59 protein-coding genes (1 of these 59 running past the window's edge) are annotated in these 57671 nt (G+C 47.5%); 24 read left to right on the top strand and 35 right to left on the bottom strand.

Annotated features, from left to right (window positions below):
- The 3 genes from N836_RS56150 to N836_RS0138440 form a co-directional block, all read right to left on the bottom strand.
- Positions 1-669 carry the beginning of an AtzE family amidohydrolase gene (locus N836_RS56150; protein ID WP_023073630.1) on the bottom strand. 720 nt of this gene lie to the left of the window's left edge, so the window shows 669 of its 1389 coding nt (coding positions 1-669); it begins with the start codon at positions 667-669; its stop codon lies off the left edge, out of view.
- Positions 669-872 carry a DUF4089 domain-containing protein gene (locus N836_RS56145; protein WP_023073629.1) on the bottom strand — a complete coding sequence of 68 codons (204 nt, stop codon included), beginning with the start codon at positions 870-872 and terminating at the stop codon, positions 669-671. The genes N836_RS56150 and N836_RS56145 overlap by 1 nt, the downstream gene beginning before the upstream one ends.
- Positions 873-1034: 162 nt before the next feature.
- Positions 1035-1358 carry a hypothetical protein gene (locus N836_RS0138440; RefSeq protein ID WP_031293113.1) on the bottom strand — a complete coding sequence of 108 codons (324 nt, stop codon included), beginning with the start codon at positions 1356-1358 and terminating at the stop codon, positions 1035-1037.
- 183 nt (positions 1359-1541) lie between these two features.
- Between N836_RS0138440 and uraD the strand changes: the two genes are divergently transcribed.
- Positions 1542-2048, top strand: coding sequence for a 2-oxo-4-hydroxy-4-carboxy-5-ureidoimidazoline decarboxylase (gene uraD / locus N836_RS56140; RefSeq protein WP_023073627.1), 507 nt, complete (start codon positions 1542-1544; stop codon positions 2046-2048).
- A 32-nt stretch (positions 2049-2080) separates the two neighbouring features.
- Here the strand turns inward: uraD and purU are convergent, their stop codons facing one another.
- From purU to N836_RS56085, 11 genes are all read right to left on the bottom strand, one after another.
- Positions 2081-2935 (bottom strand): formyltetrahydrofolate deformylase, encoded by an 855-nt coding sequence (gene purU / locus N836_RS56135; RefSeq protein WP_023073626.1) that lies wholly within the window; start codon positions 2933-2935, stop codon positions 2081-2083.
- 116 nt (positions 2936-3051) lie between these two features.
- A complete protein-coding gene (gene mscL, locus N836_RS56130; protein ID WP_023073625.1) occupies positions 3052-3474 on the bottom strand; it encodes a large conductance mechanosensitive channel protein MscL in 423 nt (140 codons plus the stop codon).
- A 192-nt stretch (positions 3475-3666) separates the two neighbouring features.
- Positions 3667-4434: a sulfotransferase family protein gene (locus tag N836_RS56125; protein WP_161634986.1), complete on the bottom strand. Its 768-nt coding sequence runs from the start codon at positions 4432-4434 to the stop codon at positions 3667-3669.
- Between the two features lie 550 nt (positions 4435-4984).
- Positions 4985-5689, bottom strand: coding sequence for an urea ABC transporter ATP-binding subunit UrtE (gene urtE / locus N836_RS56120; protein ID WP_031293111.1), 705 nt, complete (start codon positions 5687-5689; stop codon positions 4985-4987).
- A gap of 63 nt (positions 5690-5752) precedes the next feature.
- Positions 5753-6883 carry an urea ABC transporter ATP-binding protein UrtD gene (gene urtD, locus N836_RS56115; protein ID WP_023073622.1) on the bottom strand — a complete coding sequence of 377 codons (1131 nt, stop codon included), beginning with the start codon at positions 6881-6883 and terminating at the stop codon, positions 5753-5755.
- A 28-nt stretch (positions 6884-6911) separates the two neighbouring features.
- Complete coding sequence (urtC, locus tag N836_RS56110; RefSeq protein ID WP_023073621.1) at positions 6912-8066, bottom strand: urea ABC transporter permease subunit UrtC; 1155 nt, start codon at positions 8064-8066, stop codon at positions 6912-6914.
- A gap of 2 nt (positions 8067-8068) precedes the next feature.
- On the bottom strand, positions 8069-9235 hold the full coding sequence (locus tag N836_RS56105; RefSeq protein ID WP_023073620.1) for an ABC transporter permease: 1167 nt from the start codon (positions 9233-9235) through the stop codon (positions 8069-8071).
- A gap of 97 nt (positions 9236-9332) precedes the next feature.
- Positions 9333-10646 (bottom strand): urea ABC transporter substrate-binding protein, encoded by a 1314-nt coding sequence (urtA, locus tag N836_RS56100; protein WP_023073619.1) that lies wholly within the window; start codon positions 10644-10646, stop codon positions 9333-9335.
- 222 nt (positions 10647-10868) lie between these two features.
- The gene (gene ureG / locus N836_RS56095) at positions 10869-11498 is read right to left on the bottom strand and encodes an urease accessory protein UreG (RefSeq protein ID WP_031293107.1); all 630 of its coding nucleotides are present in this window, start codon (positions 11496-11498) and stop codon (positions 10869-10871) included.
- Positions 11499-11641: 143 nt separating this feature from the next.
- On the bottom strand, positions 11642-12322 hold the full coding sequence (locus tag N836_RS56090) for an urease accessory protein UreF (RefSeq protein ID WP_023073617.1): 681 nt from the start codon (positions 12320-12322) through the stop codon (positions 11642-11644).
- Positions 12306-12824 (bottom strand): urease accessory protein UreE, encoded by a 519-nt coding sequence (locus tag N836_RS56085; RefSeq protein WP_023073616.1) that lies wholly within the window; start codon positions 12822-12824, stop codon positions 12306-12308. The genes N836_RS56090 and N836_RS56085 overlap by 17 nt, the downstream gene beginning before the upstream one ends.
- A 284-nt stretch (positions 12825-13108) precedes the next feature.
- Between N836_RS56085 and N836_RS56080 the strand changes: the two genes are divergently transcribed.
- Positions 13109-13744, top strand: a complete 636-nt coding sequence (locus N836_RS56080) for a LuxR C-terminal-related transcriptional regulator (RefSeq protein ID WP_023073615.1) — start codon at positions 13109-13111, stop codon at positions 13742-13744.
- Positions 13745-13791: 47 nt separating this feature from the next.
- Here the strand turns inward: N836_RS56080 and N836_RS0138435 are convergent, their stop codons facing one another.
- Positions 13792-14283 carry a calcium-binding protein gene (locus N836_RS0138435; protein WP_081716896.1) on the bottom strand — a complete coding sequence of 164 codons (492 nt, stop codon included), beginning with the start codon at positions 14281-14283 and terminating at the stop codon, positions 13792-13794.
- Positions 14284-14555: 272 nt separating this feature from the next.
- Here N836_RS0138435 and N836_RS56075 point away from each other — a divergent pair, with 272 nt between their 5' ends.
- The 3 genes from N836_RS56075 (at position 14556) to N836_RS56065 (ending at position 17251) form a co-directional block, all read left to right on the top strand.
- Positions 14556-15335 carry a photosystem II S4 domain protein gene (locus N836_RS56075; RefSeq protein ID WP_023073613.1) on the top strand — a complete coding sequence of 260 codons (780 nt, stop codon included), beginning with the start codon at positions 14556-14558 and terminating at the stop codon, positions 15333-15335.
- 307 nt (positions 15336-15642) lie between these two features.
- Positions 15643-16512: a hypothetical protein gene (locus N836_RS56070; protein ID WP_023073612.1), complete on the top strand. Its 870-nt coding sequence runs from the start codon at positions 15643-15645 to the stop codon at positions 16510-16512.
- Between the two features lie 73 nt (positions 16513-16585).
- Complete coding sequence (locus tag N836_RS56065) at positions 16586-17251, top strand: peroxiredoxin-like family protein (protein ID WP_023073611.1); 666 nt, start codon at positions 16586-16588, stop codon at positions 17249-17251.
- Here N836_RS56065 and N836_RS56060 read toward each other — a convergent pair.
- From N836_RS56060 to phnM, 3 genes are read right to left on the bottom strand one after another with little or no spacing between them, the layout of a single operon-like run.
- A complete protein-coding gene (locus tag N836_RS56060; protein ID WP_023073610.1) occupies positions 17246-18073 on the bottom strand; it encodes a phosphodiesterase in 828 nt (275 codons plus the stop codon). The genes N836_RS56065 and N836_RS56060 overlap by 6 nt on opposite strands.
- Positions 18070-18630, bottom strand: a complete 561-nt coding sequence (locus tag N836_RS56055; protein ID WP_031293100.1) for a phosphonate degradation HD-domain oxygenase — start codon at positions 18628-18630, stop codon at positions 18070-18072. Before N836_RS56055 ends, N836_RS56060 begins: the two co-directional genes overlap by 4 nt.
- A 31-nt stretch (positions 18631-18661) precedes the next feature.
- Positions 18662-19798, bottom strand: a complete 1137-nt coding sequence (phnM, locus tag N836_RS56050) for a phosphonate metabolism protein PhnM (protein ID WP_023073608.1) — start codon at positions 19796-19798, stop codon at positions 18662-18664.
- 127 nt (positions 19799-19925) lie between these two features.
- Between phnM and N836_RS56045 the strand changes: the two genes are divergently transcribed.
- A complete protein-coding gene (locus N836_RS56045) occupies positions 19926-20552 on the top strand; it encodes a hypothetical protein (protein WP_023073607.1) in 627 nt (208 codons plus the stop codon).
- On the opposite strand, the gene phnL is transcribed toward N836_RS56045, so the two are convergent.
- From phnL to phnG, 7 genes are all read right to left on the bottom strand, one after another.
- Positions 20549-21274, bottom strand: coding sequence for a phosphonate C-P lyase system protein PhnL (gene phnL / locus N836_RS56040; RefSeq protein ID WP_023073606.1), 726 nt, complete (start codon positions 21272-21274; stop codon positions 20549-20551). The genes N836_RS56045 and phnL overlap by 4 nt on opposite strands.
- A gap of 5 nt (positions 21275-21279) precedes the next feature.
- Positions 21280-22050, bottom strand: a complete 771-nt coding sequence (gene phnK / locus N836_RS56035) for a phosphonate C-P lyase system protein PhnK (RefSeq protein WP_023073605.1) — start codon at positions 22048-22050, stop codon at positions 21280-21282.
- A gap of 12 nt (positions 22051-22062) precedes the next feature.
- On the bottom strand, positions 22063-22965 hold the full coding sequence (locus tag N836_RS56030) for an alpha-D-ribose 1-methylphosphonate 5-phosphate C-P-lyase PhnJ (protein WP_023073604.1): 903 nt from the start codon (positions 22963-22965) through the stop codon (positions 22063-22065).
- A gap of 72 nt (positions 22966-23037) precedes the next feature.
- A complete protein-coding gene (locus tag N836_RS56025; RefSeq protein ID WP_023073603.1) occupies positions 23038-24279 on the bottom strand; it encodes a carbon-phosphorus lyase complex subunit PhnI in 1242 nt (413 codons plus the stop codon).
- Between the two features lie 31 nt (positions 24280-24310).
- Positions 24311-24757 carry a GNAT family N-acetyltransferase gene (locus tag N836_RS56020; RefSeq protein WP_023073602.1) on the bottom strand — a complete coding sequence of 149 codons (447 nt, stop codon included), beginning with the start codon at positions 24755-24757 and terminating at the stop codon, positions 24311-24313.
- Positions 24754-25350 (bottom strand): phosphonate C-P lyase system protein PhnH, encoded by a 597-nt coding sequence (gene phnH, locus N836_RS56015; protein WP_023073601.1) that lies wholly within the window; start codon positions 25348-25350, stop codon positions 24754-24756. The genes N836_RS56020 and phnH overlap by 4 nt, the downstream gene beginning before the upstream one ends.
- A gap of 2 nt (positions 25351-25352) precedes the next feature.
- Positions 25353-25805, bottom strand: a complete 453-nt coding sequence (phnG, locus tag N836_RS56010) for a phosphonate C-P lyase system protein PhnG (RefSeq protein ID WP_031293096.1) — start codon at positions 25803-25805, stop codon at positions 25353-25355.
- 442 nt (positions 25806-26247) lie between these two features.
- Between phnG and N836_RS56005 the strand changes: the two genes are divergently transcribed.
- Both N836_RS56005 and N836_RS56000 read left to right on the top strand, forming a co-directional pair.
- The gene (locus N836_RS56005; RefSeq protein WP_023073599.1) at positions 26248-26760 is read left to right on the top strand and encodes a fasciclin domain-containing protein; all 513 of its coding nucleotides are present in this window, start codon (positions 26248-26250) and stop codon (positions 26758-26760) included.
- A gap of 418 nt (positions 26761-27178) precedes the next feature.
- On the top strand, positions 27179-28795 hold the full coding sequence (locus N836_RS56000) for a mechanosensitive ion channel family protein (protein ID WP_023073598.1): 1617 nt from the start codon (positions 27179-27181) through the stop codon (positions 28793-28795).
- A gap of 29 nt (positions 28796-28824) precedes the next feature.
- Here N836_RS56000 and N836_RS75345 read toward each other — a convergent pair whose 3' ends face one another.
- Both N836_RS75345 and N836_RS77910 read right to left on the bottom strand, forming a co-directional pair.
- The gene (locus N836_RS75345) at positions 28825-31305 is read right to left on the bottom strand and encodes a GAF domain-containing protein (protein WP_081716895.1); all 2481 of its coding nucleotides are present in this window, start codon (positions 31303-31305) and stop codon (positions 28825-28827) included.
- A 669-nt stretch (positions 31306-31974) separates the two neighbouring features.
- Positions 31975-32109: a hypothetical protein gene (locus N836_RS77910; RefSeq protein ID WP_268744314.1), complete on the bottom strand. Its 135-nt coding sequence runs from the start codon at positions 32107-32109 to the stop codon at positions 31975-31977.
- 275 nt (positions 32110-32384) lie between these two features.
- Between N836_RS77910 and N836_RS55990 the strand changes: the two genes are divergently transcribed.
- The 11 genes from N836_RS55990 to N836_RS55930 all read left to right on the top strand — a co-directional run bounded on the left by N836_RS55990 (position 32385) and on the right by N836_RS55930 (position 42448).
- Positions 32385-33527, top strand: coding sequence for a serine hydrolase (locus N836_RS55990; RefSeq protein WP_023073595.1), 1143 nt, complete (start codon positions 32385-32387; stop codon positions 33525-33527).
- A gap of 131 nt (positions 33528-33658) precedes the next feature.
- Positions 33659-34333: a hypothetical protein gene (locus tag N836_RS55985; RefSeq protein ID WP_023073594.1), complete on the top strand. Its 675-nt coding sequence runs from the start codon at positions 33659-33661 to the stop codon at positions 34331-34333.
- Between the two features lie 61 nt (positions 34334-34394).
- Complete coding sequence (locus tag N836_RS55980) at positions 34395-35672, top strand: dipeptidase (protein WP_023073593.1); 1278 nt, start codon at positions 34395-34397, stop codon at positions 35670-35672.
- Complete coding sequence (locus tag N836_RS55975) at positions 35672-36298, top strand: DUF6714 family protein (protein ID WP_023073592.1); 627 nt, start codon at positions 35672-35674, stop codon at positions 36296-36298. Before N836_RS55980 ends, N836_RS55975 begins: the two co-directional genes overlap by 1 nt.
- Positions 36299-36686: 388 nt before the next feature.
- Positions 36687-37115 (top strand): putative toxin-antitoxin system toxin component, PIN family, encoded by a 429-nt coding sequence (locus tag N836_RS0138420; RefSeq protein ID WP_023073590.1) that lies wholly within the window; start codon positions 36687-36689, stop codon positions 37113-37115.
- Positions 37112-37357 carry a hypothetical protein gene (locus N836_RS55965; protein ID WP_023073589.1) on the top strand — a complete coding sequence of 82 codons (246 nt, stop codon included), beginning with the start codon at positions 37112-37114 and terminating at the stop codon, positions 37355-37357. The genes N836_RS0138420 and N836_RS55965 overlap by 4 nt, the downstream gene beginning before the upstream one ends.
- A gap of 1843 nt (positions 37358-39200) precedes the next feature.
- Positions 39201-39854 carry a hypothetical protein gene (locus N836_RS73470; RefSeq protein ID WP_152532175.1) on the top strand — a complete coding sequence of 218 codons (654 nt, stop codon included), beginning with the start codon at positions 39201-39203 and terminating at the stop codon, positions 39852-39854.
- Positions 39855-40164: 310 nt separating this feature from the next.
- A complete protein-coding gene (locus tag N836_RS55945; RefSeq protein ID WP_023073585.1) occupies positions 40165-40596 on the top strand; it encodes a hypothetical protein in 432 nt (143 codons plus the stop codon).
- Positions 40597-40899: 303 nt separating this feature from the next.
- Complete coding sequence (locus tag N836_RS55940) at positions 40900-41286, top strand: VOC family protein (RefSeq protein ID WP_023073584.1); 387 nt, start codon at positions 40900-40902, stop codon at positions 41284-41286.
- Positions 41287-41404: 118 nt separating this feature from the next.
- Complete coding sequence (locus tag N836_RS55935; RefSeq protein WP_023073583.1) at positions 41405-42034, top strand: uridine kinase; 630 nt, start codon at positions 41405-41407, stop codon at positions 42032-42034.
- Between the two features lie 156 nt (positions 42035-42190).
- Positions 42191-42448: a cyclic nucleotide-binding domain-containing protein gene (locus N836_RS55930; RefSeq protein WP_161634984.1), complete on the top strand. Its 258-nt coding sequence runs from the start codon at positions 42191-42193 to the stop codon at positions 42446-42448.
- 57 nt (positions 42449-42505) lie between these two features.
- Here N836_RS55930 and N836_RS55925 read toward each other — a convergent pair whose 3' ends face one another.
- The 3 genes from N836_RS55925 to N836_RS55915 all read right to left on the bottom strand — a co-directional run bounded on the left by N836_RS55925 (position 42506) and on the right by N836_RS55915 (position 46282).
- Positions 42506-43180, bottom strand: a complete 675-nt coding sequence (locus N836_RS55925) for a response regulator transcription factor (protein ID WP_031293087.1) — start codon at positions 43178-43180, stop codon at positions 42506-42508.
- A gap of 13 nt (positions 43181-43193) precedes the next feature.
- Complete coding sequence (locus N836_RS55920) at positions 43194-44504, bottom strand: sensor histidine kinase (RefSeq protein WP_023073580.1); 1311 nt, start codon at positions 44502-44504, stop codon at positions 43194-43196.
- A gap of 545 nt (positions 44505-45049) precedes the next feature.
- A complete protein-coding gene (locus N836_RS55915) occupies positions 45050-46282 on the bottom strand; it encodes an aminotransferase class V-fold PLP-dependent enzyme (protein WP_023073579.1) in 1233 nt (410 codons plus the stop codon).
- A gap of 513 nt (positions 46283-46795) precedes the next feature.
- On the opposite strand from N836_RS55915, the gene N836_RS55910 reads away from it, so the two are divergent.
- Entirely contained in the window at positions 46796-47125 is a 330-nt protein-coding gene (locus N836_RS55910) for a hypothetical protein (protein WP_023073578.1), read from the top strand.
- Between the two features lie 409 nt (positions 47126-47534).
- On the opposite strand, the gene N836_RS55905 is transcribed toward N836_RS55910, so the two are convergent.
- The 4 genes from N836_RS55905 to N836_RS55890 all read right to left on the bottom strand — a co-directional run bounded on the left by N836_RS55905 (position 47535) and on the right by N836_RS55890 (position 51792).
- Entirely contained in the window at positions 47535-48251 is a 717-nt protein-coding gene (locus N836_RS55905; RefSeq protein WP_023073577.1) for an ABC transporter ATP-binding protein, read from the bottom strand.
- Positions 48252-48579: 328 nt separating this feature from the next.
- Positions 48580-49809, bottom strand: a complete 1230-nt coding sequence (locus tag N836_RS55900; protein WP_023073576.1) for an ABC transporter permease — start codon at positions 49807-49809, stop codon at positions 48580-48582.
- 49 nt (positions 49810-49858) lie between these two features.
- Positions 49859-51226 (bottom strand): efflux RND transporter periplasmic adaptor subunit, encoded by a 1368-nt coding sequence (locus N836_RS55895; RefSeq protein WP_023073575.1) that lies wholly within the window; start codon positions 51224-51226, stop codon positions 49859-49861.
- A gap of 140 nt (positions 51227-51366) precedes the next feature.
- Positions 51367-51792, bottom strand: a complete 426-nt coding sequence (locus N836_RS55890) for a hypothetical protein (RefSeq protein WP_023073574.1) — start codon at positions 51790-51792, stop codon at positions 51367-51369.
- A gap of 919 nt (positions 51793-52711) precedes the next feature.
- Here N836_RS55890 and N836_RS55880 point away from each other — a divergent pair.
- The 4 genes from N836_RS55880 to N836_RS55865 all read left to right on the top strand — a co-directional run bounded on the left by N836_RS55880 (position 52712) and on the right by N836_RS55865 (position 57105).
- Positions 52712-53482 carry an SAM-dependent methyltransferase gene (locus tag N836_RS55880; RefSeq protein ID WP_023073572.1) on the top strand — a complete coding sequence of 257 codons (771 nt, stop codon included), beginning with the start codon at positions 52712-52714 and terminating at the stop codon, positions 53480-53482.
- A gap of 837 nt (positions 53483-54319) precedes the next feature.
- Positions 54320-55474 carry a serine hydrolase domain-containing protein gene (locus N836_RS55875; protein ID WP_081716894.1) on the top strand — a complete coding sequence of 385 codons (1155 nt, stop codon included), beginning with the start codon at positions 54320-54322 and terminating at the stop codon, positions 55472-55474.
- Between the two features lie 215 nt (positions 55475-55689).
- The gene (locus N836_RS55870) at positions 55690-56181 is read left to right on the top strand and encodes a GNAT family N-acetyltransferase (RefSeq protein ID WP_023073568.1); all 492 of its coding nucleotides are present in this window, start codon (positions 55690-55692) and stop codon (positions 56179-56181) included.
- Positions 56182-56808: 627 nt separating this feature from the next.
- Positions 56809-57105, top strand: coding sequence for a hypothetical protein (locus N836_RS55865; protein ID WP_152532174.1), 297 nt, complete (start codon positions 56809-56811; stop codon positions 57103-57105).
- Between the two features lie 26 nt (positions 57106-57131).
- Here N836_RS55865 and N836_RS55860 read toward each other — a convergent pair.
- Positions 57132-57671, bottom strand: a 540-nt coding sequence (locus tag N836_RS55860; RefSeq protein ID WP_023072485.1) for an ISAzo13 family transposase, incomplete at its 5' end; no start/stop codon positions are given.

Below are 57671 nucleotides of genomic sequence, written 5' to 3'. Positions count from 1 at the left end.
AAATGCGATCGCAACATCTTGAACCGACCTGGCAAACGGGCCAATATGATCCAAACTACTCGAAAACAAGTAAGCTCCGGCTCGTGAGAGTCGCCCATAGGTGGGCTTAAATCCATACACCCCACAAAGTGATGCCGGTACCCGAATAGAACCATTGGTGTCAGAGCCTAGGGTGAGCGGCACCAGACCCGCTGCCACCGCCGCTGCTGACCCGCCGGAAGAGCCCCCTGAAATACGAGTTGGGTCGTGGGGGTTGGGCGTGATCCCGTAGTGATGATTGACCGTAACAAACCCGTAGGCATACTCATCCATATTGAGTGCCCCGACCAAAATGGCTCCAGCCGCCTTTAACCGGGCAACAGCAGTTGCATCTGCTGGGGCTGGGGCATGGTCTCGATTAATCTTCGAACCTGCCAGGGTGACCGTGCCAGCAATATCAAAGAGATTTTTAACAGCAAAGGGTACCCCAGCCAATGGACCAATCGAGGCTCCGTTAGCCAGCTTTTGATCGATTGTCGCGGCGGCTGCTAGGGCCGATTCTGCCAAAATATCGGTAAAACAATTAAGTTGTTGATCCTGTTTTGCAATCTGTTCTAGGGTCTCTGTCACAACTGCATGGGCTGTGGTTTCCCTATGATTGACCTGATGGGCAATTTCCCTTGCTTGCATCACGGCTCAAACCTCGGTGCAGCTTCAAGATCATCGGGTAGGGGAAACTCTAGTACGGGTTGTGCGATCGCTTGAACTTGCTTAAAGTTTTCAACAACGCTCGCCATTTGCTCCGGTGGAATGGATAGTCCCAACAGCAAGGCTGTATGTTGCACGTAGGCGCTGATGTCAGGTGAAGAAATCGGTGGATTGACCTGTGACATTTTGCATTCGAAGTTGGAGGATGTTGAGTTTAGTCTCCCTGAGCATTGGGGAAACCCCAGTTTGCCTAATTGAAAAACCGTAAGTTTTCTGCCATTGAAGGGGCCTCAATAGCTGAGGACTCATTGGGACGGCCTACTGAATCAAGGATTAAATGACCCTATTTACAGCCCCTGGGTGTCTAGCGCTGTCATTTCGTCCAACAAGTCCTTCATAAAATTTTCGGGATTCTTAAGGTTCATCTCTGAAAGCGCCACCATTTCTTCGATGCTGTATTGATCATCGCTATCGACCACATCTGTAATCCAAGTAGAGATTGTTTCGGGATTTTGCAACAATTCTTCAGCAAACTGTAGCGGGCTTTTCTCTGAATTTTTGGCATCCACCTTCGCTGCCAGACATAGCCCTAATAGCTTACCCAGTGTGGTTTCGGGGGTTGTACATAAGAGAAACGCCATTGTCTGGGTCAAAAGCTGTTCCTTCTGCATCGGAAATCTCCCGGATCGATACGTTGGCAATGGTTGTCCTTGATTAATCTGACCAAGTCCAAAGTCGGGGGATAACACCCCCTGACGATAACTCTGGATATGATGCATGCTGCGCGTAAACTATACCATAGGGCTAAAGCTCAATCTTGTGACCTATGGTCTTGATACAACTGGTAGTTAACTATGGGACATCACACCATCGCTGAAATCAACCAAATGACTTGCTCAGAGTTTGTTACAGCGTTTGGCGCAGTATTTGAAGACACCCCCAGTATTGCGGAACAGACTTGGCATCAGCGACCATTTTTGGACTCAGCTCATCTGTATCAAATTATGACAACTCTGGTTGCGCAGATGTCTAAAGAGGCTCAACTAGACCTAATTAGAGCCCATCCTGACCTAGGAAGCCGAGTGCAAATGGCTCCTGCCTCGGTGCAAGAACAAACTGATGTCGGCCTAAATTGTCTGAGTCCAAAGGAATATGAGCAGTTTCAAATGCTAAACACTGCCTACCAAAACAAGTTTGGCTTTCCCTTTATTATGGCTGTCAAAGGACAGACAAAAGAGATAATATTGGCTGCATTTAATCAACGTTTAGACAATACCCAGATCCAAGAACAACAACAGGCCCTGCTGGAAATTACTAAAATTGCTCGCTTTCGTCTCAATGATTTATTGGCAGTCCCATAGACCCAGGCTGTAGGGTATTTATGATCTAACCCCTAGGCGAAGACCACAGTACGATTGCCATAGACTAGAACACGATTTTGCAGGTGCAGGCGTACGGCTCGTGCCAGCACCACCCGCTCTAAATCCTTGCCCTTACGAATTAAATCACTGACCTGATCGCGATGGCTCACATGGACTACATCCTGCTCAATAATTGGACCGGCATCTAAGTCTGACGTTACGTAGTGTCCGGTAGCCCCAATAATTTTCACACCACGCTCGTAGGCACGATGATAGGGATTGGCTCCCACAAACGCTGGCAAAAATGAATGGTGAATGTTGATTACCCTGGGAAACTGTTTGATAAAGTCAGGGCTGAGAATTTGCATATATTTAGCGAGCACCACTAAATCAATGGAGTGTTCTTGTAACAGGGCAAGCTGCTTGGCTTCTTGCTCAGTTTTCGTTGCTTTGGTGATAGGAATGTGGTGAAAGGCAATATTAAACTGTTGCGCAATGGGCCGGAGTAGTTCGTGATTGCTAATGATCAAGGGGATCTCTGCAGCTAGCTCACCTGCTTGGTGTCGCCACAGCAAATCTAGCAAACAGTGATTTTGTTTGCTCACCCAAATGGCTGCGCGAGGAATCACATCCGAAAAGTGTAGCTCCCACGTAGCTCCTAGCGGTGTGGCAATGGAGTCAAAGGCCGGTCCAATCAGCTCTCGCCGCAGATTAAAGCCATCTAGCTGCCATTCAATGCGGGATAAAAATAGCTCTGATGGTTCATCTCGGTGCTGGTCAGCATGGACAATATTGCCGCCGTTGGCGTAGATAAAATTCGCAATTTTAGCGACCAGTCCTTGCTGGTCAGGACAAGAAATTAAAAGTGTTGCAGTGGGTATGGTCACAGTTGGAAAGGCTTACAACACCAACATCCTACAAAAACAAAGGGTCAGGAACACAACATTTCCCGACCCATTATCTAGATTATGGGTTTAGCGGTGTTAACGCAGGTAGTACAGGTTTACATCCGCTGTTCAAGAAAACCCGTTAAACGGCCCAAAGTATCGTTGAGCTTTTCATCGGTGGACGGTCCTGCATCCACTTCTTCGGTACGCTTGAGACGCTCAAATGTACGAATCACCATAAATAGGATGAAGGCAATCACCACAAAATTGATGACATTGGACAAAAAGACACCGTACTTGATGCCATTGGCAGAGAGAGCGGCAATGTCTTCAACGTTGGCAGCCTTGAGAGCGGGGCTCAGTAGTAGGGGAGTAATAATGTCTTCAATGAATGAAGTAATGACAGCGCCAAAAGCGCCACCAATCACAACAGCTACTGCCAGGTCAACGACATTGCCGCGTAGTAAAAATTCACGAAAGTCGTTCATAAAGCTACCGGCAGAGTTCACTGCTCGAGAGCGAGCCTGATTACTAACCATGGGGATATTATTCCTTAACGAAAAGGGTCCTGTGTTTAGGTGAAATCACATTGAGGTCCAGATGTGCAATTAGGTTGTCAGCTAAAGCAATCTAGAACTGAAGCTGCAAAGCGTTGCACCGGCTTTTTCGGCCATCAAAGTGAATTTCTGGAAGTATATCAATGTTTTTTCTATAACTTCCGAGTGTTCAGGTTACATTAACCTTTGCCGACAACTTACATTAACCTTTGCCGACAACGAACTTTCGTGCTCAGACTGATGATCAGCTATGGCGCTTGACAGCTGAGTGTACTGGCTTAGGGTGGTCATACAGCTGGCATAACAGTTATATACAGCTGTTTGTTTCTCCAAAGTAAATATGGTTTCGTTGAGGATGGGTTTACGAAACTTCTTACGGAGAATTTTCCCGGCCCGAATGGCGTTGGAGTTATCGCCGTACTTGAGGCGGGCTGTGTGTGGGGCCACTGTATAGCTGTCGGAAAATGGAGTCCGAGTGCCTAGAAATGTCTGGAATGATGCCAGGGTACGGTCTGTATCACCTAGCAAATCTTCATACCGCAGGGTTAAACAGCGATTGGGCTCGTTGATCTGCATCGCCAGGGTTTTAAGGCGCTCCAGGCGTTTTTGATAATAGCTGATCCATTGCTCCACTCCGGCTGGAGATTCTTGGCCTGAAAAAGAATGGACTGTGCTGGTGTAGGTAGCTGCCGGGTCACGCAGGAGAAAGATAAATTTAATCTGTATAGCGTCTGCTATGGGATAGTCCCAAACAATCTTGTCAACGATGTATGTGTAGTCCATCGGCTCAAAATCGTCGAGAACAGCAGCTGTTCTATAAATGAGTCGATGTAAATCGGTGGTTGATGTATAGCTGACATGACTTTCTCCATAACCTGTGACTTCAGGGTGGCTATAGAGTATGTGTCCCAGTAATGAAGAGCCAGAACGGGCTGGGGCCATGACAAAAAGATACTTTGATGGTTTTTGCCGCTGCTTTAGTTTTTTATTGAGGGATGCTCTCAGTACATGGTATGCATACAGGTCAAAGAGTAGAAGACTTTCAACTTTTGAGATAAAAGTTCTGACGCTAACTGGAATGAGTTCTCTCAAATAGCTTTTGATCATGATGCATGATGTCCAATAGTACGGTGCCGACAAGTTTTAGATAGATGAGCAAATGTGCCTGTATGAACAGACGCTGCTGTCTTACTGAGGTTCTGTGTGCCTCTTCCGTATATGCACCACCAATGTTGAATTCCCCTGACTCCAGGTCAAATCAGGCTATGCAGCCATATACGGTTGGCTGATGGGCCGAGTGATCAGACGCGATAGTTAAGACTGAAGTTTCTAATAAAAGCATCAATTATTACATCAGATACAAATACTGCATCCGTATATTTACTTAATAATTGATGGCGGCACCCATCCCAAAATTGCGCTCATGCACCCACAAGCGCCAGGATTTGATCTATTTGGAACTTAGCACAAGTGTGCCTGGAATAAAATAGGCCTAAACTGCAAGAAATTCTTGAATGACATCATTGCTGAGCTGTTCTGTAGAGCCAGAGGCAACAATCCCACCTTTTTGCATGGCGTAATAGTAGTCGGCCTGACGGACAAAATGTAGATGTTGTTCTACCAATAGGACAGAAATGCCAGTGGTTTCAATGATGCGCCGTACTGCGTTTTCAATATCTAGAATGATTGAGGGTTGAATACCTTCGGTGGGTTCATCTAACAGTAATAGCTGAGGTTGGCCCATGAGGGCACGGGCAATGGATAGCTGTTGTTGTTGGCCGCCACTTAGGTCGCCCCCCATGCGTGACAGCATAGTTTTGAGAACAGGAAAGAGTTCAAAGATCAGCTCAGGAATTTCTTTTTTTGCCTTGGGTGCTCGTTTGCCTAAGGCTTCTAAGCCAATGATGAGATTTTCTTTGACAGTCAATCGGGGGATAATCTCTCGCCCTTGAGGAACATAGCCAATGCCGATACGGGCTCGATTGTCGGCTGTGAGTGAGTTGATAGGTTGACCATCGTATGCGATCGCACCACTACGGGGAGATAACAAGCCAATAATATTCTTCAACAAGGTTGTTTTTCCCACCCCATTGCGTCCAATTAAACAGATCATCTGGCCCTTGGGCACCGTCAGATCCACATCCCGCAAAATATGGCTTTCACCATAGTAAAAGTTCAGCCCCGAGATTTTTAACATGGGGGTTGTTGAGGATTGTTGATGGATAGATTGGGGCACTGTAGTTGTCATGGGCTAGCACATCTATTGATAAGTCTTCAGTTGTTCCAAAGCCGCCGCTTCTAAACGGCTAACGGTTTCAGGTGGCAGGTCTAGCAGCTTTAATAACTTCTGATACACCACAGCTTCCGCCTGATTAACCTGATTAGAGCTAATTACCTCATAGCTCAACATCAGAGCTTGTTCCCGCTCAGCGGGGGTGGTGAGCTTTGGCACCAGCTCCTCTAAAGGAATTTTTTTGGCTAGCAAATCTTTCAGGTCATGACGAAGAGACGCCTGCTCGTTGGCATCTTGAGCAAACTGACGACTGAGGCGATCGAGAATGACATCCTGTTGAATGGGCGCAAAGTTGCCGTCAGCCCAGGCCATAGTCGCCGCAATCCGCAGGAGGAGCATCTGGTCTGGGGTAATTGAGGTCTCACTGCCCAGATAAACCTCAATCACACGCGGATCGTTTTGCACTTCGTCCATGGTGCCTTCGCACAGTACAGACCCTTCGTGTAGTACTGTGACCTGACGGGCAATCTGACGAACAAACTCCATATCATGCTCAATCACGATGACAGAATGACTTTCCGCCAGGGCAATCAGTAGCTCACCAGTCCGTTCGGTTTCTTCATCGGTCAACCCGGCAACCGGCTCGTCAACCAGAAGTAAATCAGGTGACTGGGCCACCAGCATACCAATCTCAAGCCACTGTTTCTCGCCATGGGAAAGCAAGGCGGCAGGTTTGTCTGACTTGTGGTCTAAGCCAATGGTTTCTAGCAAGCCACCGACGGTACGACGTTCAGCTTTGGGGGTGGGCTTCAACAGGGTGGACAGTACGCTTTTGTCCTGGTTGCAACAAAGCTCCAGGTTTTCGCGTGGTGTCAGGTTGAGATAAATACGTGGTGTTTGAAACTTACGGCCAATACCCAGCCGCGCAATGTCATGTTCTGCACGACCGCTCAGCTTTTTGCCCTTGAATTTTACTTTGCCCTGGGTAGGTTGCACTTTGCCAGTGATGACATCTAGAAAGGTGGTTTTTCCAGCGCCATTGGGGCCAATAATCACCCGAAGCTCGCCTTCATTCATGGCGAAGTTGAGATTGTTGAGAGCTTTAAACCCGTCAAAGCTGACGGTGAGCGCATCGATTTCTAGGATTTTGTTTGCCATTATTGAGCGATGATCGGTTGGGTCGGCGTTATTTACTGGCTAACTCTTGTTTTTCTCGTTTGATATCAGGGTCTAGCTCAATGTCTGGATAGGTGTTGAGCTGGGGTTGTAAACCCAGTAAATCGCGAATCTGATTGACGGCATCATCTCGTAACCAGCCGACAATGCCCTTAGGCAATACTGTGACAACCAGCAGGAACAGCGCCCCTTGGAAAAATAACCAAACTTCTGGAAATTGTTCGCTGAGTAATGCTTGGGCCCAGTTGACCGCTAGCGCTCCCAGTACAGCTCCCCCCAGAGTGGCGCGACCGCCGACGGCAACCCAAATTACCATTTCAATGGAGAAGGCAACACTCATATATTGCGGAGTGATGCCGCTGGATTGAACGGTGTAGAGTGCCCCAGCAGCGCCAGCGATGCCGCCTGCAACGGCAAAGACTAAAACCTTAAACATGGCAGGGTTATAGCCTGAAAATCTGAGGCGATTTTCATCATCCCGGATGGCAATTAACAAACGCCCAAAGCGTCCTCGGGTTAGCCAACGGCAGAGTCCGTAGGTGAGGGCTAAGATGATCACCGTTGCGATGTAGAACGCAAACTGCATGCGATCGCTACCCACCTGTTGACCAAATAGCGGAGTAGTGTCAGTGCCCAGACCGTTGGTGCCGTTAATTAGCTTTTGCTGGCCATTAAAAAAGTTAAAAAATACCACCAGCATGGCCTGGGTCAAAATCGAGAAATAAACGCCTCGAATCCGGTTACGGAAGACCAGGTAGCCAAGCAAACCCGCTACCAGCCCTGGTAAGACAACAATCGCAATCAGGGTAACGGGTAGTGAGTAGAAGGGTTGCCAAAACCAGGGCAGTTCTGAAACCCCGTACAAACCAAAAAATTCAGGAATACCATCGCCAGCCAGATTAAGCTGCAGGTGCATGGCAAAGGCATAGCCCCCCAGAGCAAAGAAAATACCCTGTCCCAGACTCAGCAGTCCGGTGTAGCCCCAGATTAGATCTACACCCAGGGCGACAATAGCCAGCGCCAGAAATCGCCCCAACAGCCCCAGGCGAAAACCTGACAGCATTAACGGCGCAACAAAAATCAAAAATAGTGTGAGACCAATAACAATGCCGACTTCCAGAGTCCGTCTGCGGTTTTTGCCTAGGTTTTTTGTGGTGTCTGCCATGGTTATACCTCCACCGAACGGCCTTTTTGAGGAAATAACCCAGCGGGTTTAACCTGCAAGAAAGCAATAATTAAGGCAAATACCAGCACTTTGGCCATACTGGTTGTGGCGAAAAAGGTGGCCATATCAATCAGGGGCTGCAGTGCTTCACTGGAGGGCAACATCAGCACCAATGTACCGGAGCCGACAATGTAGGTGACGATACCAATCAGCAAGGCCGCTACGATACTGCCAATTAGCTTACCAACTCCGCCGACTACCACCACCATAAAGGCATCAACAATATAGTTGCTGCCTAGGTTAGGACCCACCGACCCCAATAGGGTGACGGCACAGCCAGCGATTCCCGCTAGACCAGACCCCAGGGCAAAGGTAAGGGCATCTACTCGCTTGGTCGGAATCCCCAGGCAGGCACTCATATCCCGGTTTTGAGTGACGGATCGAATCCGCAGACCCCAGGCAGATCGATTGAGAAACCAAAACGTGCCGAATAAACAAACTACCGTTAGCAAAATGATAAAAATACGGGCGGCTGGAAAAGATAGGGTGTCTGTGACGCGAATGCTATCCTGCAACCAACCGGGAGCGGTGACATCCACATTACGGGCGCTAAACCAGGGTTTTTCGAGAGCTGAGTTACTGTTGAGTGCTTGCCCCAGGCTAATGCCAATCCCAAGCGACAATACCAGCACAACAAACTTAGCCAGCTTCTGACGTGGACCCAGATTGGCAAACTTATCTAAGATAGTGCGACCACCAAACAGAAACAGACACACGGTTAAAATGCCAAAAACCAGCGACCAGCTGACACTGCGCACAAACTGCTGCAAAATCAGGCTCACTCCCCAGGTGGCCAGCAGTGTTTCCAGGGGCCGTCCATAAAGTAATCGAATCACACTGCGTTCCAGGGCGAGTCCGACGAGAGCCGCGACCACAAACGAGAGGGGCAACGCCAGCAAGATATAAAAATCTTGGGCCCCATCGCCGAGTGCTTTAAAGCCATTCTGCACCACATAGGTGGTGTAGGCTCCTAGCATCATCAGTTCTCCATGGGCCAGGTTAATAACGCCCATAAGACCAAACACAATCGCCAGACCCAGGGCCACAATTAGAAGCACCGCGCCAATGCTGATGCCATTAAATATGCCGTTAATTAAACCGTCGAGCACGAACTGTTACCTGTTAAAGAGGGTGAGTGGTTAATAGTGAAATGAAAAAAGGGAAGAGCCACCGTGACCCTCCCCTGTCAGCTAAATCACAACAGCCTTAGGCTTCCTTGAACTTGCCACCCTTGGCTGGGTCGGACCAGTCACAGGTATAACCCTTAGTGTCAGGAACATACTGGTTCCAGGGCAAGGGATCAACTGGACCGTCAGTTGCAGACACGATCTCGAACAGACCGTCGTCACGGATCTCACCGATACGAACAGTCTTGGACAAGTGATGGTTGGGGTTCATGGTGACTGTGCCACCGGGTGCGTCAAAGACTTGACCATAGGCAGCTTCACGCACAGCAGCAATATCAGTTGTGCCTGCTTGCTCAACAGCTTGCTTCCACAGATAAACCATGATGTAAGCGGCTTCCATGGGGTCGTTGGTTACCCGATCATCACCGTATTCAGCCTTAAAGTCGGATACCCACTTCTCGTTATCAGCGCTCTCAACAGTTTGGAAGTAGTTCCAGGCAGCATAGTGACCGGTAAGGAAGTCGGGACCGATGGTACGAACTTCTTCTTCAGCAATACTCACGGACATTACCGGATACTTATCTGGACCCATGCCTGCGCCCTTGAGCTGCTTAAAGAAAGCAACGTTACTGTCACCATTGAGGCTGTTAAAGATAACACCACCGTCGGGCAGTGCTGCCTTGATCTTGGTGATGATGGGAGTTACCTCGGTGTTCCCCAGGGGCAAGTAGTCTTCACCAACGGTGTTACCGCCCTCGGCTTTCAGTTGCTCTTTAATAATGTTGTTGGCGGTACGAGGGAATACATAGTCAGAACCGACCAGGAAGAAGTCTGTGCCTTTGTTTTCTAACAACCAGGAGACAGCGGGTTCAATCTGCTGGTTGGGAGCGGCACCTGTGTAGAAAATGTTCTTGGAACATTCCTGGCCTTCGTACTGTACGGGATACCACAGCATGTGGTCTTTCGCTTCGAAGACGGGAAGTACTTTCTTACGGCTAGCAGAGGTCCAGCAGCCAAATACTACAGACACCTGATCTTGATCGATCAGTTTTTCTGCTTTCTCTGCAAAAGTATCCCAGTCGGACGCGCCGTCTTCTTTAACGGCAACAATCTGCTTACCTAGAACACCACCAGCCGCGTTAATCTCTTTGATGGCTAATTCTTCAGCATCTACCACGGTGGTTTCACTAATGGCCATGGTGCCGCTCAGGGAGTGAAGAATACCCACCTTAATCGTATCGCCGTCACCAGCAGCTGCGGTTGTAGCTTCGCCTTCAGCGGGTGCGGTTTCAGCGGTAGGCTCAGAAGTGCCACCACAGGCTTTTAGCAGGATACTGGTACCCACGGCAGTAGAGCCGTACACCAAAAATTTACGTCTATTAATCCTCGTCATTGGGCGTTCCTTTCTAACGACTCACACACCTAATCGCATCAAAAATCGGCAGCTGCAATAAAACCTACACAGTCACCGTAGATACACTTATTCGCTCCGTGATGGTAAGTCTTGAGGAAAGCGATAATTGTAGTATTTGATACTTTTCTGAGTCTCTACAGATTTCTTTATTTTGATCCCCAAACATTTGTTAGGGCCGATCTGGCCATAGCTGGCGCTCACCTAAGCAGATTGGGGAATGGCCAATCGGCCATGAAACTGGATGAACTGTTGAATCGTTTCTAGACCTTGTCTTGCTTTAAGGTTTGTAAATACAAAGGGTTTGTCCCCACGCATGGTTTTGGCATCCCGTTCCATCACGGTTAGATCGGCACCCACCAGAGGAGCCAGGTCAATCTTGTTAATGACGAGCAGATCTGATTTAGTAATGCCTGGCCCACCTTTGCGGGGGATTTTATCGCCAGCGGCCACATCGATCACATAAACAGTGAGATCCACCAGCTCAGGGCTAAATGTGGCGGCCAGGTTATCACCACCGCTCTCAACAAAAATCAGGTCCAGGTCCTCAAATCGTGTTTCCAGGTCCTCAATGGCGACCAGGTTCAGGGAGGCATCTTCACGAATGGCGGTGTGGGGACAGCCACCGGTTTCAACGCCAACGATGCGGCTATGGTCGAGGAGGGCCTGACTGCGGACGAGGAATTGGGCGTCTTCTTGGGTGTAAATGTCGTTGGTGACTACAGCAATGGAGTAGTCATCGCGCATGGTTTTACAGAGAGCGTCGACGAGGGCGGTTTTACCGGAGCCGACGGGGCCAGCAACGCCGATCCGGTAAGGGGAAGATGAGGTCATGGGGGCGTGCCGGAATCGTTTTTGTAGGGGCCTTGCATGCAAGGCCCCTACAAAAACGATTCCGGATAGATAGTGGACAAATCCTAGGATAGAACCCTTGTTTTACAAACCTAGAATTCATCCTCAAAATTTAAAACTTTTGCCTAGCTGCGAAACAGTCGGGTGTATAGGGTTTCGTGTTGCATGCTTGAGATCGCACTGCCCCAGCCACTGATATATAGCTGCTCATCCTCCAGGGTCACCATATCGGCTACTGCGCTCCTCAGTTCTGGGATTAGCTGCAGCAAACAGCGTTGACCGTCGGTTTGTCCCAGGGGTACGAGCTTAACCGCTGCCCCAATCAGGTTAGTGGCCCAGCTTTGCACATAGCCCAGGGCCATCGTAGAAGGGGCGATTTGCCAGTGAGCTGCAATCATGCCAAAGGCAACGGCGAAGTTGCAATTGGTGCCGCAGGCTGCAAAGGTGGGCTTGAGTTCCGGATGGAGGGCGTTGACTAGACGCACCAGGGCACGACCCATTTGCCAGCTTTGCTGCCGGAGTTCGGCGGTGTCGCGGCTGGCGGTGAGCCACTGGTTCCAGTAGGCGAGCTGGTGAGGATTATTGAGGTGTTGGTGGGCGCGGGTTGCGATCGCTGCATCTAACCGCACACTGCCATAGCGTAGCTCCTGTACCAGCCAGTCATGTAGCATCGCACTATCCCTCAGCCTACCCTGCACCACCAGAGTTTCTAACCCTTCAGAATAGCTAAAAGCCCCCACTGGCAAAGCCGGACTGGTTAGCTGTAGCAGCTTCAGCAGGGCCTGTTCATCAATGGTGGTGGCCATAGGCTCCCATCTCCGGTTGAAAAGGTACAGTTTCCACGGTTACCATCACCCCAAGCTGATTCAACATCGCCTCCAGGACCGAGTCTGGTGCTAAGCGCAAATAATCCGTCCCTAGCTCCAATGCCACATGACGATTGCCCAAATGATAGGCTGCTTGTAACAGCTTAAGAGCAGGCTGTGTCGAGGCAGACTGATCACTAGGTGTCGTTCTTACCGTCATCACTGGCTCAGGCTTTGCCACAATTCTTAGCACTTGGGCATGTCCATCCCCGATCAAGCAATCCCCGTCTCGCAGCGTTGTTCCTCGGGGCAATTGCAGGTATATCTCAGCTGTTTGAGGCTCTGCCTCACCAACGGCTGAGTTCGTTGTTTGACAATCACTTTCCGTAATTTCACTAGAAATACTGTAGCGATATCGAGAGCGGGTACGCTCATCGGCTGTCAGCGCGAGTGTCAACGTTGGTTCGAGCGCTGACGATGCTTTTTGAGTAAAAACGTACACCGAGATTTCAAAAGCGCATTGCCTCTACAGCATGCCACATCCTTACGCTAATCAAAGCAGCTAAATTTGCCGGATGTCTGGATGTTATTTATGCCGCTCACGCGAACTGTCACAAATCCGTACGGATTTTCCATATTTGGAAATGAGGTAAATATTGTCAGCGACATCCGTATTTTCTACTAAATCGGTTCAGCCTTTTATACGAATCTTGCAGACGCCACTAGCACAGTCAACGAAGTTCAGAGAAGTTCAGATTTTCGTCCGCCAATTACTTCCCGTTAGTTATGGCTACTCAGACCCAAATTGTTCCCCAAATGGCTCCTTCCCAGGCTGCAGTGATGAGCGACCACAATGATTCTTTTAATATGCAGGCAGCATTACTTGTAGCAGCCATTGAAAACTTTACGTTTGGTCTCATTATTGTTACCCAAGATGGCACTATCTTGCATAAAAACAAACGTGCACAAATGATCCTCAAGGAGATGTCTTGCCCATCATCTAGTAGTATTCCTGACTTACTTTGGCATCCCTGTCAAAGCCTCCTGGAAAACCAGGATGAAGCATCAGAACTGCTGCCTACGGATTACACCATTGTTTTAGAAGACGAGATTCTCACTGACCACAGTACGATTCACATGCGGGTACAGTGGTTTGACTGGAACAACGAGGCTTGCCAGGTTGGCAATTGTTTTCTAATTACCCTAGAAGACCGCCAACAGTCTCTCGCTGTTATCGCTAATCACGAAGCTCAACGTTATGGCCTAACAACTCGTGAAACAGATGTTTGGTGTTTAAAGCGTAAGGGCAGCAGTTACAAAGAAATTGCCAGAGCATTGTTTATTTCTGAAAACACTGTCAAAAAACACTTGAAGAATGTTTATTCCAAAAAAGAACAATTCTCTGGATTGAATGAGCTATAACCGACAACAGCACATGACCACCACATGTCATGTGCTGTTGTTTAAGCTTAAACCATTCTGAATGTGCTGCTATTCAGGTTCAAATTGCCCCCTCCCCGAATGACAGCAATTAATTCATCTTGAGTGCTACCCTCATTATCAATAAATAAAGCTCGACCATTACTGACGCCTTGTGGAGTAGACCCCAAACGATAGCTATGGCGAGCGCTCAGTTGAATGATATCTTTTTGGGCAATGTTAAGATCGGTAATGACTGCGTAGTTGTTGGTGCCCATCGACCTGGCATTGCCATCATCGTAGAAACTACCGCTACGATCGCCTAAGACAAAGGTATCACGTACCTTTCCACCCGTTAGGATATCTTTCTCCGACGCCCGAGTTCGTTGGGCCCCTTGGAGTCGATCATTACCATCTCCTCCCAACAGTGTATCTGAGCCAGCCTCGCCTAGCAGCTGGTCATTACCAGTACCACCTAAGAGTTGGTCATTACCTGAGCCACCCCAAAGGCGACCGTTGTACCAGTTTGAGGAGTGACACAGCTACTTCCGGATACGCAAAAGAGAGAATCTGAAAAAGAGTTTTTGCTCAGATAAAGTTCAAAACAAGACAAGACACAACTCAAATGCTTAAGCGTTTGTACTTAAACAGGACACGATTGCTGTCCAATAACCTTCCGGACATGCCTCTACGTTGCTTTGCGATGTCGCCTGTCCGCTGCCCAGCTTCGCTAAGCATCAGTAGCGCAAAGTATTAGTATAGGCAAACACTGCATACTATAAAAACACCTAGACATTTCATCACACCTACCTCTATGTTGCCCAAAGACGACCTGCTTAAGGGAGCTGAAAATATTGAAACCCTGACCCGTGTGCTGGATCAAGCCGATCAAGCTATTCGCACATGGGAGCCAGTCACCACTGATTTTTTGTCGCCACCAGAGCTATATGAAGCCCAGGCCGTATTCGGGCGTCTAACCGATATCCATACCCAGGCCCAGGGTGGCTATCCTCAAGCTGAGCGGCAGCGTCTGACCATGGCCCGTACCGAAATTCCATTAGACGCACAACCTACACCGCTGGCGCTGCTGAATGTAGCGGGTAACTTTTTATTTGATACTGCCACCCATCGTGACTTTTTAGGGGCGCTATTGGGAACAGGTATTGTCCGCGAAAAAGTGGGGGACATCATTGTCCTGGGTGAGCGTGGTGCTCAGATTATTGTTGTGCCTGAACTGGTGGATTTTTTAGAAATGAGCCTGACCCAGGTACGCTCGGTGCCAGTCAAAACTAAACTCATTGACTGGAGTGAACTCCGGGTACGAGAACCTAAGAAAAAGGAAATGACGACTGTAGAAGCCTCTATGCGTTTGGACGCTGTGGCCTCTGCTGGGTTTGGTATGTCCCGTAGCAAAATGGCCGATATGATCACCGCAGGTGATGTTCGAGTCAATTGGAAAACGATTTCTCAATCCAGCCATGCCTTAAAATCCGGTGATTTAGTGGCCATTCGTGGCAAAGGTCGGTTAGAAATTGGCGATGTGATGATTACTAAAAAACAGCGTTATCGGATCGGTCTGACTCGTTATGTCTAGCAAAGATAGCATTGCTGGTTCTTGCTGTATTTTCTTATAGATATATCGCTATTGTTGTTTCAATCTCTAGCTCTTCATGCATGGGGAAATGTGGTTTTACCCACTATGCCTAAAATGCATTTTTTGTCTTGCTGAAACTTTCCAGATGTGGCCTCAAACAAACGTAACTATCTAATGTAGACAGGCTTCAATTTGGTTCATCCATCGGCTTAGATGTTTTAGCAGTACGGACCATATTGAGTAGTGCAAGCATTGATAGCTGGAACGAGTAAGACACTTCAGACTAAGGGCTGAGAGGTTGTACGATATGTCAAATACGCTATTAATCAATAAGACGTTTAAATTCAACCAAATTCAACAGATACGCCTGGTTCATGCGCTGGCTGAATCTGATTTTGCGATCGCAATACCGCCTTCAGAAGACAGTAAATTCTCCTTGCTTAAGGATAAATTCGAAGTTTCCTTTAGCCATAATCACTCCAACTCGATTGACATCACTGACCAGCTTCAAATTGTTCATAGTGAGCCTTTAACATCCCTGGGGAGTGTTTCCAAAAGTCTGGTTTTTCCGGCCATCATTCCTCAACATTGTCGCTCTATGTGGCAACCAAAAAGACGTTTTCGCTATTCGTTTCAAGGGCTAGTCACTCAGAAACGAAAATCTTTACTGGAGGGCTGGATTAGCAAAAATATCAGCGCCAGACATAAATTACCGAATACTAATAGTCGTATCTACAATTTACGAAAGGATCTTCTCTCTAAGCTTAGAATTGACTACACCATAAAAAAGAATATTGGTGATCTACTGCTGTGGTCATCGGATAGAGGACGACGTTTTCCGATCAAAGCGTGGGATGAAAACTATTTTAGAGTCCTAGCAAACTCACAATATGTGCTTTGCCCAAGTGGTGATTATATTTGGTCATACCGTTTTTTTGAAGCAGCGTTATGTGGTGCAATTCCTATTGTCGAAAAGTCTTGCAAAGCCTATGAAGGATTCAGATATGTTTCTTTTGACGACGATGTCAGAGATCTGGCATGGAATTTAGCAGATGCTGAACACAACTATGCACTGTGTACTGAAAGAATCACGATTTCTAAGGCTGAGCTCAATGCTGCACTCATGCAAATAGTGGAGCCATTATCAGCTTCTCAGCGAACTCTAATGTCTGATTAGGGAGTTTTAATCTCTGGGGCATACCATCGTTCTAGAATTTCGAACAAGATTAACCTACTAGAGGCATGCTCCCATGACTACAACCACACATCCCCTGGCAGAACAGCTAGCTGAAACCCGTGCTAGTTTTCAACAACAGGTTCCTGAAGTGGTTCAAGCGACGATGAAAACGGCTACTGAAGCCCTCGAAGTTGCTGGGCTGGCGGATCAAGCCCTAACGGTTGGTGATATTGCCCCCGACTTTACCTTGCCCGATGCCACTGGTAAAGCAGTGCGTCTAAGTGACTTACTGCAGCAAGGCCCCGTAGTGATTAATTTTTATCGGGGTGAATGGTGTCCTTACTGCAATCTGGAACTGCGGGCATTTCAAAATCTGCTGCCTGAGTTTAAGCAGGCAGGGGCTACGCTGGTGGCTATTTCTCCAGAGCTGCCGGATCACTCCCTGAGCGTGACTGAGAAACATAATCTGGCATATTCTGTGCTCAGTGATGTAGGTAATCAGGTATCGCGCCAATATGGATTAGTGTTTACCTTGGATGAGTCTTTGCGGCCAATTTACAAGAACTTTGGCATTGATATTCCTGCTAGCAACGGTGACGATAGCTATGAGCTACCGATGCCTGCTACCTATGTAATTGATCAGGCCAGACGTATTCGCTATGCCTTTGCTGAGGCAGATTATACCCAGCGAGCCGAACCTCAAGATGTACTGGCTGTTGTCAACGAGCTAGTTTCATAGCCTCGCTGCAACAACTTTTTTGCCATCAACAAAGCGATAAGGGCCATCAAATTGGCCCACATACAGAGTGTGGGAGACTAATGTCTCATCAGTCCATACATGTAGCTGATAGGCTGGTGGTTCCATGACAAACTGACTTGAGCTGTCGGGGGTAAAATCAAGGGCACTCTGATGGACCAAGCTAGGCTGACTGCTGGCTACTGTACCAGCCCATGGACAGTAAATAGTACGGTGTAAATGACCACAGCTAATGCGTTTGACCTGGGGATGTTGGCGGATTAAAGCTGCCAGCGCCCCATGGCCCTGAAACCGTTTGCGGTCCATCCAGGGAATACCGGTGGCAAACGGGGGATGGTGCATAAACAACATAGTCGGTGTTTGGGGAGCCGCTAAAAGCTGTTGTTCTAACCAGATCAGGCGCTCTGTATCTGCACAGCCACCACCTTTACCAGGAATAATGGTATCGAGCATAACCAGGCGCATGGGATAGCCCTCTACAACATAGCTGAGATGGTCACTCTCATCAGGTAGATAGGTGTGCGTATCAAATACTTGTCGCAGGTGATCGCGATGGTCGTGGTTGCCTGGCATTAAATAAATGGGGCACTGTAGCGGTGCGAGCATGACTTTGAGCAGTTCATATTCCGCCAGGGTGCCGTCTTGAATCAGATCGCCGGATGCTACAACAATGTCTGGCTGAGGATTGAGTCTGCTCAGGCGAGCAATGGCCTCAGCCACCAGGGAATTAGTGTCAACGACTCCGTAGGCTAGTTTGCCTGGAATCTGAACATGCAGGTCGCTAATTTGAGCAATTAGGGTCATGCTACCGTTGCCTTGCAAGCGGCTTCTAGGATGGGTTGAAAATAGTCTAAATCAGGAGTTTTTAACTTCTCAACTTTGGCCAGGTCATCCCAACGACGCAGCTTAACTGCATTGTCTGCATTGGGCTGCTGGATAAATGCATCTGCCATCGATTTTGAAAAGATTCCTCCCTGCAGTTCTAGACTAAGCTTAGATGCGGGTGAGAGTGATGCCCAGTAGTTGTTGTTTACCGCACATAGGTAGCGCTTGGCTGCTACATGTAACCGAATGGGTGTGGTAACAGTTTCTGGAAACAAGGTTTCTAGGACGGGGACTGCTCGATACTCGTGACGATCATCAATGCCAAGCAGGGCCGGATCATCACCGAGATGATGTACCAGATGGCCCAGGTCGTGGAGTAAACAGGCGGCGATTAGTTCTGATGATTCACCATTATCTTGAGCGAGGGTGGCGCATTGCAGTGCATGTTCGAGCTGACTGACAGCTTCGCCACCATATTGGGCCTGACCGCGATGGCGATAGAGGTCGAGGATTTGGTTTAGGGTCGTTGTGTTCATGGGAAAGGGTGTGGATGGGTGGATGGGTGGATTAGGCAATACGCTTTCCTTGACACACAACAGATGTCAGTCGGGGTACCACACCGTCATGGTGCAGGGTAATTATGTCGGCCCGTTTGCCTATTTCCAGACTGCCGCGATCGCAATCCAAACCGATTGCCTGAGCTGGATTCAAGGTAAACAGACGCATTGCTTTGTGGAGCGGTACTTGAGCCCTATCCACAATCAGGAACATCGCTTGTACTAAACTTTGGGGCACATAGTCTGAGGAGATAATATCGGCTAAGTCTCGCTCGACTAAATCCATGGCGGATACATTGCCGGAATGAGACCCGCCTAAGATCAAATTGGGGGCTCCCATTAAAACCTGTAGCCCATGACTGTGGGCGGCTTTGGCCGCATCCAATGTTGTGGGAAATTCGGCAATGGCGGCTCCGTCCTCAACGGCTTCCTGGACATGTTCTGGGGTGGCATCATCGTGACTGGCCAGACAAATATTTTGTTGTTGGGCCAGTTCCACCAGCTGGCGGCGATTGTCGACGGCGTGGAGCTGTTGGGCAGCGATGCGATCGCGAATAAAGCCATCCATCTCGTCCGCCGTCACCCCATGTTTACCCTGATAATACTCTTTATATTTATCAATTTTGACAAACTGTCGCTGTCCCGGTGTGTGATCCATCAACGACAACAACGACAACAGCGGGTGGTCTGCATAGGTTTCCACCAGATCATAAACCTGGTTATATCCCAGCTCACACCGTAGATGTAGACGATGGTCTACCGAAAATCGCCCATTACTCTGACCGTGATAAATCGTGTCAATCATGGGGCCAAACTGGGTCATACGTAGGGAACCCGGTGTGAGGTCACCAATGGAGATAGCATCACAAACGGTAGTGATACCAGCCCCAGCCAAATCTCGATCATGATGTACGGCGGCGACATCCAAGGGCCAATTCACCTTAGGACGGGGCGACATACATCGCTCCAGATTGTCGGTATGCAGCTCAATCAAACCGGGCAGCAGGTAGTCACCCTGGCCATTGTGCCCCTGGGCGACGATGCCTGGCTGAATGTCTGCAATCATGCCGTCTTTGATAACAAGCGTGCCGAGGATCTCCTGATCAAGAAGCTGCAGGCGATAATTGGTATAGATGGTTTCAGTCATGGGGCTTAGGGGCTAGGGGTGTCGAAAGGATGGCTCTACCAGTTAGATCTCGGAAATGTCTAGACATCTCCAACTAATATCGAACCAAGGTTAAGTTAACGTTATCTTTAGGATTAGGAGATAGAAAATGGCCCAAATAATTGAACTTCCGGAGTCCTGTTATTTTTCGGATTATTTCAAACTGAATTATTATCTGGAAGATATCGTCACTCATTTTGGGTATAGTTTTGAGCTGACATCGTTGGTGTTGCCTCAATCAGAAAAGCCAGTAGAAACGATTGACCGACTTAGAGAGCGTCTGGAAGAGAGTTTGCCGTTCGTCACGTTGGATAGTGAATCAGCCCGTCGGGAGTTTTTGATTGCGCCCTTGGTTTTAGAGCTGGTTCACCTGATCCATGTCAAGGTTAAGGTAAGCTATTCTCTCAAGGCCACCGAGCAGCTTAAGGGGCTGTTAGATTACTATCTCCAGTCGGGGGATAGTTTGCTGATTATTGAGGCTAAAGATGAAAATCTGGAGCGAGGCTTTAAGCAGCTAGCGGCTGAGCTGATTGCTTTGGATAAGGTGACGGATGCATCGGCGGGGAACCTCCTTTATGGTGCAGTATCAATTGGACGGATCTGGCAGTTTGCTGTGCTGGATCGACAGCAAAAGAAAATTTCTCAAGATTTAGAGTTATATCGGGTACCTGCAGATGTGGAACTACTGATGAATATTCTGGTGGCTATTTTGACTAACAAAACAGTTGAGGATTAGCCAAAGCTAAGGGTGCGATCGCAAACCCTTTCCCGCACTTCGTCATCATGGAAAATGCCCACCATGGCACAGCCCTGGGCTTTACGTTCTTCGATTAACTGCATCACGACTTCGCGGTTAGCTGCATCCAGGGCAGATGTGGGTTCATCGAGTAGCAGAATCGGGTAGTTAACTGAGAAAGCCCGAGCGATGTTCACCCGCTGTTTTTCACCCCCGGAAAACGTAGTCGGTGATAGTTCCCACAGTCGTTCTGATAAATTCAGTCGAGAGAACAAGTTTTGCACTTTAGCCTTAGCCTCCTCCATATCCATCCCCAGCTCCATTAGGGGGTCTGCCGCCACATCGACGGCTGGCACCCGAGGAATCACACGCAGAAACTGACTGACATAGCCGAGGGTATGCTGACGGACTTCAATCAGGTCGTGTGCTTCTAATTTTGGTAGGTCAACCCAATGATCCTGGTGCTTGATCCAGATAGAGCCACTGTCGATGCGATAGTTAGCGTAGAGCGATCGCATAAATGTGGATTTTCCTGATCCTGAGGCTCCCTGGAGCGCCACACATTCACCGGGGTGAACAGTCAGAGAAACACCTTTGAGAACGGGTAGTTGTACACCCCCCTGATGGTGGAGAACAAAGTTTTTATAGAGCTGGTCTGCCTGCAGCAGTGCTGTCGTGTTGGTGGGAGCTGTTGGTGAAGATAAGACTTGTAAGGTTTTCATATTTCCTAAGGTACTAATGTGGCATTGACCAGTTGTTGTGTATAGGGATGCTGGGGATCATCCAATACCTGGTCGGTGAGTCCAGCTTCGACGACCTGACCGTTTTGCATCACCATCAGCCGATGGGCCAACAGCCGCACAACGCCAATATCATGGGTGACCAAAATCACACTGAGGTCAAGGGTGCGGACTAGCGATCGCATCAGATCCAACAGTCTGGCCTGAACCGAGACATCCAGCCCCCCTGTGGGTTCGTCCATCAGCACAATCCGAGGGCGAGTGACCAGGATGCGAGCCAGCTGCAGCCGCTGTTGCATCCCACCGGAAAAGGTATTGGGAAAGTTATCAATGCGGTTTTCAGGAATCTCAACTTCGTTCAGCCACTGCAGAGCTTCGGTGCGAATGTTGCCATAGTGACGCTGGCCGACGTCTAACAACCGTTCGCCAATGTTAGCCCCGGCAGTAACGGTCATACGCAGCCCATCACGGGGATTCTGGCGGACAAAGCCCCATTCGGTTTTCATTAGCTGACGCCGCCGAGGTTCAGGCAGGGTGCGCAGGTTAATGAGGTTGTTGTCTCGATTACAATAGAGTACTTCACCATCGTCGAAGGAGACATGACCGGCAATGCTGGCGAGCAGGGTGCTTTTGCCTGAGCCGGACTCGCCAATAATACCGAGCACCTGGCCAGGGTAAAGATTAAAGGAGATGCGATCGCATGCCCTCAACGCCCCATAGTCTTTACTCAAATTGTTAACTCTCAGTAGCGGCTGCATAGATTATTTCTCCTATTGACCCAGCTTTTGCACACTGCCCGACTGTTCCCGCTGTCGCTGTTCGCAGTAGTCCGTATCCGAACAAATCCACATGCGATCTCCCTGGTCATTAATTACCACCTCATCTAAATAACTGTCGGTCGCCCCACAAAACTCACAGGGCTGCTCCCAGTTCTCTACGGAAAATGGATGATCCTCAAAGTCCAGACTTTTTACTTTGGTGTAAGGTGGTATGGCATAAATTCGTTTCTCTCGCCCGGCCCCAAATAGCTGCAGTGCTGGGTTTGTATCCATTTTAGGATTATCAAATCGGGGGATCGGGCTGGGGTTCATCAAGTACCGTTCATGTACCATCACCGGATAGTCATAGGCGAGAGAAATTCGACCAAATTTAGTAATATCCTCATAGAGCTTGACATACATGGGACCATATTCTTCTAGCCCATGCATTTTGTTGGCCTCAGTCCGAGATGGCTCAATAAAATACAGCGGCTCCGGCATTGGTACCTGATAGACAAATACCTGTCCTTCTTTGAGTGGAGTTTCAGGAATCCGGTGGCGGGTTTGAATTAGCGTGGCCTCCTCAGTGCGTTCAGTGGTGGCCACACCGCACACCTTCTTAAAAAAACGCCGGATATTAACCGCGTTAGTAGTATCATCAGCGCCCTGGTCGATTACCTTTAAGGTATCCTCTTGACCGATAACCGAAGCCGTTACTTGAATCCCCCCGGTCCCCCAGCCATAGGACATCGGCATTTCCCGCGAGCTAAAGGGGATTTGGTGACCCGGAATAGCAACAGCCTTCAGAATGGCACGACGGACAGAACGTTTGGTTTGCTCGTCCAGATAGGCAAAATTGAACCCTGGCTCTGGGTTAAAAGGTGGAGATAAATCAGGGGAAACAGGAGAGGTCATAGATTGGTAGGAATGAAAAAGAAACGGTTTGGGTTGGTCTTGTACCTGCCCTGGACAATTAATTGCTGCTAATCATGCCGTTGTTATCTCTTGAGAATTAGGAGCATTATTCTCGGCTTTTACCACGGGGGGTTTGCCTAAGTCCTTTGCTTGTTCATAATCACTACGTAGCTTACGAATCAGATTTAGCTCTGCTTGAAAATCGATGTAATGGGGCAGTTTCAGGTGTTGCACAAAACCTTGTGCTTCAATATTGTCAGAATGGAACAGAACAAATTCTTCATCCTGGGCGGGGCCATCTAGCGACTCACCTAAATCCTTAGCCTGCAGTGCTCGGTCGACTAGGGCCATGGCCATTGCCTTACGCTCGTTATAACCAAAGGTGAGGCCGTAGCCTTGGGTAAACTGGGGCGGAATTTCTTTGCTACCCTTAAACTGGTTCACCATTTGCACTTCAGTGACAGTAATATCAGCGATCGCAATTTCAAACCCCAACTCTTCAGGGCAAATCACCACCTCCACTTCTCCCATGCGCACCTCACCTGCAAAGGGATGATTTTTGCCATAGCCTCGCTGGGTGGAATAGGCCATAGACAACAAAAAGCCTTCGTCGGCACGGGCCAAATTCTGCAGACGCGCATCTCGATGGGTGGGTGTCGTCAACGACTGTCGCGTAATATCAAACGGTTCAGCATTCGGCTCTTGATTAACGTTATCCCCTGTAGGGTGGGTAATTCTCCCCGTCCCAGATTTATTGCTTCCTGTTTGAGCCCCATTACCCGCCGCTCCATTACCCGCTGCTCCAGGCGGAGACACCAACCCCTCCTGCGCCAACATATGGGCAACCCGAGGCGTTGTCTCGTCCATATCCGCCTCACCCACAGGTGCCGGAAACCTATTATCCTCAGCGGCCAGCTTAAAATCCAACAGGCGATGAATATAGTCAAATGTGGGGCCTAGCTTTTGTCCACCGGGAGCATCCTTAAAGATGGCAGAAATACGCCGCTGAATTGCCATGGTGTTGGTATCTAACGGCTGACTGTAATAAAGACGGGGTAGCGTTGTTCGATAGGCCCGCAACAAAAAGGCCGCTTCCACTAAATCTCCCCAGGACTGTTTAATGGCCAGCGCTGCCAGGTCCGGATCGTACAAACTGCCTTCAGCCATCACTCGGTTTACCGCCAGCTGCATCTGTTGCTTGATCTGCTCCAGGGAAAGCTCGGGCACGTTCTGATCACCACGCCGCTTGGCCTTAAGTAAGGCTTCGGCATTGCGAATGGCCTGTTCTCCACCTTTGACTGCAACGTAGGGCATAATTCTCTCCTGATGGGTTTGTTAGCTCAACTCAACTCAACTCAACTCGATAGCTGTATCCATGTTTGGTGAATCCTAAGGATTCGTAAAAGGCATGGGCGGATTTTCTGCGCAGGTTGGTGGAAATGGTGAGTTTATAACATCCGGCAGCACGACACTGGGCGATCGCAACCTCCATCATCTGCCGACCAATCCCCTGACCCTGTAAATCAGCAGCCACACCAACCGCTTCAACGATGCCAGATGGACTACTGTGATGAACCAGATTATCCATAATCAACAACGCAAATGTACCTACTACTCTCTCGGCCAAACAAGCGACCCACAGGGTATAGCTAGGATACTTTTGCATCTGTGCAAACCACTTCTCAATATCGGCTAAAGTCAAAGTTGTAGCATGCTCCAACCCTGAGTGGTTGTACAAGGCCAGAACCTGGGGCAGATCATCGATAGTGCCAGGACGAATTGTTAGCGTCATAGTGCCCCTGGCAATTCTGTTATCGGTTTTGCCGTGCGGGGGAGTCCAATTAACTGATTCTGAGCAAAATACCAGCAGTCGAGCCCCAGGGGGTACTCTGCTGTCATTGTCTGCCAACGCTGCCAGACTGTTGTGGGTAGAGGCAAACTGACGTCAATATTCTGTAAAATTCCTGGACCTTGTAACGTTACAGGAACTCCGCCTGTTAACTCAGGCAATTGGATTAATAATGAGGTAGAAGCCTCTGGATATTCAGCCGTTCCCCAGGAGAATTCAGCCAAATCCGGTGCGGTCGCCAGCTGCCAAATCACAGCAAAATCAGCTGCACGCGGGACATCGGTAAACCGACAGCCAGTGTGAAACACCAGCCATGACCGCACCGCTTCGGAGAAACCTGGCTGCAGCCACACTCTTGTTTCTAAATCTAACAGTGTTAAACAGGCAGCGGCACAGCTGGGTTCTAGACCAGTGGGGGGTGTTGTCGCCACCGTTGTTTTCACCATACCAGGTCTCGCCAGGGCATCCAACAGAGCTCGAAATGTTTTCTGGGCATCGTGAACAGCATCAGTAAATCCGGTCAATTGGGTAACCATAGTTAGCTCTCCCCTCGCAACATCGTAAAAAAGTTCACGCGGGTGGACTCGACTTCAGCGGCGTCTTGTTCTCGCTTGGCCTGAGCGGCTGCGTATAGCGGGGTAATCACCTGCATCTGTACCTGGGTATGCCAATCAGGGTGCTGTAGTAGCCCATCGCACAGAGCCGCCAACTCCGCATGACGTTTTGAACGCCCCGCCACGTAGCCAAAACCCGTCAGTTCACCCAGCTGCACGACACACCGGGTCAGGGTGATCTCGCCCAAATTAAAGGGCTGTCCGGTTCCTTCCGCTCTTGCTCTTACCATGGCTAGGCCCACTTCGGGCGATCGCAAAAATCCATACTCAGGCACATCATCGAGGGTGGCAAAACACTGTTCCAGTAGGGGCAGCGGTGCTTTAGCTAAGGTTGACATCCAGACGGCTCTAGATGGTTGTTGTGCTGCTTTTACCATGACTTAATCAAGCCTTAACCGCTTGTTAAATTTGTGTAGATGTCTAGACAAATTATTATTCTTTTGAGTGTAAAATGCAACTGATTTGCCAAGACCAACTGAGCAGATATAGAAAATCTAAGTGAGTCGCCTGTAAGTGAGTCGCCTTAATGATATGTGAGGTCGCTGGCGGTGCTTGGTTTTCCTTATAGCGGTTTCATTTTCGTGGTAAAGCCGGGCAGCTTACGGTCACCGCTACCTGCCAAATTTTGAGCGTTGCTGAGCCTCGGCATGATTTCATCTGTAAGCTCTGGACTAACTTGCACTGCTTCTAGAGCACTGCTTCTAGAGCAGTTCAGCCTCAAAGCAGCAGCGGTAATTTTTCGATTTCTAAATTAAAGCAATCCGATTGTGGCTGGGTGCCGTACCTCTAAATGAACACCTGTTAGGAAGATATTGGTTTATGAAAAAGTTACTCTTATTGGGCGGCCTCCTAGCTACACTGTTTGCTGCGTCTCCGGTTGAAGCTAAGGAGTCGGCATCGCTACAGGCTAAAGACGGCCATACTGGTAATACTATCGTTAGTATTGCATCTACCAATGATTCATTTGACGTGTTAACAGCTTTGTTGAAGCATGCCAAGCTAGTGGGTGTATTAAACGGCGAAACTGAGTTTACAGTTTTTGCCCCAACAGACGATGCCTTTGGCCGTTTGCCCCAGGGCACGATCGAAAGCCTGTATCAGCCAGAAAATCGTGAACTGTTGGCCACAATTTTGACCTATCACGTTGTACCCGGTAGCGTGCGCTCCACCGATCTTTCCTCAGGTAGCGTAGATTCTGTTGCTGGCATTCCTCTAGAGATTGCTGTAGGGTCTGGAGTCACGGTCAATAGCTCGAATGTGGTCACTGCTGATATTGAAGCTAGCAATGGCATTATTCATGTTGTTGATACGGTAATTCTGCCTCCTCAGTAAGTTGAAGATCGTGTCTTAGACTAGTGCATGGGGTGAGTCAGCTCCTAAGCAGAGTATTAATCACTCACCCCAACTCTCAAGCAAATAATAATAGAAGGCTTTGTTAATCCTCAGTACGATTCCAGCTGTAAAGCCTGAGCTAGTTGCATTCCTTCTAACTCGATTCAACCTCTAAATTAGCAACGGTAAATAAATAAAGAGTGGCGTTGCTGATCCTTGGGATGATTGCATTTACAAGATACAGAGGAATGGCATTTCTCCAGATCGTTGCATCCCCTACATTAGCAACGGCTAAAGAGTTTTGCTTCCAATTGCCACTTGATTAGCAAGTTCTGTATGGTGCGTATAGTGCTGCCCGATGCCGAGGCAGAGAGCATGCCCTACCTGTCCGCTTGTCTGTTTGAGAGGCCGCTAAATTATGGCTGCGTTAGTGCTATTTACCGTCGAGCTAACCCTAATAATAATTCTTTGTTGTTTTTTATACTTTTCCTTTAATTGGGGTTCTCGCTGGGTATTGCAAGCTTCTCCACTGCAGCTAGATGATACTGGCTTACAAACCCTGCGGCAGAATATATTTGGTATTGTCCTGATTACCGGCTTTTTACTGTTTTTATTGGCAGCTGGCTTTAATGGCTGGATAGTATTACAGGGGGAAAGCCCCGATGCATATACCCTATCGTTAATCCAAAATACGCCTCAGGAGGTTTGGTTAGGAGTAGCAGCCGGGGTTGCTAAAAGTATTTGTTTGCTGGTCCTAGCAGGTATCGCCCAGCGCCCGCTCAAACGTTGGTTGGTGCAGACCAGCCGTTATGTCAAACAGATAGAGCAAATTACGGCCAACGACGACAGCATTGACCATCTGTTTCAGATTTTAAGTAGTGTCTTAAGTGTGGGGATATGGCTACTAGCCTTGATTTGGTGTGCTCGTTTTTTGCAGTTACCAGAGCAGCTGTCGCCTTATTTATATGCTACCTGGCGTATTTATCTGATTATTTCTATTGGAATTATTGTTTTTCGGTCTGTCAGCGTCGTTGTTGATACCCTGGATGCCCTGAGCCAAAAATATTCTAACCCAAATAATCTGTTGCGATTTTACGATCGATTACAGCATCTAATTCCGTTTCTAAAGCGCTGTTTAGAATGTGTGGTTTGGGTCTATGTGGCGATGTTGGTGGTGGGTCAGATTACCTTGCTTGCCAACTTAGCTGACTATGGCGTGATGGCCGTCAATGTGATTGCGCTTGTTTTTTTTGGACGATTGGCGACCAATGTGATGCAATTGGTGGTCTCGGAGGTATTGTTGTCCACAGAGGAGACATCGGCTGCGGTTTATCAGCGACGGGTAACGATTACACCATTGGTGGTGAGCTTACTGAGATATGTCATTTATTTTGGGACAGTATTGTTTTTATTAAAAGCACTCAATATTGATCCAGGCCCGATTCTGGCAGGTGCTGGCATTGTCGGTTTAACCGTTGGCTTGGGGGCTCAAAACCTGGTTAAGGATGTAGTCAGTGGCTTTTTTATCTTGTTTGAAGATTATTATTTAGTCGGTGATTTTATTGAAACGGAGACAGCTCAGGGAACGGTGCAATCGATTGAACTGCGCACAACCCGAATTTTGCACCCTGATGGTCAAGTGCAGATTCTAAGAAACGGGGATATTGGTTCTATTGTTAACTACTCCAAACATCCCATTGATGCCGCTGTTGAGGTGTCTATTACCTACGAGGTAGACCCAGAAAAGGCATTTGAGATTATTGAACGGGTGGGGGCAGAGCTCTGTGAACAAGAAGATGATATTTTAGAGCCCACGCATATTGAAGGGGTGGAAACGTTTTCTGAAGAGATTTGTTTGATTTATACTCGAACAAAAGTTAAGCCTGGCAAACATCTCAGGATTCAGCGGTTATTACGGCAGCGTTGTTTGGTGGAACTGCTAAAAGAAGATATTGAAGTGGGTTCAATGGATACAAAGCTGGTTCTAAAAAGTGGATTTGAGCAGTTGAATTTTCAGAATCAGGGAGCATATTAAATTAGTGGCATTTCAGTGGCATTAACGGATTAGCCTGTTATTTTGATGGGTAATTGAACGATAAATTCGGTGCCTGCACCCACAACCGAAGAACAATAAAATTGTCCCTGGTGGTCGCCGGTTACAATCTTGTAGCTAATGGATAGCCCCATGCCAGTGCCGATACCCACGGGCTTGGTGGTAAAGAATGGGTTAAAGATCTTATCTTGGATTTCGGGTGACATGCCTATGCCATTGTCTTGAATTGCGATCGCAATTTTCTTGGATGACACGACTGTTGTGGTGATGGTTAGACAACCCTGATGGTCAGGAGATGTTGTTTGCTGTTGTTCAATGGCATCAATTCCATTGACTAACAAGTTCATAAATACTTGGTTGAGTAAACCGCCATAGCATTCAATCAACGGCAGATCGCCATAGTTCTTGATAACTTCAATTGCTGGTGTTCCTGCTCGACCATTTAAGCGATTTTGCAAAATTACTAAGGTGTTATCAATGCTGTCATGGATGTTGCTAGCTTTATGCCCTTCCTGTTGAGCATAAGAAAACGTACGCAATGATTGCACAATCGATTGAATGCGGGTTGCGCCGGTTTGCATCGAGTTGATCAGCTTAGGAAAGTCTGCAAGCGTATACTGAATATCGGCTGCTGCAATGAAGTCTGAAATTTCTGCATGGGGTGTTGGATAGTGTTTTTGGTAGAGCAAAATCAAAGTAGACAGATCATCAAAATACTCTAGACACGGCTTTAAATTTCCATAAATAAAGTTAACCGGATTGTTGATTTCATGGGCAATACCGGCGACAAGCTGGCCGAGGCTAGACATCTTCTCCGATTGAATCAGTTGTAATTGCGTATCTTTGAGCTGTTGATAAGAGGCTTGGAGATCAGCTGTGCGAGCCGCGACTTTAGCTTCCAGTTCTTGGTTAAGGACTTCGAGGGCATCGATTGCTTTTTGACGTTCTAGTTCAGCTGTGGCACGGGCTGCAAAAGAGCGGATAAGCTTTTCTGCCCGTTCTGAATGGTCTAGTGGTTTGCGGTCCAAAACACAAAGATGGCCGACAACCTCCCCTTGAGAATCTTGCATGGCAAAGCCAAGATAGCTCTTCACTCCCAAATTGACTAAATCTAAATCTCTAGGAAATAACTCCTGGGCAGACTGTTGACAGTGAAATGCACCCGTTTGTAGAACTTGTTCACAAGGTGTGCCCGCAATTGGATATTCATAGGTGGGCTGTAGCACCTGATCGATAACAAATGCCAATGTGTGTAGTGTATCACCATGGCGCTCGGTTAGAATGGCATGGGCAACCCCCAGGGATTCTGTGAGCTGTACAATAGAGATAGGAAAAAAATCAGCGCCTGTTTTAGTCGCGGTAACGTCCAGTAATTTCTGAAGTTGTTGCTCAGCCTTGCGACGTTCATGCAGTTCTGACTGGGCACGTTCGTGGGCTTGAGCCTGTTGCACGGCAATGGCCACCTGTACTCCTAACTGACGCACTAATTCAATTTCTTCGGGCTGCCATTGTCGAGGTGCATCCTGTTCACTGGTTAGAATGAGGCCCCAAATTTCACCTTCAACGATAATGGGGACCATCATCTTCGAGCGAATGTCAAAACCAGACAGCATTTCCTGGTGGCACACTGTCATTTCTGTTTCGTAGATGTCATCTACAATGCGAACCTGGCCTTGGCGGTAGGGGGCAAGCCATTCGGGGGTCACACAAGGATCGTGGACTTCGTTGTGTAGTACCGATCGTGATGGGTCATCAATCGATTCGGCAATCACTTTACCGGTTAGATCTGATCGGAGTCGATAGACAATGACGCGATCGCATCCCAATACTGGGCGTAGTTCGGTCACGGTTGTATCCAAAACTGTTTGCACATCCAGTGATGAATGCACCTGAGCGATAATTTTGTGCATCAATTGCTCTCTCTGCATTGAGCTGCTCAAAAGCTTGGGTTGCTGTGTTTTAGGGCGAGCCTCAGACGATGTCGGCGGGGGTGGAGTACCTGTCGCAGGCTGCACTTGGCTGGCTAAGGCGATGGCATGGACTTCTTCATAGGTCAGCAAACCCGCCAGCTGATTGTGCTCATCTACAATTACAACTGGGCGCATCCGATGCTGCCGTAATAAATTCAGGGGTGTGTAGAGTTCCGTCAATGCTGATTCGCTGAGGGTTGCAAAGGTCTGCGTCAGGCACTGAGCAACGGTTGAGTTAGCTAGATTTTTGGTTTGCCAGCGGCAAGAGAGCAGGTCTTGAGTGGTCAGGAGTCCAAGGATTTTCTGGTCCTCCATTACGACTAAATATCGCGATCTCAATTCGTTGTGACATTCTCGTATAACAAAATCAATTCGATAGGTCTTCAGTTTCTCCTGGGGAACCAGACAGGGTTCATGACTGTTCTCCATGTGAGCCATCGCCTCCCTGATGGTTGTTTGTGGCGTGACGACCATCGGGTTGCGCGTGATAGCAGATTTGAGGTTAAGGATAACGGAGGACATATTACAAAAAAATACTAGCGTGGTTGATCTGTGTTAACGCTCAACTCATCTGGCAATGAAGCTGAAAATGACAGTTTCCTTGTAAGCAATATATTTAGTAGCTGCAGTAATGGTACGGATATGGCTACTGTAAAAAATGGCTTTGCTGATCCTCAGGATGATTTCATCTACAAGATACAGATGAATGGCATTGCTCCAGATCGGTACACCCTCTAAATCAGCAACGGCAAAAAATATAAACTTGACTCAGTAATTAAGTTTATGCCGTCTTTAATAAATGCCGGATTTAATGATGAGAAAAATGGAAAATAAGAATGGCCAAATATCCTAATTTATTTGGGTTTTGCCCTGGCAGAAGCGTTTTAAAAATCTCTTGCGGTGAAGGTTTAAAGTCTTTTTTCTAGGAAGACCTTAACGTTTACGCTATGACTTTTAAATGAGAATTTTTTCATGATTCTACGGTCATGTCGGTATTAAAAGTGCGAAACCAGGCTGAAAATGAACGATCTGTTTTGGGGCTTACGCATCAGTTTAACCTTTGAACTTTGGTGGTGCTACTCCGACCTATGACTATCTTTGCAAAATTTTGGGTTAATTACGCCTGTTTCAGGCCGGTTCATCCTCTAAACTAGCGGCGGCTTAACTTTTAGATATCCGTCCGCCAACCCTTCAATTCTGGAGGGGCTGAGTCTGGGCTGCCCCAGAATTAGGGAAAGGGGGCATATGATCTGATGTGTTTTCAGAGGCAGCCTGGGACAGTATTCGATTACGGGTGCGATCGCCTAGCCCTCTGACATCAAGCATGGGCTAACGGCCACTGGCTTAAACCGATTTATACTGTCCCGCAGCAACGATAGTATTGATAAATTGGTGTTGCTGATCCCCGGTATGATTGCATCTGTAAAGTCTAGGTTTATTGCACTGCTTTGCGATCGGTTCATTCTCTAAATTAGCAACGGCTTAAATCGAGTATCCCTTGGCTTTTCTATCCTATGCGTTTACTTATCACCCTCAGTTTGTGTCTAATTGTCTGGGTTTCACCAATAGCAAGACCAATAGCAAAACTGGCGAACCCGACTATGACCTATGGTTATGCCCTGGCGGCTAATATTTCCCCCGAAATGGCGCTTGCCCGACTATTTACGACCCCTGAGGTGCAGGCCAGCTGGTTTGCCGATAGCTTTTTAGCCCAGGTTTCACTGGCGCAAATTGAACAGATTTTGCAAGAGATTACTGCGATCTTGGGTGAGTATCAAAGTGTAGAAGCCTCGGGGGATCAGTATCTGCTGATATTTGAGCAGGGGACTGTACCCACACGGATTGTGCTCAACACATTCGGACAAATTACTGGACTGTTGTTTGAACCCCCTCAAATAGCTGCGCTCGATTTAGACAGTTTACAAACAGAATTTACAGCCCTGCCAGGTGAGGCCAGTTTACTCATCTTGAAAGATGATATTGCCCTCGCCAATGTAAACGTAGACCAGCCCCTGGCGGTAGGCTCGACGTTTAAGCTGCTGATTTTGCAAGCGCTGCAACAGCAAATTGATGCCGGGCAACACAGCTGGGAAGAGATTTTGCGGCTGCAGGATGTCTATCGGAGTTTGCCCAGCGGTCGTCTACAGGACTGGCCAACGGATACACCGCTAACGCTGCAAAGTTTGGCCACCCTGATGATTTCAGAAAGTGATAATACGGCCACCGATCACCTGCTAGCCTTGGTAGGTCGCGAGAATGTTGAAGCTCTGACCCAACACAATCGACCTTTTCTGTCGACGCGAGAGTTCTTTATTCTCAAAGATCCACAAAACCAACAGTTGCTCAACCGCTATCGTCAGGCCAATGAGCGCGAACGACGTAATTTGTTAACAGCGATGACGGATGTACCCCTGCCTGGTGTCAATATTTTTAACAATGGACCACTAGCGTTGGATATTGAGTGGTTTATGAGTGGGCAAGAGCTGTGTGATGCGATCGCAACCGTCGCTGACCTGCCTCCTATGCAAGTTAACCCTGGTCTGGCCAGGCCTGAAAACTGGCAGCGGATTGCCTTTAAAGGCGGCTCAGAGCCCGGCGTCGAGAATTTCACCACCGACCTAACCGACGCCGATGGTCATCACTACTGTATTGCTGCTACCTGGAATAACCCCGACGGTATCGACGAACTTAAGTTTTCCAGTCTTTATCGTGGTGCTCTATCTTTGCTAAGTGCGGACTTATAGAAAATACATAGGTGCAAAGGTTGGTCCAGCTAAGGTTCAATGGCCGCTAACCTATGATTCCAGCAAATTTTCTTGTTTCTACTCAGTGGATAGGGCAACATTAGAATCAGCGAGCGATCAGGGCGAATAGTATGAGTGGTAATGAAGTAACTCTTTATCTAGATCGGCTTCTAGCACTTTATGAGGAAAAACTGAAGCGATTTCGATTGTCCCTAACCATACTTCTAGCAGGAACTGTCGTCTTCTTTTTCTTGATCTTTTTTCCATACATAACACTGATTGGCAACCAAGAATCTTGTCCGAATGAGTTGGACTGTCCTGAACTTTACCAATCTGGTCTGGAGGAACGCGTTTCGGATATGACAACCAGCTGGGGAAATATACCTGTATCAACAGCTGAGGTAGTGGCTTTCTTCCCGGCAGGTGCGGCTTGTGGCGTTATGGTAGTGTCTGCCCAGTTGCAAGGATTAATGCGTTTGCGTCAAGCAATTACTCAACAGGCAAGAAAGCTTGAAAATCCAGTAGATGTTACCCTTATTGCTCCTTTATTAATTGACCCGAAACAAAGTTTTTTCGAGCAGATATTGGGAAGTTTGACATTACTTTTTCCCTCTTTTATTGTTTTGTTCTCGATCAACTTAATTCTAATCAGGCTTGAGGCTCTTAACAGGAGTTTGCCCTACAATCAAAATGTTTCGTTCTATTACAGGGTCTATCTACTAAGTTCACTCTTGGTCATTTATGCGTTGGTGAAAACAGGATGGAATGTTTTTAAGTCGCGAGCCTTTGAAAGACATCAATCTTGAATTAGTTCATTGTTACTGCGATATCCTTTAGCCATCTGCCTTAATTCGATGAGCCATTGTTATGCTCGGTTATTTTCTCAGGCGAAGACTCACCTTTATCATTGCATTGGTTGCCGCGTTAGGGTGGGTGTTCGCCCAGACGAATATCTCACCAACTTTGGCCAATAATCGGGCTGCGGTTATCCATCAAGCGGTATTGACCATTGATAGCCATATTGATTGGCCAATTCGGCAGTCGGTGAACCCTGAGTTTGACCCCGGTATGGGCCATGAAACTGGCGCTCCTGGCAGCGGTCAGTGGGACCTGGTACGGATGGCTGCAGGCGGTCTGGATGGGGCGTTTATCTCAATCTTTACCCCACAGCGAGCACTGACGGATGAGGGCTATGCCCAGGCTGCTACCCTAGCGCATCAGATGATTGATTGGACTGAGCAGCTGACGGTCGATTATCCCGATCGGGTTGCGATCGCCCTCACCCCAGAGGATGCCTATGGATTAGAACACCAAGGCAAACGCGCCATCTTTCTAGGCATGGAAAATGGCTATCCCCTAGGAACTGATATTCAGGCCGTTCAAACCTTCTACAATCGCGGGGTACGCTACATCACCTTAACCCACTCCAAAAATAACCAGCTGGGCGACTCGTCCACCGATGACCAACAGCTTTGGCAAGGGTTAAGCCCATTTGGTGAAACCGTCATTCACGAAATGAATCGGCTGGGCATGATGGTGGACATTTCCCATGTCCATGACGACACATTTTGGCATGTCATCGGGTTAACTAAAGCACCCGTGATCGCCTCCCATTCCAGTGCTCGCGCTCTGCGAGATGTTCCCCGTAACATGGACGACACCATGCTACGAGCAATCCAGGAGAATGGCGGTGTAGTACAGCTCTGTCTGCTAGGAGACTATATTAAAGAGATCGACCAGGACCCGAGACGCGAGGCTGCATTGGCCGCCCTATCAGAGCAACAAGCTGCCTGGCTGCGGGGTGATCTGAGCGAAGCTGAAGTAGCCGAGTTATTAAACCAGTATCGGGCAATTAACGCTCAGTATCCTGAAATAAAACCCACCCTGGCCGATGCCATTGACCATCTTGACCACATGGTAGCGGTGATGGGTATTGACCATGTGGGTATTGGCTCTGACTTTGATGGCGGTGGCGGTCTGGTTAATATTGAAGATGTTTCCCAGATGCCTAACATCACCCAAGAATTGTTAGACCGGGGCTATACACCCGATGAGATTCGCAAAATCTGGGGCGGCAACCTGATGCGGGTGTTTAATCAAGTGATTGATGTTGCTAAACAGCTACAGGCAGAGGCTGAAAGCTAATGTGTATTTCCTTTGCTAACCCCGATGAGAAAATAGCCTACGAAGCCAAAAAGCTGGCCCTGATTGAAGAAATTACTCAGGCATTTGATGGAGTCTCCTGTGGGAATGGCGTCACGCTCCATGAAGCGATGGTAATCGACGATTACGGTAGCCCAGCAGAACGAGCTGAAGCCAGAGCACGGGATACAGAAGATAAATGGCAGGACGTCCCAGAGGACGATATTCGATTTTCCGATGCGGTGCTGAGTTTTCTGGATGCAAAGGGTTTTCACTATTATCTACCAGCCTATATGGTTTGGCACTTACGGAATATCGATAATACAGACCCTGACTATTGGTCCAATACCTTTGACTCGGTAATTTTTCATTTGACCTATCAAGTAGACATAGACGACTATATCGCCGAAAAATTTTCATTATTTACCCCTGCTCAACTCAAGACGACAAGTCACTTTCTGCAATTTGATGTCGAGCGAGAAGAGACCATTGAAAGACAACAATTACAGGAGTCTTTAGCCAAGGGTGGGTTGTCCCAATCGGATATTGATAACATGCTAAAAGAGCATCAATTTCACAATAACAAAGAAAGACAAGCGCTAGAAACCTATTGGAGACAGTTTATGTAGGTTTACTCAGATCTTGCACTAAGGTTGGTTGTGAAGCTCAAACCCACGTTGGGTTCAAAACCCAACGCTAATTGAGGGCTGTCCACTAAAGGGACAAGATTGGCTGGGCAGCTCTATATTTAGAGAGCTTTTAGAGATTCTTTAACCGCTTGAGCGGTTTTGAGCTATTAGCCTTGCGACTTTGAGTCCAAGGCGGGTTAATGCGGCGTATCTGCAGGTTGGGGGTACTTTTGACAGCGCATTTGTCAATAGTTGTGGAAAGACAGCAAAAAAAGTTCTTGCTCAACCATAATATGAAAACCAACTTGCTGCTGCTAAAAAAGAGTGATACGATAAAACACTTATTTTTTAGTTCATTTGAACTATTCCTGGTGGCCGCTCTCAAAAGATGACCATTCCCGAAATTGTAATTGATACAAATGTAATTATTGCTGGGTTACGCTCTAGAAATGGAAGCGCTTTTCGTCTCTTAGAAATTGTGGGTAGTGGGCAATTTAATATCCACCTTTCTGTACCACTAGTTCTAGAGTACGAAGAAGTTTTATTACGGCAGCTGCCGAATTTGACCATAAAGGCTTCGGATATTCAGAACTTTATTGATTTTCACTGTGCCGTTGCAAGCCATCATCAAATTTTCTTTCTTTGGCGACCCTATTTACGTGATCCGAAGGACGATATGGAGCTGGAGCTGGCAGTTAAAGCTGAGTGTGATAGCGTAGTGACATACAACACTCGCGATTTTGCAGGCATTGAGCAGTTTGGCATAAGTGCTATTACACCAGCAGAGTTTTTAGATTCAATTGGAGCGTTATCATGAGCCCTCTGAACATTCAGCTACCTGATTCACTGTATAAAAGCTTACAAAAGCTTGCTGAGCAAGATGGTGTCTCGTTAGACCAGTTTGTTGTCCTGGCAGTAGCTGAGAAAATCTCTGCATTAACTACCGAAGGCTATTTAAGAGAACGTTCCAATCGAGGTAGCCGCTCAAAATACGAGAATGTATTGGCTAAGGTTCCTGATATCGAGCCAGAGCCATACGATAGGTTACCCTCAGTATAACAATTCTGGTGCAGCGGATTGACAGAGCTCAAGATCATCTAAGTGGAATACTAAGATATCGACAACTGCTGACCAGAAACGTTATGCGTACTGAGTATTAAGTGCCAATGGAAGCCAATATTGGCATCTGGAACCTTTTACACGATGGCAACATTGTTGCTTTCAGTGGTGTTTGTCCTGGTGATATCTCTGTAAAAGTCGAAATAGAATATCTCTGTGAATTACTAACTCCCGGATCTAAGTTTCTATTGATTCACCTTCGCGATTGTAGCGACATAACATATAGCCCTTTCAAAAGATCCGACACTGTCATTAAGCTCGAGTCATTGGGCGAATGTGATCTCGAAATCCTGAACGCGAAAAATGAGTACAACTATATCTCAGTTTGCTGTACTGAAGGCATAATACGCCTAAGTTACATGGATGCTCATTATGAGTTGGACAACGGTGTTCCAATTTCATTTACTACTTTGTCTCAAGCGTGCAAGAAATACTGGAAGGACTGGGAGCAGCATAATCGCAACGACGTGTAATAGGCCAATAATTATTTAATGTAGATGACTGAACACTTAGACAAAATCACAGTTGAGCAAGCCTATTTGGCAGCATATGAATATTTATTGCGCAGATGGGAGTATATGCCCGAGAGGCTAATAGCTGACGAACTCAGCGGGATGAGTTTATTAGATGACGGAGGCAGTGCCGATCCAGCTTGCAAGAGCGAGTTTGTCGAAGCTCTTGGTGCAGTTCTTGAGGCTGAGGCTAAATCAGGGAGATATACAAGGGCCGATCTAAGGCTAAGTTGAGCTGCATAACTAGGCCCTGAGGTGGATGAGGTCAGTAGCAAAGGCTAAACTTCTTTTTCTACTTTAGCTTTAGCGCGGATTCAGACGTTCAAAAATGACCTAATAGTCAGTTTTTCAGGGAGGCTGAACCTACTCTAGTAGATGGGTCTACTTTGCTGAATGATCATTGATACGGGTTAGCTGTTTATCAGAATATTTCTCCAAGTGACTGTATAGAATGATCGATCTTGTTTTGGTTGTTATTGTTTGTTTTTAAAATGTAATTTGTTCTTCTTGTACTTGTTGTTGAGTGCCTAATAGCTTCATTAGTGGTGATTTTTTGCGTCTCGGTACAGCCAGATATTTCTCTTCATCATAGGGCGCACCATCTTACCAACAACGCCAGAGAACTCTCCCTAACATGCGACGGGACTCAACCCATTGTCTCAATGCATGATGCTTTGGGCACCCGGCTGTCCAGATATCGAGTTTTTCGCCATGTTTGTGCAGCATTTGACGATCAATTTGGCATCGATTGGCTCCGATTTGGCCTGCGAGGGCTGAAACGCTTGGCGATAGTTTGCTACCGTTCGAGGATTGACGGGCACTAACACCAAATTCTTGTATCGACATAGCGCATAGAGAAGGGCGCTCGATACGTTAGTAGTCATCATCTGACTGGCGCTGCATAGTCGTCCCCACAAACTGGCAGGTTCTCTCCTTTCTTGACTCTATGCTTTCCCCTGGATTTAGATCATGCAAAGGGAGGAGCGATAGGCTATGTTAGTAATCATCTACCCTGTCGTCCAATGCATAGTCGTCCTCTTCTGTTTTTCTATACCCGTCCCCCCATAACGCCTATGCATGCCGACCGCCTAAAGTAGATCGGTACAGTGTAGACGTTATCTACGGCGGGTGATGAGCGCCGGTTGCTCCCTGTAGTTGCAAGGAATTTCTGAGTAGTATTTGATGGGTTGAGCCTACTATCAGATCAAGGAGAAATCTCGGGAGGGAAAATTATGAAGACTATGTGTAACCAAGCTACGGCGATAGCATTTGTGACAGCTGCGTTGAGTTTTGGAGTATGCATACCTAGTTGGGCAGCCTCCTTTACTTTACCAAATGAATTTAACAGTGAACTGGCTAGTGAATTTGGCACATCTCTCTACTTCTACAGTGAGTCTGGTGATTTCATTGGTCAAGGCAGAGAGTGGTTTTATGAGCCAACTGCAGGTAACTTCGAAGTTCGGCCAATAGATGGTAATAGCGGTGTTGATTTTAGGTTTAATAATTTTGGTTTAGTTGGCTTTCAAGAGTCTACTTGGTGGGGTGGAAGATTTGCAGCACCTGCTTCTGAAGCTCTCGTCGTTGGCAGCTATATTGGTACAACACGGTTCCCATTTCAAGATTTTAATGTTCCAGGGCTTAGTGTGACTGGAGATGGACGTGGGTGCAATCGCTCTGGGGGGCGCTTTGATGTCTTAGAAATTGGCTATAACCATGAAGGGAATGTTGCTAGTTTCGACGCTATTTTTGCACAGTACTGTGAAAACGAATCGGCAGTGGGAACTCCAGCCTTGTTCGGTCAACTTCGGTTTAATGCAGATAATAGGAGCGTCTCAGTTCCAGAGCCTTCTAGTGTATTGAGTCTGATAATCTGTTGTACCTTGGGTGTATGGGGGAAATTACGTAAATCTGATTTGGGCAGTTGAACTTTAATACAGTTAAGCTCTCCATTAAAACAGGTGCAAAGATAATGGAACCTTTCACTCACAGGCATCTCAAGTCGCTGTGTAATTGACCAATTTCCACTCCCTTGAACCTCAAAGTACTAGGTTATATCTAGTTCAGGTTTTTGTTATAGAGTTGGGGCGTTGTTCTATGGGTATGCTGGTTGGCTAACACTTCACTGGAGCGGATGCTACAAGAGCCACGGGTGCCCTTTGGGCTGTTCAGTGCACATGCACCACTCAGCTCAAGGCCGTTGGGCTTCATAAAGTTTGAGGTAAAAATCTTCTAAGAATGGGCTACATAACTACTACAATCACAATTCAAGTTCCGCAATCAACTATATTTTTTTACTTGAGAGAGAAATATAACACCCAACTTTATAAGAATACGTTCCAAGAATTGATAGGGTTTGCGCCTATGCCGCTTTGCATCAAAGAGGTCCCTTTTTCTGAAATTGAATTCAAAGATGAATGCATGAATACCATGTCTTCCAGCTTTAAGGTACAAGGCTGGAGATGGGGCTATCAGATCCAACCTGATTCTGATGGCAAAACAAAGGTGACCTTGTGGTATAAGTGGGGACTGTTATTGACATTGCTAACCTTTGGTACTGCTGGAGGGCAAGCCTGTAATGAACTTGCAGAAACAGCATTAGCCTTACTCGCCCTCTCCATCGATCCAAATGCCGACAACCAGACAAGTTCTTTTCTACTCTCTTTCTGAGCTATCTCAGATATTTTTTGCACTCCAGCACTCCTTGAATACTGCGTTTGGTGCAACTTTGCCTAACCTCTCAAGGGGAGATGGTAGCCTATTCATGGCCTAACTGCTCGGTGCAGTGGACGCTAGCCTCAAGGCTTCGGTGTACTTTTTTCAGTGCCCCCGAGCGCCACTGATCTCGAAGACGTTGGGCATCATTCAGCTACGGCATGTGGTACGTTTGCTCCTATTGATCTTCTGTTGCAGCCCTTTTGCAATGTATGGCAAAGAATTAGATAGTGTGGATGAGAAACTTACGACAAGAACATGCAAATAGCAGTAAGGTATTTTGAAATACCAGTATCGAATCTAGAAAGAGCGATTGAGTTCTACGAACACGTTTTCGATGTGTCACTGGGATACACTAAAGTAGATGGCTATGAAATGGCTTTGTTCCCAGAAGCTTTAGATGACATGGGTGCGAGTGGTGCACTAGCCAAAGGAGATGTGTATGTTCCAGGTAAAGCTGGACCTATATTGTATTTTTCGGTCCTAAGTATCGACGAGATACTTGCGAGACTGGCAAGCGTTAGCGGCATGGTGCTTTATCCAAAGAAAGCAATTGGCAATGATGGGTTTGTTGCGGAAATCGAAGACAGTGAAGGAAACCGAATTGCGCTGCATCAGGCAGGTGGGACGCCGCCTGACGAGTAGTTGGAGCGATCGCACTCCGTTTCGCTACCGCTCGCGGCAAACTCCCTACCCAGCTTAACGGGCAGCCGCTCAACATGGTATTAGAGCTAAATGTAGCGCTATAGAGTGCCATGGAATAATGAGAAGTTTAGTTCACACGATTATTCAGAAGTCGCGACTCAAATCGCCGTATATCGTTGGTGTTTCTGGCATTGATGGGTCTGGAAAAGGCTACATTAGCAATAAACTTTGTGCCCAGATCAGCGCCACGGGTCTGTCATGCTCTCTCATCGGTATTGATGGCTGGCTGCAACCTCCAAGCAAGCGCTTCTCGAAACACGATCCTGGGCGACATTTCTATGAGTGTGGCTTCAGATTCGATGAAATGCAGAAGCAGTTATATGAGCCGTTGTGTAGTGCTGGTAGCATCGATTTCGTGGCGAAACACGCCGATCCTACAGATATGGAAGAGATGGTGGACTATCACTATCAGATACCTCAGTCCGATGTGATCATCCTTGAGGGGATATTTTTGTTTCAGGACCGCTTTACCTTCGACTACTCGGTATGGATCGAGTGTAGCTATGAGACTGCTCTCGACAGAGCACTGAAGAGAAACCAAGAGGGGCTACCCAAGGAACGTATCAGGAGTGATTATCACACCATCTACTTTGCTGCACAGAGAATCCACCTTGAGGCCGATGATCCACGAGGAAGATGTGACTTCATTCTTCTGAATGATGATCGTAAGAATAAGCAGTGGCCCTAACATCTGTTACACCAGAGCCTTGGGCTGCGTGGGTTCTGAAATCAACATCGTTTGCTGCGGCCCGGTGAACGATGTTTGTTAGTCATCTAGTTAGGATATGGATTAATCTGTACTATAAACTTCTATCAATTCCTTACCTGATTGCAATAGATGTATGTGACTGTTCAGCAACTAGCAAAAATAGATGTCTTTTCAAATCTTAGGCCTGAAGTCCTGACTCAGCTTGCTAATGCTGCAAAGATCAGTTTTTATAAGCAAGGTGAAATCTTGATTCATGAAGGCGATCGGTTCACGGCCAAGTTTCATGCTGTTCTTGAAGGAAAACTCCTTGTTCAAAAGATAGCGGTATCCGGTAAAGAAACAACGTTACGTCAACTGTCTGCAGGAGAAATGTTTGCAGCACCTGCACTATGAAGGACTCGCATATGCAACAATGCTTTCAAGTCGTTAGCTACGGCCTGCTAAAGACATTTAGCGAATATTCTGGGGCCAAAATTGACTAGCGTATAAGGCTGCTTGAGTGCGATCGCGTAGTTGGAGTTGACTCAAAATGCTGGTGACATGGTTCCGCACAGTTCGTTCAGAGATAAAGAGTTTTTCTCCTATTTCGCGGTTATTGAGTCCTGTAATAATCAATTGGAGTACCTCTTGTTCGCGAGGAGAAAGCGATCGCAACTTGGCAGGAAGCGCAGCGTCAACAGAGGGGTCTGCTAATGGTTGGGAAGATCCTAACGTTTTTTCAAAGAGACCAGGTCCCATGTGGGTATAACCCTGATCAACGGCTCGAATAGCCCTGACTAATTCCTGAATAGGTGTTTGCTTAAGCAGATAGCCTTTAGCACCCCAACGCATTGCCTGCCGTACGTATTCAGTATCGTCAAATGTGGTGAGCACCAGGATTTGTATCTCAGGAAACTCAGCACAGATTTGTTTTGTTGCTGCCACACCATCCACAACCGGCATCCGGATATCCATTAAAATCACATCGGGTTGCTTGGGGGTACCGTAGAGTGTTGAGACATGATCAATCGCCTGCTGACCATTGGCGGCATCGCCAACTACTTGTAAATCAGGTTGATTTTCCAGCAGGTTGGCCAGGCCCTGTCGAATAATGGTTTGATCATCCACCAGTAAGACACGAATCATCGCTGTTGCCTCCTTAGATGTCTCCATCAGCCCGTAGGGGCATTGTCGGCAATGCCCCTACGGGCAACGTCCCTACGACATTGGAGAGGGGCAAAATCACACTAATGCGACAGCCAGCTCCAGGCGCACTCCAGATTTGACAGGTTCCACCCAGTGCGATCGCCCGTTCTTTCATTCCTCCTAAGCCAAACCCCGTCGTATTTTTGCTGGGGTCAAACCCCTTACCATTGTCCAGCACTTGCACATAGAGACTCTGCGGTTTGGTGCACAGCTGCACAGATAGCTGGTTAGCTTGAGCATGTTTCACAACATTAGTGAGTGCTTCTTGCACAATTCGGTAGGCGGCCATGGTGAGTTCATCAGACAGCGACGTGGTGATATTAATTTCACACACTTGGCTCATAGCAGTAGATTGACAGACCTTATTAACCAATTCGATAATCGCAGCCTGCAAAGGTTTATCAGGTTGAGGAGAGTCGCGCAGAGCGGCAACGGCTCGTGAAACATCTTTAAGGGCCTGATAAGATGAATCTTTGGCTTTCAGCAGATAAGATTTCGCCTGCTCGATATCTTGCTCCCAAAATAGCAGGACATTTTCTAGCAAGATGGTTTGAGCTGTCAGGGAATGACCCAGGGAGTCATGGATTTCGCGGGCAATGCGATTGCGTTCTTGTAAAGCGGCTTGACCTTCCACCTGCAGCGCATATTGCTGTAGCTGAACGTGAGCAATCTCCAGCTTTTGTTGATTGCTATGGACATTGAGCAGGGCATCTACCAGTAAGAAGACAAAAAGTAGGGCCAGGGTAAAGAGAATGATGGCATTGGTCTGCAACACGCTGACTTGCCAGGCTGCAGGCGTCGACATCAGCCGGGATAGATTTCGACTAATAGCAGTCTGGCCTAATGTTAGTGATACGAATAAGTGTGAGCCAAACGTGATGCCTGCCACCACCAGTCGCCCTCGGGTGTGAAAGAGCTGACAGCTGCGGATGATGACGACTAATCCCAGTAGCGGGATAATTCGCATCATCAAGGGATTATCGAGACAACGTATAACTAAAATCCCAAAGAGGCTGAGCTCGGCCGCAGTGTAGAGAATCTTGGCCCGGAGCTGAGCCAACGGTAGATATAGCCCCATGGTGCCAATTAAACCAAACAAGACCAGTTCTAACCAGGTAACCTGAAATGACCGATGGAAAATCATTGCCGTAATGATCACCAGAACCCCCATACTGAGTAAAATCCACTCAATATGCAGCAGTAAGCGCAAGGGTCTGGCAGCTGTGTAATTTTGAGATAGTCGGGAGGGTGGATTTAGTAGCATTTAGCTTTGACTCTTAACACAAGGGTTTGCTCTGGTTTGTAGGCTACGGTGTATACACATCTGTGAGATCTACTTGAAATCAGCTCCATGCTCTGCATTAGCCCACTCTACGAGAAGCCGCTCAGGCGTCTACATCCTAAATCCTTCTCCCCCAGGGAGAAGGACTTTGAGAATAACTTCCCTTCTCCCTCAGAGAGAAGAGGGGTTGGGGGATGTAGAGCTTTGCTCTTCTCGCAGAGTGGGCTCGATATCTTGAGTCATTCTTCGACTTGTATGTACACGGTAGCCTTACCAAGGGGAATCCTGGGCGAATGGCATCTGGAACCAAAAAGACTTTGACCATTTTGCATAACTTAATATATGTATGCACCGTCAGGCTTTCAAGTGAACAGGGCTTGCAATAATTGCTAATCTATCATTGCGGAATTGAGTCTGCCCAGTCACGCAAGTCCTAATTTTAGCGGCCTTGCAGTAGGACAATACTCCTAGTGAGACCGCCTGTCTTAGGTGGCAGGAACGAAATCATCTCGACAAGATTGAGCGTATTAATCCAGAGCAGCTGCAAGTCCGTCAATTAGCTGAGCGATCTCATCCTCAATTGTGTAATGGAGGAATGATAGTCGTAGAACACCAGGGTCAATGGGAATATTCATACCCATTAACGGGCGAACACTATAAAAACTTCCCTGCCCTACCATCAGTTTCTTTGTGGCCAGTACCGCACAAATCTCATCAATTGATTTCTTCTTTGGTACGACAGATACTGTTGGCGCTCGCAATGCTGGATCATCGGGGCCAACAATGTAAATATCGTCGCGCTGTCGCAGCCATTCTAGCAGAGGTTGCAGCAGGCTTTTTTCATGATCCTGGAACAGTTTTTTAAGACGTCTTCCCTTTTCTGCCGGGTCAACTGTTTCAGAAAAATGGTGTTCATAAACCGTATCCAAATACTGGGCTACACCGGCAGTGGCTGCAATCTGGGCGTGGTCCGGCCCAGCCGGTAGTATCTTTTTTCGGATACTGTGTTTATGAAAGAAATGGCTTTGGTTGGGCAACGTATCCATAATCTCTTTCTTAATGGTCATGAGTCCAAGATGTGGTCCCCATGTCTTGTAAAGGGAAAATAGATAAATATCTACTCCCAGTGAGTCAATATCCGGCAATCCATGGGGCGCATGGGCCACTCCGTCGACAACTACGCAGACGTTGGCCGTCTTTGCCTTTGAGACGATCTCAGCCACTGGGTTGGTATGGCCAATGATATTGGAACAATGGGGGAATGCCAGTAGCTTGGTTTTGTTGGATAGCATGGCATCTAGATCATCCGGATTCAGCCTGCCTGTCTCAGGATCAACGCGCCATTCTTTGATGACGATGCCTGTTTTTTCAAGGCGTCGCCAAAATCCGGCATTGGCCTCGTGATCTTGGTTGGATAGGATGATTTCGTCTCCTATGTTCCAAAGCTCTCGGAAGGCATGGGCTAGAACATAGAGATTCTGAGTGGTTGATGGACCGAAATGGACGTCCTCTTCCCTGACATTGAGGTAAGCGGCCAGTTGGCGATAGGATTCATCCATGGCGGCACCGGCTTTTTGTGCTGCTGGATAATTGTAATAGGGTTGAACTTTGGTCTGGGTATAGTAGTTGTTTAGACGGGAAATTACTTGTTGACAGGTATAGGAGCCACCTGCATTTTCGAAAAAGCCCCATCCGTTGAGTGATGGTTCTGCAAAGGCCGGAAATTGACTTCTGATAAATTTTGAATCTAACTGTATCAAAATTTTCTCCTCATCTTCAGCAAGAACAAATCATAGCCGGTTCATCGGGCGATGTTTAATATTTTTGCACAGTCTCCAGATTTTTTAATTCGTTCGCTCCGGCGCAACAGTTGTTAGGCTGCGATCGCGTTTGCTCATATCTTCTACGATCTCGACCAGTCATCTAGAGAACACTTAATAGAAGCCGCATGTATATTAGAGTAGAGCGGCTAAACTCCCTGCCATGGCTCTGCTTTAAATCCTTGCTGCTTAAACAGCCAATATTGAACATGAGCGCATCGTCCAAGTACCCCCAAGGGTACTGAACCAAGATAGATGAATTATTAAAATGTAGTATATCTGATTAAAGTGTGGTCATCATAAGATCCTCATCTTTCTGGCCAAAAGTTAGAAAATAAGGGTTTAGTTTATCAATAGTGAAAATCAGGCAATTGATAAAGGTGTGTCCTTTTGAGAGTCTGATGAAGTAACGAAAAAGATTCAAATACTCAAGTCGAGAAAAGGAGAAAGGTCATGGCTGTTACTGGCAGTTGGACTCAATTCTACGATTGGAACTGTGATGGTAGTTATAGCTCTACAACGATGGACATTAAAGCTGATGGAACCTGGACTAGTGGAGAGGGCTATAGTGGCCTGTGGGTCCAGGTGGCTGGCATGTTCTTATTCACTTTCAATAATTCGGAGACTACCTATGCTGGGAATCTTGCTAGTGAATCCATTACTGGCATCCAAACTACCTTTACTGGTCTAACCGGTTGCTTCTATATGCTACAAAGTGGTGTTCCGACCTCATTCGCTGCTTTGCGCATTAAAGAAAAGGCAGACTCTTCTGGTGCAGCGTAAAGAATAAATCGATCAGGCCAAAACGAACAGTCTTAGGCGTTTGACCTAACATGTATGTGCAGTGGGCTCAGGGAATCGTGCATGAGTTTTGAGGTATCGACCATTCGAATATGTGTCTTCCAAATAAACTTCATCATTATTGACTGCCTGAGCCGCTGATACATCATGTTAGGTCCTACTACATCTGTCTAGGAACCAAGTCCTTATATAGTTTCCAGGAGGAATGGGGGCATTTCACAGTGCCCTCGTAGTGTTGTGCCAGTGGCAATAGTGTTGTATCCATGGTTCAAGATCAGCTTTAACCATCAGGAAATTGCCAGCAGGCGATTGCCTCTACAGCTAAACTGCCACAATGATGACAGGCTTCTTTTCCAGAGGCCACCCATTGTTCATTACAGATTTATACAGGCTAAGCGGGTAACTCTTCCGGGTAGCGAGATGTCTGATCTTGCGAGTCATGTAAAACACTTCCATCTCGAAAGGTAATTGTCCGTCGACAGCGTTGGGCAACTTCTGGATCGTGGGTGACCATCACCAGGGTCATTCCCTGCTGGTTCAGCTCGGCAAAAATATCCATAATTTCCTGGCTCATTTGGGAGTCTAGGGCTCCTGTCGGTTCATCAGCCAGGAGTAATTTGGGTTGATTGACAATGGCGCGAGCGATCGCAACCCGCTGCTGTTGTCCACCAGACAGTTGACTGGGACGATTGGCTAGCCTATCTCCCAGCCCTACCCGCTGCAGTGCTGCAATGGCGCGAGACTCTCGTTCACTAGCGGGGATCCCAGCATAAATCATGGGCAAAACGACATTCTCCACCGCTGTAAGCTGGTGGAGCAAATGAAACTGTTGAAAAATAAAGCCAATTTTGCGATTACGAATGCCAGCTAATTGCTTAGGGTCTAAGTGGCTGATCTCCTCACCATCTAACCAATAATCTCCCTGGGTAGGGCGATCAAGACAACCAATCATATTCATCATTGTTGACTTGCCCGATCCAGAAGGTCCCATAATGGCGCAATAGTCTCCTGGATTAATGGCCAGATCGACAGATTTTAAGGCATAAACCTGAAGGTCACCCACGCCATAGATTTTAGATATGTTTTGGAGTTGAATAAGATGGTTCATAGGATTTGCTAGCTTTGTTCGATGTTCAGAGTCTTGGCGATATGTGGTTCCCCTTACGAAGGCTACGGTGTATACACATCTAGGAGATCTACTGGAAATCAGCTCCATGTTCTGCATTAGCCCTCATCCTAAATCCTTCTCCCCCAGGGAGAAGGACTTTGAGACTAGCTCCCCTTCTCCTCCAGGGAGAAGGGATTGGGGGATGTAGAGCTTTGCTCTTCTCGCAGAGTGGGCTCGACATCTTGAGTCATTCTTCGACTTGTGTGTATACGGTAGCCTTACGAAGGGGAGGACATCCTACGCCACAATTGCATAACATTGAACTGACCTAACTCCGCAGGGCCACAATCGGATCGAGATTGGCCGCTCTTTGGGCAGGCGTAATGCCAAAAATCAACCCAATACTGCCCGACACAGTAAACGAAACCATAATGGCGCTCAGGCTGACTGCCGCTTCCAAAGGACTGAACAAGGTGAGTCCCACCACACCGACTAGCCCTAGACCAATCCCAATCACGCCGCCCGTTGCTGCCAAGATGACAGCTTCAATGGTGAACTGGGCCAAAATATCTGTCCCGGTTGCCCCGATTGCTTTACGGAGTCCAATCTCCCCCGTGCGTTCCGTCACTGAAACCAGCATGATATTCATGATGCCGATCCCCCCCACCAACAGGGAGATACCGGCGGTAAACCCCAAAACAAGAACCAGAATATCCGTGATGCTGCTAGACCTTTCCAACAATTCCTGCTGACTTTGTACCGCAAAGTCGTCGTCTCCTTGCAAAATATTATGGCGCAGACGCAACAGATTTCTGATTTGATACATGGCTGCATTTGTCGCGTCTGAGCTTTCCAGAGATACTGCAATCACCTGCACGGTTGGACTGATTTTGCCGGTCTCTTGTCCCGTTAGCTGACTCACCATCACATTAATCGGAATGTAAACAGCCTCATCCTGGTTTTGGCCAAAGGAGGAACCGCGCTCTGCCACAACGCCGCTGACCGTAAAGCTCAGATTACTAATGCGAATTTTGCGCCCTACCGAATCTTGGTTTCCAAACAATGTGTGAGCGGTTTCACTCCCCAGAACAGCTACCCGTGAATTAGTTTGGAGATCAATCGGACTCAAGAACTGTCCTTGGGCCATCTGGATATCCCGAACCACTGAGTAGTCTGACGTTGTTCCCGTGATGTTGGCCTGAGTCTCGGCTGCCCCCTGCGTAATGCGTAACCGTGTATTTTTTTGAGGCGAGATCGCACTAACGGCTGACACTTCTTGGGTAATGGCCTCGGCATCCGCTAATGTCAGGGTATCTGCCTGGGCTGTGCCAGCGAGCGGTCCTCGTTGGGCATCACCGGGAGTAATAAACAATAGGTTGGTGCCTAGGGATTCAAATTGTGCCGTGACAAATCCTTGTGCGGCTTCTCCTGCGGCCACCATGGCAATGACAGATGCGTTGCCGATGATAATCCCTAGCATGGTGAGACTACTTTGTAATTTATTAGCTGCCAGGGTTTTAAAGGCCATCTTGGCATTTTCAAGAGTGTTAAATCCCATGGATAATATTCCTGGAGAGGCGTTCCATAGAACGCTTGTACATTATGTTTTAGGGTAGGAGCGGTCCCGAGTCGCGAGAACGGCGTGCTTCTGGTGGAAGTTCCAGGAAAATGCGATCGCCTGCTTCGAGACCCTGCAAAATTTGAGTGCTCCCCAATTGGGTAATGCCGACGGTGACGGGTTGAAAGTCAACATTTCCCTCACTATCTGGCATCTGCACGCCGAGTTGTCCGTCTTGGGTTGCGATCGCAACAGTGGGTACCATCAGGGCGTCGGTTAAGGTCTCACCGATAAAGGTGGCATCCACCGTCATGCCAGATCGCAGTTGATCAGCCCCTGTTAACAGTTCAACGACAACCTGAAATGTGGTGATATTGTTCTCAATAATGGCCTCTGGGGCAATCCGCTGCACCTGGCCTGCATACACCTGGTTGGGAAACGCTTCCGCCACAATCTCAACCGACTGGCCTACTCGAATCTGGCCAATATTGGCTTCTAAAATATCCACTTCGACTTCCAGCCCTGCAGACAATGCCAAAATTGAACTGGAGGTGGCGGAGGCCGTGGCCGAAGCAGTCGTGGTAGGGGTCACGATTGCACCAATAGTGGCATAGGTTTGAGTCACATATCCGGCAAAGGGGGCGCGGATATTCGCATCCGCCAGTTCTGTTTCAAGTACCTTAATCTGTGCTTGAGCTGCCGCTACAGCCGCTGCCGCCGCTTCAATTTCTTCAGGACGAGAACCGCTGGTGGTTGCCTTAAGCTGTTGCTGCACTTCATCGAAATTAGCCACGGCGCTTTGGGCTTCATTCACATACTGATCTAAATCATTTTGGGAAATTGCCCCCTGACGGGCTAAATCTTCAAATCGCTCCAGACGAGTTGTGGTTAAATCAACCTGGGATTGGGCGGCAACCAAACGGGCTTCAGCCTGGAGGATATCCTCCTCGCGGTTGCCTGCCAGAATCCTGGCGTAATCGGCTTCGGCTTGATCAAACTGTGCTTCTCGTTGCTGCAGCTCAGCCGCTAAACTCCCAACTTCCATGCGGGCAACAACCTGACCTGCCTCAACGCGATCGCCCTGCTGGACATAGAGATCTGCTAAACGGCCCGTTGTTTTTGGGCTGAGGTTTACAGTATCTTTTGAAATGACAGTGCCACTGCCCTCAATCCGAACTGCCAGGGGTTCACGGGTTACTGGTACCGTTAATGCTTCCAGCGGTTCAGCATTGCGAGGCAAAGATGAGAAGCGCCCTACTATCCCACTGCCCAGACGTAACAGTAAGGTGAGTATTAATGCTCGCTTGAGCCAAAAAAGCCAACGGCGGCTTGTTTTCTTGGCTGTTGCGGGTGTTGTCCTATGTGGTTCTTCAGGTGCGATCGCCAGTGTATCGCCAGCGTCAGTGTGATCATTCATTAGCAAGACTGCATATCTAATTCAGATTAAACTCATGATTAGCAATGAGAAAAAACTCCTCTTAGTCTCTTAAATCAGATTAAGAGGAGTCCTGTAGTGGAGTATGAGTTAGGGGTTGGAATATAAGCTAGGATGTCGTTCTAGAGCTGGCCGAAGGCAGTCATTTCCATGATTCTTTCAAGTTGGTCAGCTGTCAAAACCGCTTGCAGCTCGGCCACCGTCTCTTCGTGTACCACAGTCAGCTGTACCGATTGAGTATCTGTCAAATCTAATGCTGTCTGCAGTTCTTGAGGAGTCTGAGTCTGCTGCTGTTCCCGTGTAGATTGTAGTAACTCGAACTGCTCAGGGGTGAGAATATCTTCGATTTCAGAGTTTAAGTTTTGCATAATACCGCCAACTTCTCTCATTTGAGATCGGCTTAAGTTGAGTTCTTGGGCTATTTCACGAAAGGCACTCCGGTCAAGTTGGGCTGAAGCATTCTGAATGTTAAAACTTCCAAGTCCGAGAGTTAGAGTGCCAATTAATAATGTGTTGACGATCCGTTTGCGAGTGAGTTGAAAATTCATGGAGAGGCTCCAATTAGTTACTAATCTGTTTCGCTGTCTAGAACATGCTTATCCTATGGGATTTGAAGTGATTTGCGCCTGAAGCAAACTTCCTAAATTGAATAGGATATATCTCCCAATTGTGTTTAGGAGAATTGACCTAAAACCAATTCATCCGTTAGTAGGCTGTTTACATGGAGTCTTGTCATCGTTATTGAATAAGTCTGCTTGCTAATCTCTATTTTGTGGACCGATGTTGTCCCTTGTCTTTTTTGATATAGATCGAGTTCTGAATAATAACCCTTGAATGCAAAAACTGGCTTCGGTGCTTTGGAGCCATCTAATTGCCCAATCTCCAACAATTCATTTTTGCCTAAAGTTGCTTGCTAATTGTCCGGTTGCCCCTGATGGAACAGAAATTTCTAGCTAGAATTGAACAGTGATGTATTGCAGGTGAGCTGAGACATGACGAATAACAACATAGAACCTATCCTCCTGGACTCGACAGACCAACACGCGGTGGAGGATTTGGTGATGTCTCTCATTCGAACTGAGTCCACTGAGTACACTATCCTGAATGAGCACCGAGAGGACATCACCCACGAGATCAAGAAGCTCGTATCACTCAAGACCAGAATGCTCAAAGGCCGATAGTCTGAGAGCTGGCTGGCATAACTCAAGCCAACTTTTGTAACGCAGCAGCGATCGTCTGCTGTAACAAAACGTTGCATTGATGAGCAAGCTGCAGGAACGCACCACGCTGGATGGTCAATGTTCTTTGCTGCAGGTAATGGGAAACGTGAGACGGCAAGAGTCTCTTGATATTAGGCTCCCGCGCTTAAATAATTCACCCTGTTACCCCATCACTCATCCACCCCTCTACAGCTTCAACCTGGGACTTTATTTTTGTGCAATCCCCTTAGAGCTAGCAAAAATCTAGATGAGTACAGAAAAACAGATGAGTATAGACGCTCAAACTAAGTACATTGCTGCCTTGACTGATTTACACCGTGGACTTGACCGGCAAGGACCTGGTGACTCTGAATTCTCGCGCAATATTTTGGGCAATCTTCCTACTTTGCCTCTCAAGCCGCGAATTGCTGATTTAGGATGTGGCAGCGGTGTCAGTGCATTGCTGCTTGCACAGCACTACCAAAGCACTGTCATGGCAGTGGATTCCTCATCTGCTTTTATCGATGAACTCAAAGCTCGCGCCAAACAACTTGGTCTTGAGCATTTAATTATTCCGATTCATGGTGACATGGCTAAGCTCCATTGGTCAGCGGGTTCGGTTGATCTGCTTTGGTCTGAGGGGGCGGCGTATAATCTTGGGTTTGAGCAGGCGCTTAAAACCTGGCGACAGTTTCTTGCCAACAGCGGGGTTGCCGTTATATCGGAGATGAGCTGGTTTACTGATGACGTGCCAGAGCCTGCTAGCGCCTATTGGCAAAATGCCTATCCAATGATGGGTACTGAGACTGAGAATATCGATCGGGCTAATCGATCAGGCTTTAGCGTGCTTTCTACGCATCGGCTGCCGAGTCAGGCTTGGTGGGTCAATTATTATGGACCACTCCGTGAGCGGATGCAGCAGATCGAAATCACCCCAAGTACTCAATTAGTTATTCGTGAAACTGAAGAAGAAATGAGCCTGTTTGAAAAATTCAGCGACTTCTATGGTTATACGTTCTATGTGCTGCAAGCAGCTTAGGAATGAGGATTCAATTAGGGCCTATCTTTTGCCGTACAGGCGTTCGAGTTTGTCTATCGTTGAGAAGAGAAGCATTTGGTTCTCACGATTGCCTTCAAATTCCTGGCTGGGCACTATGGGTTTGGTCACCCGTGGCATAAGCTGTACGCGGATTACGTCGATGAGCGTTCAGATTGTCCTGATTTGATGATTTGTTGAAGGTATTGTGTTATTCACAATTTAGGTGCGCTGGCTATTTATAGTATACTTGCACCAATTTATCTCATCCGTTGAATCCTTGCCTAGAGGTCACTTGTGAAAAAGTGAAATTTGATGTGATGAATTTATCTGTTGGGCTCAGCGTCAATCGGTACTTTTGTATATTCCCTATTTTTCAATAGAGATTAGTGAACAGCAAAAGTTTATGGAAGGATATGAGTAGTTTTTGGGATCATCTGCAAATGTCACAGCATAAGAATCGTATTCAGAAGCTCGAATTGAAGTTTCAGCTTTTGGGATGGGCTTTATTCATTCTATCGGCGAGCTTTTTTGGAGCGGCAAGTATCAGAGCAGGAGATGTATTAAGCCTCTTGGGTAGTTTATTTTTTCTCTTTGCTTGTTTTGTGTTCCTGATTCCCTTAGGGATCAGAATTTTATAAGATCCAAACATGTTGTCTGCAGAGGCGTTCCATGGAACGCCTGTAGAGCAAAAGATAGATTCTAATGGAATCCTCATTCCTTGGTTATTAGGTGAGAGTAATAAGTTGCCAAATCAAGTGGTAGCGATCGCAGCCTAACAACGCCATGTACATTGACCACTGACAGTGGATCGATCTGATACAGAAGTTACTGCAGCGGATGATGAGATTTTCTCAGCGCCATCAGAATTATTCCCTCATAGTCACCAGTTCAGCCTTGATCCTAACCACCCTGTTTGGTTGTGGCCCGTCCTCCGAAGATCTCGCCGCTCTGAACTACATCCCCTTGGCTGACGGTGGCTGGGAAGTCTCCTCACCGGAAGCAGAAGGACTCGATGCCGATATGGTAGCAGAGCTGTATTACGATGCTGCCAAACTGGATTCCATCTACAGCCTGCTGATTGTCAAGAACGGCTACCTGGTTGCCGAGAAATATTTCAATGATGGCTCTATTGACCTCAAGTCAAATCTACAGTCGGTGGGTAAGAGCTTTACCTCCGCCCTGGTGGGTATTGCCTTCGAGCAGGGTTGCCTCACCAGTCTGGATCAACCGTTTCTAGCCTACTTTCCGGAATACGTTAACCTGATCAAAGATCCAAGAAAGCGGGAGATCACTATTCGTCATCTTCTACAGATGCGCTCCGGTTATCCCTGGGAAGAATCTGATAGGGATCTCTGGAAGGTTTTCGTCGCAGGAGACTTTCTTGGCTTGATGGTTCACGTCCCTCTCATTAACGATCCAGGCACAGAATTCCATTACAGTAATCTCTCCTCGCACTATCTAGGTGTTATCGTTGATCGAGCTTGCGGCACAGACCTGAGAACCTTTGCAGAGGAAAAACTATTTGATCCCCTAGAAGCCGAGTTGGGTGAATGGTATACAACAGCCTCCGATGATAGATACCCAATGGGTACCGGCACAATGCACATGACTGCGCGTGATGCGGCCAAGTTTGGGTTGCTCTACCTAAATGATGGCATTTTTGGTGGAAAGCAGGTGATTGCTTCTGAATGGGTGCACGATTCCCTACAGAACTATACCCAAAACCCAGCTGTTGGATGGCCCCAGGAAGGCCGCAACGTCAATCGAACCGGATATGGATACCAGTGGTGGGCCATACAATCAGGTGAGCATCACTATCATGCAGCTTTGGGCCATGGTGGACAGGCCATCGCGGTTTTGGATGAGTTTAAGATGGTGATTGTTGTGACCGGTGATCCATTCTTCTTGGAACATAATGCGAAGGCTTGGAGGTCTGAAAAACAGCTCATAAACTTGGTTGCTGACTTTATTGCCTCCTTGCCGAGTGAGTAATGGATAAGCGGGTTCGACCGGCTCACAACTCACTGAAGCGAACCTTCTAGGTGGGCAGATTTGAAACACTTTATACTAGGTCCGGTCGCTTAGCTCGCAGTTAGCTGCCTTGCCGACAGTCGAGCACCGGATGGCTTAATGGCAAAGGTTTACAGTATAAGGGCTTGAACCTACTGAATGTACTGAATGCACCAAATAGGAGGCTGTTCTCACCAGTGCTAGATAAGACTCTCACTTACCGACCTTTGACCGAGAACGATATACTCGCAGTCAGTGAGCTGGTAGCTCGTGTTTTCAATGAGTTCGTTGCCTCAGAATATTCATCCGAAGGGGTGCAAGAGTTTCACCGCTATATCCAGCCGAGTGCCTTGCGGGCACGTGCTCAAACCAATCATTTCAGCCTCATCAGTTTGGAGCAAGACAAGGTCGTCGGAATGATTGAAATGCGAGGCCATAATCATGTTTCCTTGCTTTTCGTCGCACCGGAATTTCAGCGCCGAGGAATTGCCAAAGAACTTCTGCACCAAGCTTTGCAGATTTGCCGAGCCAACGAGCCCAGGCTTTCGACAATCAGCGTCAATTCCTCGGCCTACGCAGTGCCAATTTACGAGAGGTTGGGCTTTCGTCGAGCCGGGGAGAGACAAGTCAGAAACGGTATTGGTTTCCTCCCTATGCTGCTGAAACTACCAAATCAGCCCGACGGCTAACACCATTGGAGCAGCTAATAAGAAATTGTGGTAACCTTGTAAAGGTTGTCTAACGTCGCCCAACGCTACCTATCAGCTGCGTTAACATCTGCTGTAAAAGGCAATTTCCTATAAATCAACTAATCTCACTAATATCCTGCCAGTTTCTTTGATTTCCTCATAAGATCCTCATCTTTTTGTTGCAGAGTTAAAAAATGAGGAGAAAAGGGCTGGCTTGTCATCTTTAATCAAATAGGGAGGCAACATCGGAAGAATTGTTATTATCTTTTGATGGCCGTCATTCACGCAGCCTAACAACTTCTATGCATGCTGCTGCCGAGAGTTGCACAGCTGTGTAGTGAAGTTTATCGGCAGCGAGTAATGAGTAGCATGAGCACGCTGCACCAAAGAAACTGAGCCTTGAGTGGTTTGGAGAGGACAGCAAAACCCTTTGATCGGAGCAAGACGCGCTTGACATTGTTATAGAAGGGCGATGACCATGTCAATGACGCTGTGTACAGCAGTATGGAGCATACGGGGGGTAAAACAGTGTCCAGTCATCAGGAGAAGGCGCAAAAAACAAGTTCTCAAATAGAAGTTGGAGGAGAACATGTAGCAACTAGTACGGAGCATGAAACAAGTTCGAGGTTGGACGTTAATACCCAGTCCAACGATACTGATAATGAGCAAGGCTATAAATGGTGGTTGCGATATGTAGTTGTTCCTCTTTTCGGAGGGGGTGGGGTGATTGCTATCATCGTTGCCCTATTAACAAGGCCTACACCAACAGTGGCGCAGGAAATTCAGTTACTCACCGACGAAGGCGGAACTGAGACTGCCGATGTCATACTTACTAGGGATACCCATCTCATCACACAGCAAGACCTACGTCGTCTGGATCGGAACAAATTCTACGTAGATGAAAAACTTGAGACAGCAATATAGGAATAAGGATTTAATAACTTCCAATTTTATATGTGTTGTGGTTGAGCGACATAATTCCATTGAGGTAAATGGTCATCAAAGCGAAGGGGCATGTGAGCCTTAAACTCATCGGCAGCTTTACGTCCGGTCTCATAGACCGCATCGATAATCGTGGTCACAACGGATAATCCAGTCTTGGTAGAGGTTTGAGCTATCAAGTTGCTGAGTGCTTCAAGCGATTCAAAAATGGCCCCTTGGCAGGTGCGTGAAATCTGAGCAAATAATCGATGTTCAATAGGATTGTATTTGGAGGTATAGGGTGGGTAATGGGCAACGCGAATCTCAATTCCCAAGTCATTGGCTAAAGTTTGGAGGTCTTCCTTGAAGATATAGTGACGCGCATTGTTGCTCCCTCCGGCATCACACAATAGGAGAATCGATGAGGCCGTGGGATAGTCATTGCTCCCATGGTGAGTCCACCAATGATAGATGGAGTCACAGGCAAATTCTGAGGTATCTCGACTCGTCCCAATTTGGACGTACCCTTTGTTTTGCTGAAGGTCATAGAGACCGTGGGGAATGGCCAC

It is taken from the genome of Leptolyngbya sp. Heron Island J (genome assembly GCF_000482245.1).
In the GTDB taxonomy this organism is placed as follows: domain Bacteria; phylum Cyanobacteriota; class Cyanobacteriia; order Phormidesmidales; family Phormidesmidaceae; genus Leptothoe.
Note: the sequence above shows the minus strand (reverse complement) of the source record. Positions and strands in the feature narration are given on the sequence as shown.

Coding starts and splice junctions, on each gene's coding strand:
- N836_RS55880 (WP_023073572.1), top strand. CDS start 52,712: ATGAGTACAGAAAAACAGATGAGTATAGACGCTCAAACTAAGTACATT.
- N836_RS77910 (WP_268744314.1), bottom strand. CDS start 32,109: ATGCTTGATGTCAGAGGGCTAGGCGATCGCACCCGTAATCGAATACTG.
- urtE (WP_031293111.1), bottom strand. CDS start 5,689: ATGTTAAAAATCTCGGGGCTGAACTTTTACTATGGTGAAAGCCATATT.
- N836_RS55920 (WP_023073580.1), bottom strand. CDS start 44,504: ATGCTACTAAATCCACCCTCCCGACTATCTCAAAATTACACAGCTGCC.
- phnG (WP_031293096.1), bottom strand. CDS start 25,805: ATGGTAAAAGCAGCACAACAACCATCTAGAGCCGTCTGGATGTCAACC.
- urtD (WP_023073622.1), bottom strand. CDS start 6,883: ATGGCAAACAAAATCCTAGAAATCGATGCGCTCACCGTCAGCTTTGAC.
- N836_RS56070 (WP_023073612.1), top strand. CDS start 15,643: ATGTCAAATACGCTATTAATCAATAAGACGTTTAAATTCAACCAAATT.
- N836_RS56020 (WP_023073602.1), bottom strand. CDS start 24,757: ATGACGCTAACAATTCGTCCTGGCACTATCGATGATCTGCCCCAGGTT.
- N836_RS56055 (WP_031293100.1), bottom strand. CDS start 18,630: ATGAACACAACGACCCTAAACCAAATCCTCGACCTCTATCGCCATCGC.
- urtA (WP_023073619.1), bottom strand. CDS start 10,646: ATGACGAGGATTAATAGACGTAAATTTTTGGTGTACGGCTCTACTGCC.
- N836_RS55900 (WP_023073576.1), bottom strand. CDS start 49,809: ATGGGATTTAACACTCTTGAAAATGCCAAGATGGCCTTTAAAACCCTG.
- N836_RS75345 (WP_081716895.1), bottom strand. CDS start 31,305: ATGTCCTCCGTTATCCTTAACCTCAAATCTGCTATCACGCGCAACCCG.
- N836_RS55980 (WP_023073593.1), top strand. CDS start 34,395: ATGCTCGGTTATTTTCTCAGGCGAAGACTCACCTTTATCATTGCATTG.
- phnK (WP_023073605.1), bottom strand. CDS start 22,050: ATGCAGCCGCTACTGAGAGTTAACAATTTGAGTAAAGACTATGGGGCG.
- N836_RS55935 (WP_023073583.1), top strand. CDS start 41,405: ATGAGAAGTTTAGTTCACACGATTATTCAGAAGTCGCGACTCAAATCG.
- N836_RS56025 (WP_023073603.1), bottom strand. CDS start 24,279: ATGCCCTACGTTGCAGTCAAAGGTGGAGAACAGGCCATTCGCAATGCC.
- N836_RS55990 (WP_023073595.1), top strand. CDS start 32,385: ATGACCTATGGTTATGCCCTGGCGGCTAATATTTCCCCCGAAATGGCG.
- N836_RS56145 (WP_023073629.1), bottom strand. CDS start 872: ATGTCACAGGTCAATCCACCGATTTCTTCACCTGACATCAGCGCCTAC.
- ureG (WP_031293107.1), bottom strand. CDS start 11,498: ATGACCTCATCTTCCCCTTACCGGATCGGCGTTGCTGGCCCCGTCGGC.
- N836_RS55985 (WP_023073594.1), top strand. CDS start 33,659: ATGAGTGGTAATGAAGTAACTCTTTATCTAGATCGGCTTCTAGCACTT.
- N836_RS56060 (WP_023073610.1), bottom strand. CDS start 18,073: ATGACCCTAATTGCTCAAATTAGCGACCTGCATGTTCAGATTCCAGGC.
- N836_RS56075 (WP_023073613.1), top strand. CDS start 14,556: ATGTTGCCCAAAGACGACCTGCTTAAGGGAGCTGAAAATATTGAAACC.
- N836_RS55975 (WP_023073592.1), top strand. CDS start 35,672: ATGTGTATTTCCTTTGCTAACCCCGATGAGAAAATAGCCTACGAAGCC.
- N836_RS55905 (WP_023073577.1), bottom strand. CDS start 48,251: ATGAACCATCTTATTCAACTCCAAAACATATCTAAAATCTATGGCGTG.
- N836_RS55895 (WP_023073575.1), bottom strand. CDS start 51,226: ATGAATGATCACACTGACGCTGGCGATACACTGGCGATCGCACCTGAA.
- N836_RS56030 (WP_023073604.1), bottom strand. CDS start 22,965: ATGACCTCTCCTGTTTCCCCTGATTTATCTCCACCTTTTAACCCAGAG.
- phnL (WP_023073606.1), bottom strand. CDS start 21,274: ATGAAAACCTTACAAGTCTTATCTTCACCAACAGCTCCCACCAACACG.
- N836_RS0138420 (WP_023073590.1), top strand. CDS start 36,687: ATGACCATTCCCGAAATTGTAATTGATACAAATGTAATTATTGCTGGG.
- phnH (WP_023073601.1), bottom strand. CDS start 25,350: ATGGTTACCCAATTGACCGGATTTACTGATGCTGTTCACGATGCCCAG.
- N836_RS56045 (WP_023073607.1), top strand. CDS start 19,926: ATGGCCCAAATAATTGAACTTCCGGAGTCCTGTTATTTTTCGGATTAT.
- N836_RS55940 (WP_023073584.1), top strand. CDS start 40,900: ATGCAAATAGCAGTAAGGTATTTTGAAATACCAGTATCGAATCTAGAA.
- phnM (WP_023073608.1), bottom strand. CDS start 19,798: ATGACTGAAACCATCTATACCAATTATCGCCTGCAGCTTCTTGATCAG.
- N836_RS56065 (WP_023073611.1), top strand. CDS start 16,586: ATGACTACAACCACACATCCCCTGGCAGAACAGCTAGCTGAAACCCGT.
- uraD (WP_023073627.1), top strand. CDS start 1,542: ATGGGACATCACACCATCGCTGAAATCAACCAAATGACTTGCTCAGAG.
- N836_RS56080 (WP_023073615.1), top strand. CDS start 13,109: ATGGCTACTCAGACCCAAATTGTTCCCCAAATGGCTCCTTCCCAGGCT.
- N836_RS55925 (WP_031293087.1), bottom strand. CDS start 43,180: ATGATTCGTGTCTTACTGGTGGATGATCAAACCATTATTCGACAGGGC.
- N836_RS55910 (WP_023073578.1), top strand. CDS start 46,796: ATGGCTGTTACTGGCAGTTGGACTCAATTCTACGATTGGAACTGTGAT.
- N836_RS55890 (WP_023073574.1), bottom strand. CDS start 51,792: ATGAATTTTCAACTCACTCGCAAACGGATCGTCAACACATTATTAATT.
- N836_RS56125 (WP_161634986.1), bottom strand. CDS start 4,434: ATGGCCCCAGCCCGTTCTGGCTCTTCATTACTGGGACACATACTCTAT.
- N836_RS56005 (WP_023073599.1), top strand. CDS start 26,248: ATGAAAAAGTTACTCTTATTGGGCGGCCTCCTAGCTACACTGTTTGCT.
- mscL (WP_023073625.1), bottom strand. CDS start 3,474: ATGGTTAGTAATCAGGCTCGCTCTCGAGCAGTGAACTCTGCCGGTAGC.
- N836_RS55875 (WP_081716894.1), top strand. CDS start 54,320: ATGATGAGATTTTCTCAGCGCCATCAGAATTATTCCCTCATAGTCACC.
- N836_RS0138440 (WP_031293113.1), bottom strand. CDS start 1,358: ATGCAGAAGGAACAGCTTTTGACCCAGACAATGGCGTTTCTCTTATGT.
- N836_RS55965 (WP_023073589.1), top strand. CDS start 37,112: ATGAGCCCTCTGAACATTCAGCTACCTGATTCACTGTATAAAAGCTTA.
- N836_RS56000 (WP_023073598.1), top strand. CDS start 27,179: ATGGCTGCGTTAGTGCTATTTACCGTCGAGCTAACCCTAATAATAATT.
- N836_RS55945 (WP_023073585.1), top strand. CDS start 40,165: ATGGGCTACATAACTACTACAATCACAATTCAAGTTCCGCAATCAACT.
- N836_RS56090 (WP_023073617.1), bottom strand. CDS start 12,322: ATGGCCACCACCATTGATGAACAGGCCCTGCTGAAGCTGCTACAGCTA.
- urtC (WP_023073621.1), bottom strand. CDS start 8,066: ATGGCAGACACCACAAAAAACCTAGGCAAAAACCGCAGACGGACTCTG.